The following is a 56433-nucleotide window of genomic DNA, read 5'->3' as shown; positions in this document are numbered from 1 at the left end:
GCGTCGACGCCGATCTGGCGGTCGAAGCGGCCCGGCCGGAGGAGCGCGGGGTCGAGCACGTCGGGACGGTTCGTCGCGGCGATGAGGATGACGTTCGTCTTGACGTCGAAGCCGTCCATCTCGACGAGGAGCTGGTTCAGCGTCTGCTCGCGCTCGTCGTTGCCGCCGCCGATGCCGGCACCGCGGTGACGACCGACGGCGTCGATCTCGTCGACGAAGATGATCGCGGGTGCGTTCTGCTTGGCCTGGTCGAACAGGTCACGGACGCGGCTCGCACCGACACCGACGAACATCTCGACGAAGTCCGAACCGGAGATCGAGAAGAACGGCACCCCGGCCTCGCCGGCGACGGCGCGGGCGAGCAGGGTCTTGCCGGTCCCGGGAGGGCCGTACAGCAGCACGCCCTTCGGGATCCGCGCGCCGACCGCCTGGAACTTGGCCGGCTCCTTGAGGAACTCCTTGATCTCCTGGAGCTCCTCGATGGCCTCGTCCGCGCCGGCGACGTCGGCGAAGGTGACCTGCGGGTTCTCCTTGTTGTTCATCTTCGCGCGGGACTTGCCGAACTGCATGACGCGCGAGCCGCCGCCCTGGGCGCTCGACAGGAGGAACCAGAACACCAGACCGATGACGAGGAACGGCAGGAACGTCAGCAGGAGCGAGACGAACACGTTCGACTGCTGGACGGTGTCGTTGTAGCCCTTCGACAGGTTCGCCTTGTCGACCGCCGAGACGACGTCCGGCCCGCGCGGTGTGGAGTAGTAGAACTGCTCCGTCTGGTTGCCGTCCTTGAGCACGAGGTCGACGCGCTGCTCGGTGGAGTTGATGGTGGCAGAGGCGACCTTGCCGTCACCGAGCTGCTCGAGGCCCTTCTGCGTCGTGATCTGCGACGTCCCGGACTGACTGATCACGGCCCAGCCGATCCAGATCCCGATGACCGCGATGATCACGTACAGGTACGGCCCACGGAAGATGCGCTTGAAGTCCATGTGATCCGGGCGACACGCCCGACACCTTTCTCTGCCGATGTTGCGTGGAAGTCAGCATACGGCCGGGACTCTGTGGGGCGAGTGGGTGTCCTCCGAGGGCGAACTCGACGTCCGGAGGGCCGTTCGTCAGGAGTAGACGTGCGGCGCCAGGACCCCGACACCACGCAGGTTGCGGTAACGCTCGTCGTAGTCGAGGCCGTACCCGATCACGAACGCGTCCGGGATGTCGAAGCCGACGTACTTGACGTCCACCTGCACCTTGGCCGCCTCGGGCTTGCGGAGCAACGCGACGATCTCGACGCTCGCGGCCCCGCGGCTCACGAGGTTCTGCCGGAGCCAGGACAGGGTGAGCCCGGAGTCGATGATGTCCTCGACGATGAGGACGTCGCGGCCGTGCAGGTCGGTGTCGAGGTCCTTGAGGATCCGCACGACGCCGGACGACTTGGTGCCGGACCCGTAGGACGACACCGCCATCCAGTCCATGGTGATCGGGAGCTTGAGCTCACGCGAGAAGTCCGCCATCACCATGACCGCGCCCTTGAGCACGCCGACGAGCAGCGGGTCGCGCCCGGTGTAGTCGGCCTCGACCGCGCGGGCGAGCTCGGCGATCCGGGCGTCGATCTGCTCGGCGGTGAACAGGACCTCGCTCAGGTCGGCCTGGACGTCGGTGAGTTCCACGGGGGCGTGCCCTCTCTGATCAGTGGTGCGCGGGTCAGTGGTGCGCCGGGCCGGTGCCGCCCGGGTCTCCCAGGATACGGCCGGGCGACCCCGGCCCGGACTCGGACACCGGCCACCCGGACCCGGACACCGGCCCGGACGTCGTGCTCGCGAACAGCAGGCGGTCGCCCTCGCGCCGCACGCGGACGCCGGGCAGGTCGATCGGCCCCTGTCCCGACCAGTCCGTCACGAGCCGGCACACCTCGAGCGTCTGGAGCCGCGAGAGCACGACGCCGAACTCCCCCTCGACCGCGAGGCGCACGAGTCGCTGCCGCAGGGCCGGCGGGTTGGCCGCGAGTCCCGACACGGACACCGCGATGCCCGCCTCGGCGTGCTCCGCGAGTTCCTCGGCGAGCTCCTCGGCGAAGTGGTCGAGCGCGCTCGCGTCTTCGCGGATCTGGTCGGCGGTGCGGGCCAGGGCCTCGACCACGCCGTCGCCGAGCTCCTCGGCGAGCACCGGCAGCACGCGCGCGCGCACCCGGACCCGGGCGAACGCGGGGTCGTTGTTCTGTGGGTCCGTCCACGGCTCCAGGCCGCTCTCGGCACAGGCCGCGACGGTCGTCGCCCGCCGGACGCCGAGCAGCGGGCGGGCGAGCAGCGGCCCGGGCGTCACCGGCGCCGGTGACCGCGCCGGCATGCCCGACAGGCTGTCCGGACCGCTGCCGCGCAGGAGGCCGAGCAGGACCGTCTCGGCCTGGTCGTCCATCGTGTGCCCGACCAGGACCAGCGGCGACCGCTCCGCCGCGGCGACGGCCGCGATCGCCCGGTACCGGGCCTCCCGGGCGGCGGCCTCCGGCCCACCCGCGTCACCGACGCGGACGTGGTCGACGACGACGGGCGTGAGCCCGAGCGCCTCCGCCTGCCGGGAGGCCGCGCTCGCGACCGCCCCGCTGCCCGCCTGGAGGCCGTGGTCGACGACGACGGCGCCCGCGCGGAGGCCCTGCCTGGGTGCCTCGAACGCGGTCGCGGCCGCGAGTGCGAGCGAATCGGGGCCGCCGCTCAGCGCCACGAGGACGAGGTCACCGGAGGCGAGGACGCCCGCCGAACGGGCGTCCGCGAGGGACGTGCGCACCGCGCGGCGCACGGCGGCGACGGCGGGTCCGAGCCGGGGCCGGTGCATGTCCACCCTGTAACGTTATCGGCGCTGTAGGACCGCAGAACCATCCACATCGAGGAGTGCCACATGGCCGCGTACGACGTCGTCATCGAGATCCCCAAGGGCAGCCGCAACAAGTACGAGGTCGACCACGAGACCGGTCGGGTGTACCTGGACCGCGTCCTGTTCACGTCGTTCGTCTACCCCACCGACTACGGCTTCTTCGAGAACACCCTCGGGCTCGACGGCGACCCCGTCGACGCCCTCGTCCTGCTCGAGTACCCCGCGTTCCCCGGCGTCGGCGTCAAGGTCCGCCCGGTCGGCGTGTTCAAGATGAGCGACGAGGCCGGCTCCGACGCCAAGGTGCTCTGCGTCCCGGCGAAGGACCCGCGCTGGCAGCACATCCAGGACATCGCCGACGTCGACGAGCAGACGAAGGCCGAGATCGCCCACTTCTTCGAGCGCTACAAGGACCTCGAGCCGGGCAAGTTCGTCAACGCCGAGGGCTGGGGTGACGCCGCCGAGGCCGAGGAGATCGTCGCGGCGGGCTTCGCCGCGTACCAGCCGGGCCACTGAGTCCGTCGCGCCCCGAGGCGCGGCGCTGGCCAGGCGGCCGGCTGGGAGAAGTGAAGGCGGCGGGTGCCCATGGGGCCCCCGCCGCCTTCGTCCGGTGACGACCCCACCCGAAGGGGTCGGCACCGTCATCGGCTCGGAACCCCACCCGAAGGGGTCCCGGCCGGGTCATCAGAGCGAGCCGGTGGGGCGCGCCACGTAGGGGACGATCTGGTACGTGTACACAGCGTAGTTCCGCACGCTGAGTCCCGGCTTGGGGGCCTCGACCATCCGACCGCCGCCGGCGTAGATCGTGTCGTGGTACATCCCCGCCGGGTTCGTGCCCGTCGTCGAGTAGAAGATGATGTCGCCCGGCTGCGCCTGCGACAGCGGCACGAGTCGGCCGAGCGCGGCGAAGTGCTCGTACTGCCAGTCGACCCGGTGCCCACCGACGGCCACGCCGACGCTGCTGTACGCGGCCATCACGAGCCCCGAGCAGTCGTAGGAGTTCGGACCGGCGGCACCGAACAGGTACGGCTTGCCGATCTGGGCGGACGCGAACGCCAGCGCTGCGGAGCCCTTGGACGGTGAGGACGAGCCGGTGCTCGACGTCGGCGGCTTCGGCGCGGGCGCGGCCGGCTTCGGCGCAGGCGCGGTGACGGGCTTCGGGGCAGGCGCGGCCGGCTTCGGGGCAGGCGCGGCCGGTTTGGGCGCTGCGACGGGCTTCGGGGCCGGCGCGACCGGCTTCGGCGCGGGCGCGGTGGCGGGCTTCGGGGCCGTGCCCGTCCCGGTCGGCTTCGAACCGGTCGGCTTCGAACCGGTCGGCTTCGACGCCGCGGGCTTCGACGCGGTCGTCCCGGTGCTCCCGGTGGCGGCGGCCTTCGTCGTACCGGCGCCCCCACTGGTCGTCGAGGTCGCGATCGCCCGCTCGGCTTGCTTCGCCTGCTGGTCGGCGAAGTACGCGGCCTCGGTGGTCGCCGTCGTTCCCTTGAGGTACGCCAGCTGGTCGAAGAGCGTCGACTGCTGGTCCTGCACGCTCTTGAGCCGTCCGGCGGCGCTCGCGGCCTGGTCGTTCGCGTCGGACAGCGACGTCTTGGCGGCCGTGGTGGCCTTGCCGAGCGCGGTCTCGGCCGCGGAGGCCTGGTGCTGCAGGGCGTCGACCTGCCGCTGGTCGGCCTCGGCGTCGGCGAGGATGCCCGCCGAGCGAGCCGACAGGTGCGACATCGTGCCGACCTGGTACAGCAGGTCCTTCGCGTCGGCGCCGTCGACGAGCATCGCCGTCGAGAGGTCGCCGCCGCCCGTCCGCGAGAGCTCGACCACGAGGCCGGCGACCTGCTGGGCGGAGACCTTCGCCTTCGCCTCGGCCTGCTTCGACTGGCGCGTCAGGGTGTCGACCCGGGTCTGCGCCGCCTGCTGTCGCGATGCCGCCCGCTGGTACGCCTCACCGGCCTGCTGCTCGGCGACCGAGGCCCGCTCCGCCTGGGTCTGGAGCGCGTCGAGCGACGAGGTCAACGTGTCGACCTGGTGCTGCGTCGCCGCCTGGGACTGCTTCGCCGCCTGCACGTCGGCCCACGAGGGAGCGGACGGACTGGCCGACGCCGGTGCGGCGACGGTGAACGTCAGTCCGAGCACCGCGAGGGTCGCGGCGCCTCCGATGAGGACGCGTGCTGGCTTCATGCGGGTCAGTGCCTCCTGGGCGCGCTCGTGGTCATACCGAGATCCCCCGCGCAGCCATGAAGGGGACCGGGTCGACGGCAGCGCCGCTCACCCGGGTCTCGAAGTGGAGGTGGCAGCCGGTCGACCAGCCCGTCGAGCCGACGAGCGCGATCTGCTGTCCCGCGACCACGGTCTGGCCCGCGTGGACCAGGAACCCGCCGTTGACGATGTGGCCGTACGCCGTCGAGATGCCGCCACCGTTGTCGATGATGACCTCGTTGCCGTAACCCCCGCCGTTCGCGGCGAAGGTGACGGTCCCGCTGTGGGCGGCGTAGATCGGCGCACCACAGCCCGGCGCGAGGTCGACCCCGGCGTGCAGGGCGTACGCACCGGTGTAGGGGTCGACGCGGTAGCCGTAGGGGCTCGTCTGGTACCCGGCGGACGGGCGGACCCAGCCCGACCCGTTCGGCGTCGTGGTGGTGGCGCCCGTGCTCGTCTGCGCGCCGGCGCCCCCGGTCCGGGCGGCAGCGGCGGCGCGAGCGGCAGCCGCCCGGGCAGCAGCAGCGGCTCGCGCGGCAGCGGCGGCTCGCGCGGCAGCCGCGGCCTTGGCGACGGCGACGCCCTTGTCGTAGTTCGCCTGCACGTTCTTGGCGTTCGTCGTCAGGAGGACGAGCTGCGCCTGCAACCGCGCCTGGTTGTCGTTCTGGTCGTCGAGAGCGCTCTGTGCGGCCGTCGCGGCGTCGTTCGCGTCGGCCAGTTTCTGCTGCGCGGCGTCACGGAGTGTTCCGAGCGCCTTCTTCGCCACCCCGGCCTGGTCGGTCAGCGCCTGCGCCGTGCCGCGGTCCTGGCTCGCCTGCTCGTAGATGCCGTCGGCCTGCTCGGACAGCTTCGACATCGCGCCGAGCTGGTAGAGCAGGTCCTTCGCTCCGGACGGGTGCGCCAGGAGGTTCGAGGTGACGTCGTTGTTCGACGAGCGTCCGAGCTGCGCGGCGAGCTGCCCGGCCTGGCGCTCCGACGCGGCCGCGGTCTTGCGGGCCTCGTCCGCCTGCGTCCGGAGCTTCTGCTCCTTGAGCGCGGCCTCGTCGTACTCGGTCTGCGCCGTCTGGTAGGCCTCGCCGGCCTTCTCCGCGGCGGCCTGCTTGGCCGACACCTGGGACTGGAGGGACGCGATGAGTCCCTTGATCTCGGTCACCTTCGCCTGCTGGGCGGCCTGGGACGCCTTGGCCGCCTGGACGTCGGACCAGCTCGGGTAGGACGTGGCGGACGCCGACGAGGGCGTCCCGGTCGCGGCGAGGACACCCCCCGTGAGCGCGACGACGACGGCGAGGACGAGGGCACGGGGTCGGCTCGCGGGGACGGCGAGGGCCCGAGCGGCGCGTCGGGGCGCGGATCGGCGGCTGATGGAGGAGGAAGAAGTCATCGGTCTCGATTTCGTAACAGCACGGCGAGGCGCACCCGAGTCACACTGTCAACAGTCGCAACAGTAACAACAGGGGTGTCGGACACTCCACCCCCCTGGCGAGGGGCATGGGGCACCGACGTCGGACCCACGGGGAACGACGGCACGGGGTTCTCTCTGCGGCGAGTGAACCCGGATGCCCCGGTCACGACGCCCGCGACACGCCGACCGGCGAGGCGGTATCCGCTCGGTTTGGCATTCGCGGCGAGCTTCCGTATGCTGGTTCTCCGGTAGCTGTGAAGCATCGCTTGACGGCCCCATCGTTTAGTGGCCTAGGACACCGCCCTTTCACGGCGGCAGCACGGGTTCGAATCCCGTTGGGGTCACTGCAGGCGGGGTGTCCGGCGCCGCCCACAACTCAACAAGCATGGCCCTGTAGCGCAGTTGGTTAGCGTGCCGCCCTGTCACGGCGGAGGTCGCGGGTTCAAGTCCCGTCAGGGTCGCCATGGCGTCCGGTCCTCGGACCGAGTCGTCCCGGGCACCACTCGATCCATCGAGTCGCCCACGGCTGGATAGCTCAGTTGGTAGAGCGTTCGACTGAAAATCGAAAGGTCCACGGATCGATGCCGTGTCCAGCCACCATCGCAAGGCCCTCGCGGGAGCGGGGGCCTTCGTCGTTCCCGACTGCCGCCGATCGGACTCCCGCCGAGCGTTGAACACGTCGTGTCCCGTTGAACAACGGCATCGCGGGGTGCAACAGGACGGCGGGTGTGCGAAGCCGAACGGCGGGTGTGCGAAGCCAGGCGCGACGGGTGGCGGGGGCGGGACGGGCCTCCCGGCATACTGAGCGGATGACGGAGCCGGGTCGGACGACGGGGGCAGCGGAACCCGCCACGGTGTGGCGCAACGCACCGTTCCTCCGGCTGTGGAGCGGCGAGTCGGCGAGCGCGGTCGGCAGTGAGCTCGCCGTGCTGGCGATCCCGACCCTGGCGGTCACGGTGCTCGCCGCCTCGACGTTCGAGATCGGCGTCCTCACCGCGCTCGAGACGGTGGCGTTCCTCGTCATCGGGTTGCCCGCGGGTGCCTGGGTGGACCGGATGCGGAAGCGCCGGGTGATGCTCGCGGCGGACCTGACCCGCGCGTTGCTCCTGGCGACCATCCCCGTCGCGTGGCTGCTCGGCGCGCTGACGATCTGGCAGCTCATGGTCGTGGCGGCCCTGGTCGGCGCGGCGACGGTGTTCTTCGACGTGGCGTACCAGAGCTACCCGCCGATGATCCTGCCGTCGGCGCTCCTCGGCGACGCGAACGGCAAGCTCGAGGCGTCACAGCAGGTCGCGCGCGTCGGGGGTCCCGCGGCCTCGGGTGCCCTGCTGGCGGCGCTGCGGCCGGCGCTCGTCGTCGGGATCGACGCGCTGAGCTACCTCGCGTCGTTCGTCGCACTCCTCGGGATCCGGGACGACGAGCAGCCGCGGCCCGAGCACGAACGCCTGCCACTCGTGACCGAGATCCGCGAGGGCCTGGCGTTCCTGTTCCACCAGCCGCTCCTGGTCCGGGTCGTCCTGTGCACGGCCGGCTTGAACCTGTTCTCGGGGATCGGGGGGACGGTGCTGCCGCTCCTCGTCCTCCGCGACCTGCACCTCGGCACGCTCGTGTGGGGCGCCGCGACGAGCGTCGGCGCGGTCGGCGGACTCCTCGGCGCGCTGGCCGCCGGCAGGGTGGCCCGACGCGTCGGCGAGGGCACGGCGATCCCCGTCGCGGCCGTCGCGGCCGGGGTCGGGGCGCTGCTGCTCGCGACGCCGGGGCTGGTGCCGACGCTCGCGGTCCCGCTGCTCGTGCTGGCCGAGTTCCTCACGAGCGCCGGTGTCCTCGTCTACAACATCACGCAGGTCACCTACCGGCAGCGGATCTGTCCGCCGCGCCTCCTCGGCCGGATGAACGCGTCGATCCGGTTCGTGGTGTGGGGCGTGGTGCCCATCGGGGGCATCGCGGCGGGACTGCTCGGCACGTGGCTCGGTGTCGAGGCGACCATGTGGGTCGCCGGCGTCGGTGCCCTGCTCGCGGCGCTGCCCGTCCTGCTCTCGCCCCTGCTCGGCATGCGGGAGCTCCCGGCCGAGCCCGCCGCCGCGTAGTCACGACGGGCTCGGGGACAGGGACCGGTCAGGCGGTCTCGACGGGGTGCAGGTCGAGCGTGCAGCACTTGACGCCACCGCCGCCGAGCAGCAGCTCGGACAGGTCGACCCCGATCGGGTTGTACCCGCGCTGGCGGAGCTGCTCGGCGAAGGTCGTCGCGCGGGCGGCGATGACGACGTTGTGGCCGTCGCTGTAGGAGTTGAGCCCGAGGATCGCGGCGTCCTCCTCGGTGGCGATGATCGCGTCGGGGAACCGGCGGCGGAGCTCGGCGAGCGAGGCCTCGTCGAACGCGGACTCCAGGTAGGCGATGTTCGCGACGCCGTCCACCGGCTCGGGGTCGAGGACCGCGATCGCGGTGTCGAGGTGGTAGAACGCCGGGTTGACGAGCTGCAGGGTGACGACCTCGCGGCCGTACACGCGGGCGATCTCCTCGTGCGAGGTGCTGTCGCTGCGGAACCCGGTGCCGGCCAGGATGACGTCGCCGACGAGCAGGAAGTCGCCCTCGCCCTCGTTCGTCTCGACCGGCTCGGCGACGCGGAGGCCGTGCTCGCGGAACCAGTCCATGTACGCGGGACCCTCGGGCTGGCGCTCCGGGTACTGGAACTTCGCGCCGTAGGCGACGCCGTCGAGCACGAACCCGCCGTTGGCCGCGTAGACCATGTCGGGCAGCCCCTCGATCGGGTCGATGAAGTGGATGTCGAACCCGAGCCGCTCGTACGTGTCGACGAGGGTCTGCCACTGGGCGACCGCCTTCGCGGTGTCGGTCGGCTCCTCGGGGTGCATCCAGGGGTTGATGCGGTAGCTCACTGTGTAGTGCGTCGGCTTGCACATGAGGACGGTGCGCTTGGTCGCCGTGCGGGCGGGCGCTGTGGTGGTGGCGGGGGCCGGGTTCGACAAGGGGGTCTCCTGGGCGGCGGACCCGAGCCTGCCAGGGGACACCGTTCGAGGAGCGCTGGGGTGAGGTGCAGGCTCACTCACCCGTGGACGAGGCGGACCAGGTCGACGCCCCGGCACAGTGTGCCACGCGGCGCTCCCCGCGGACAGACCCCGCCGTGGGGGTGTCGCGGCGGCGCCGATCGCATGTGCGTCCGCGCAGGATCCGTGCGCACGCTCCGGGGCGGACGCAACGACCGCGCGTAGCATGACGGCGATGGATTCGCTCGACCACCGCATCCTCGACCAACTCCGCGAGAACGCCCGCGCCGGCTACGGCGACATCGGCGCGGTGGTCGGGCTCTCGGCGTCCGCGGTGAAGCGCCGCGTGGACCGCCTGGTGGCCGATGACGTCATCCAGGGCTTCACGATCAAGGTCGACCCCGCCGTCGAGGAACGCGGGACCGAGGCCTGGGTCGAGCTGTACTGCCGCGGCACCGTCTCGCCCGACGAACTCCGCGCCGTGCTCGAGAACGTGCCCGAGGTCGTCGACGCCGGAACGGTCACCGGGAGCGCCGACGCCGTCGTGCACATGCGGAGTCGGGACATCGCGTCGCTCGAGGAGGCCCTCGACCGCGTCCGCTCCGCCCCGCACGTCGACCACACCCGCAGTGCGATCGTGCTGTCGCGACTCGTCTCGCGCGAGTCGCTGTGAGCGTGGCACCGCGCACGACCCGGACGCCGGTCCGCCGCTCCGTCCCGCGCTCGCCCGGGAGGCCCGGCACCCGTCGCGCGGGCACCGCTCCGGCCCGCCTCCTGGTCACCGCCGCCACCGCCGCCTACCTCGCGAACTGCGCGTGGGGCACCGCGGTCGCGACCGGCGTCATCCGGACGAAGCGGCTCCGGGTCGTGCACCACGCGCTGTTCGTCGTGACGGCGACCCTGACCGGCGCCGCCGTGACGACGCCCGTGTGGACCCGCTCGCGGGCCGCGGCGTTCCTCCTGCCCGCACTCGTGCCCCTCGCCGCCGCACCGCGCATCCCCGCCCGATCGCGTGCACACTGGAGAGTCGCGGTCGCGGCGGCACCGTCCTACCTCGGCGCCGTGCTCGGACTCCGCGCGGGACGGCCCGAGCGCTCCTGACCCGGGAGCCGGCCCACCCGCGTGCACCGGGCCTCCCGTCCGACCGCCGGGAAGGACAGCGGCAGTGGAGCTCATCGAGGCGATCAGACGGCGGCGGACGACGAACGGGGCGTTCCTGCCCGATCCCGTCTCCGAGGAACACCAGCGCCTGCTGATCGAGCTCGCCGGGCGCGCGCCCTCGCAGCTCAACAGCCAGCCGTGGCGGTTCGTGCTCGTCGAGGAACGGCCGACGATCGAGCGGATCGCCGCGATCAGCGGCTCGTCGATGACGCGGACGATGGCCGAGGGCACGTTCTTCGAGCGGTACAAGCCGTACTTCCGGTTCTCGAAGGCCGAGATGGAGACCCGGCGCGACGGCATGCTGTTCGACAAGCTGCCCGCACCGCTCCGGCCGTTCACGAAGCAGGTGTTCACGCCCCGCGGCCAGAAGCTCATGAACACCCTGCGGGTGCCGCAGACCCTCGGCGAGGAGAACCGGAAGCTCGTCGCGGGATCGCCGCTGCTCATGGGGGTGATGCTCGACCGGCACGAGTACCGGCACGAGGAGACGAACGCCTTCTACTCGGTGTTCAGCATGGGCGCGGCGATGGAGAACATCTGGCTCGCCACGACCCAGCTCGGCATGGGCATCCAGTTCGTGTCGTTCCCGATGGAGATCCCGAGCGCCTGGGCCGAGGTCGAGGACGTCCTCGGGGTGCCGGACGACCTCGAGCTCATGGCCGTGTACCGGCTCGGGTACCTGCCGCCCGAGCGCCGCCGCCCCGCGATCGACTGGGTGTCGAACGAGCGGAAGCGGCCGTCGCAGTACGTGTTCCGCGGGACGTGTCGCACGCCGCAGACGGGCTGGGACGACGCACCGCTCGTGACGCCGATCGAGGACGAACCGGCGGCCGACGCGACGACCTCGGGGAGGGACGCGTCGTGACGGGGGTCGCTCCCGTCCTGACGACCGCCCCGGCACTGCCCGGCCGCGCGTTCATCCGGCAGGGATGGCACGACGTCGTGTTCCTGCACTGGCGGGTCGACGTGTCGGCCGTGGCCCCGCTCCTCCCGGCCGGCGTCCGACCGGACACCATGGGCGCGGACGGCGTCGACGACGGGGTGACCACCTGGGTCGGCCTCATCGGGTTCCGGTTCACGGACACCGCGTTCCCGCCGCTCGCGCCGATGCGGCGGCTCGGGACGTTCGTCGAGGTCAACGTGCGGGTCTACACGGTCGACGACCGGGGGCGGCACGGCGTCGTGTTCCTGTCGCTGGACGCGGGCCGGTTCCTCCCGGCGGTCGCGGCACGGGCGATGCTCGGGCTGCCGTACCACTGGGCGCACGCGGCGACGCGGTGGGGCGTGGACGGGACGCGCGGCCGGGGTGCCGCCGCTGGCCGACACGGCGAGGGCGGCCGCGTGGCGTACGCGATGCGGCGCCACGGGTCCTCGGCGCGCTCGCGGTTCGCCGTGCACGTCGGTGCGCCCATCGCCGAACCGTCACCGCTCGAGCAGTTCCTGACCGCCCGATGGGGCATGCACGTCCACCGCTTCGGGGCGACCCGGTTCTGGCCGAACGAGCACCCGGCCTGGCCACTGCACCACGCGACGGCCGAGTCGGTGCACGACGACCTGATGGGCGAGGTCGGGCTGCCGCGCTCGCTCGCCGACGTCCCGCCGGACTCCGTGCTGTGGTCGCCCGGTGTGACGACGTCGTTCGCCCGCGGGACGGCCTGAGCCGACATCCGCCGGTCGCGACCAGCGCGACCGGCGCGACCGGCGCGACCAGCGCGACCGCGTCAGACCCGCAGCTCCACGAACGCCCGGTCCGGCACCCCGAACCGGTGCGCCGTGATCGTCACGGTCTGCTCGCGGAGGAACGGCAGCATCTCGACGAGTCCGGCCTCGACCACGGGGCCCGCGTGCACCGCCACGTCGATCGAGGCACCGAGGGCCTCCTCGAGCGCCAACGAGTCGCCGCCGAGCAGGCGGATCCGGGCACCAGGACCGCCGAACGCGGTGTGCGGCACCGGCTCGTACGTCGGCGACAGGACCGCGGCGAGCTCGTCCTCGGGCGTGGGCTCGTCCGACGACCACTGCTCGCGGAACACCGCGCCGGCCGCCGCGCGCCCGAGCCACTCGTCGTCGGACTCGACGATCTGGTCGACGACGTCGAGCGGGGACCGCGGGCCGGCGAACAGCTGCACGAGGCTGCCGGGCATCGGCACCGCGGTGCTGACGAGCACGTGGGCGCGGGAGGCGGTCGCGGCGACGAGCACGCGGACGAGGTCACCGGCCGACGTGCCCTCGGACGCGCGGATGATGACCGACTGGGGCCGGTAGCGGAGCACGTTGCGTTCCATCCCGAGACCGGCGGTGTCCGCGGAGCGGGCGAACTCCGCGGAGCGCGCGGCGACGTCGCTCCGTGCCCCGGACCGCACCCGGTCGAACTCCTCGAACGTCAGGCCGCTCCGCGCGGCCTCGATCACGGCCGCGACCCGCGCGGGGACGCCGTGCAGTCGGATGCTCCCGTGCGGGGTGTGCGGCGTGGGCTCCCAGCGGCCGAGTGTCGCGACCGACAGCGGGGCGCCCGACTTCGTGCCGGTGCCGATCGCGGAGCGCTTCCAGCCGCCGGTGGGCTGTCGGCGGACCAGGGTGCCGGTCGTCGCACGGTTCACGAACAGGTCACCCGCCTGCACGCGGTCGAGCCAGCGGGTGACCTCGTCGGTGTCGAGGGAGTGGATGCCCGCGGCGAGACCGTAGTCCGTGCCGTTCTGGATCGCGATCGCGTCGTCGAGGGTCTCGGCCTCGACGATCCCGAGCACGGGTGCGGGCACGGGCGTCTGGTGGAAGGTGCTGCCCGGTCGGACGCCGTCGCGGATGCCCGGAGACCAGAGCCGCCCGGAGTCGTCCAGGGGTTCCGGCTGCAGGAGCCACGACTCCCCCGGTCCGAGCTCGGTGAGTGCCTGCCGCACGCTCCCCCGGGGCTCGTCGACGAGCGGTCCCATCTGGGCGGCGGGGTCGTCCGGCCAGGCGACGCGGAGGCTCCGGGTCGCGTCGACGAGCAGCCGGCGGAACCGGTCGTCCTCACGCACGGCACCGACGAGGACGACGAGCGACGCCGCGGCGCGGTCCTGTCCGGCGTGGGCGAAGGCACTCCGCACGACGTCGCGGACGGCGAGGTCGACGTCGGCGGACGGCGTGACGACGATCGCGTTCGTGCCGGTCGTCGCGGCGGTGAGCGGGAGGCCCGCCCTCCACCAGGCGAAGGACCGCGCGGTGTCCGCCGTGCCCGTGAGGAGCACGCGGTCGACCGCGGGGTGAGCGACGAGGTCGCGGCCGAGCCGGTCGACGTCGAGGTCGACGAGGACGAGCAGCGAGTGCGGCACACCGGCGTCCCACAGGACGTCGGCCACGAGCGCACCGGTCCGCCGAGCGGCCGGCGCCGGCTTGAGCACGACACCGCTGCCGGCCGCGATCGCCGCCAGGACGTCCCCTGCGACGACGGCGATCGGGGAGGTCCAGGTCGGCACGACGACGGTGAGGCGCGGCGGCACCGGGGTCGCGCCCGTGATGTCCGCGAGGTGCCGGGCGCGGTCGGCGGCGTGGTGTGCGGCGTCGACGGCTCGGCCGACCTCGGCGTCTGCCTCGGCGAGCGTCAGGCCCGTCTCGGCGACCGCGACCTCGACGAGGTCACCGCGCCGGACCTCGAGCTCGTGGGCGATGAGGTCGAGCAACTCGGCGCGGTCCTGCGGGTCCTGCCGTCCCCAGTTCACGCCCGCCTGCGCGGTGGCGGCGACGATGCGCTCGAGCCGGTTCCGGTCGGCGACGCCCGCGTTCCGGATCGTCTGCCGACCGAGCGACGATCCCGGCACGCGACGCAGCACCTCGCCGGCCCAGGCGCGGTTGGCGCGGATGGTCGGGTCGGTGCCCTGCGCGTTGTGGAAGTCGGCGACGTGCGGCGGGGGTCCGAGCGGGGCCGTGCGGTCCTGGGTGCGGAACGTCGACGGGACGGGGTCGTCCAGCGCCTCGACCGCGGCCAGGTACCGCTCGCGCCGCTGCTCGGACCCGGCGCTCGCGGTGTCGGTCGTCGTCGAGGCACCCGCGGCCTGCTCGGGGTCCGCCAGGTCGTACAACCGCCGGGCGAGGTACCCGACGGCGGCGTCGTACTCGTCGGGGTCGACGACCGGCGTGACGAGGAACACCGACCCGACGTCGGCCCGGACGGCCTGCAGGTGGGTGCCGTCCACGCCGAGGAGCATGCCGAGTTGGAGGGCGTCGACGACACCACGGCGCTCGGCGAGCACGCGGGCGGTGGCGAGGTCGTACAGGTCGTGCCCGAGGACCTCGATCCGGACGGCGTCCGTCCGCGCGGGCGTCAGCGCGGCGTCGAGCAGGCGGAGGGTCGCCGCCTGGATCTCCTGTGTGGTGCCGAACGTGGCCAGCGAGCGGTCGTGGAGCGCGGCCTCCACCCGTTCGACGGGGTCGGCGGCGCCGGCGTCGATCCGGACGGTGATCGGTGATCCGCCCCGGGCGCGGCGGGCCTGCGACCAGGCAGTGAGGTCGTCGAGGGCACGCCGGGTGTCCGGCACCGCGGCGGGCAGGGTGAGGCCCGCCGGGAGCTCGAGGAACTCGGGCCGGTCGAGCAGGGTCCGGAACACCGCGAGCGTCAGGTCGAGGTCGTCGTGGGTGTCCACCCGGAGCGTGACGCGGCTGCCACCCGCCACGGCCGCCCGGTACAGCGGCAGCAGGCGCTCGACTCCGCGGACGACGGTGTCGTCGAACGCCCAGAGCACGGGCTGCGGGAGCGCCACGGCGACCGAGGTGGTGACGCGGTCCACGTCGTCGCGGTCGAGCAGGTCGATGGTGCGCCGGAGCTGCCGGTCGGACTCGTCGTCACCGGACACCGGGCGTCCGAGCGGCAGGACGTCGAGCACCGTGCCCGGGACCGCCAGCTTGGCGAGGGCGGCGCCGAGGCGCGCTGGTGCGGCGTCGACCACGAGGTGTCCGGCCATGCGGCGCAGCACACGGCGTGCCGGGGGGACGACGGCCCACGGCATCATCTGCGCGAACCCACCGCCGACGGTGGCCGCGCCGCGGAGGTGCCAGGCGACGGGGTCCGGGACCTCACGCGCGAGTCGTTCGAGGTGCTGCGCGGCGACCTTCGGGTCCTGCGGTCGGCCGACGCGGTCGATGAACCCGAGCGTGACGTCGAGGCCGCGCTCGTCGCGGAGCACCCCCGCGAGCCGGACGGCCCCGGCGTCCGGCCGGAGCATCGCGGCCGCCGCGGTCCAACGGCGGACGAGGGCGACCGCGTCGTCGGTGCAGTCCTGGAGGCGCGGGTCCGGCATCCTCCGATGGTATTCGGGCGGTCCGACGGGACCTGGGGGCGCGCCCGGCGCGCGGTGGACGCGGGCCGAGTGTCGCCCGTCCCCCACCGGGAGGCCCGGGGCCGCGGCGGGAGGCCCACGGCCGCGGCGACCACGGGTGCGGCCGGTCAGTGGAAGCGGTGGTCCTGGATCGTCATGCGCGGACCGAACGACGGCTTCCGGAAGCCGCTGCCCGTGATGAGCCGCATGACCCGTTCCCGGTGTCCCCGCCACGGCTCGAGGAGCTCGAGCATGCCGTCGTCGTCGACCGGAGCGCCGGCGAGCGCCCATCCCACGACGGCCGGCAGGTGGTAGTCGCCGACACTCGGTGAGTCCGGGTCGCCGTGGGAGCGCTGCGTGGTCTCGGCGGCGGTCCACACGCCGATGCCCGGGATCGACATGAGGCGTTCCGCCACGACACTGCCGCCACGACCGAGGGACAGGGTCCGCTCGAGCGACGCGGCGACCCGCACGGCGCGCATCACCGTCGCCGAGCGGCCGGGCTCGATCCCCGCCCGGTGCCACTCCCAGCTCGGCACCCGCGCCCAGGTGTCGGCGTCGGGCGGGACCGCCATGCCCTCAGGGGCGGGGCCGGGCGCCGGGGTGCCGTACCGCCGGACGAGGGACCGCCAGGCGCGCCAGGCCTGACGGCTCGTGACCTTCTGCTCGAGGATCGCGGGCACGAGCATCGCGACGACGGTGTTCGTGCGGCAGAGGCGTAACCCCGGTTGACGGTGTCGCGCCGCGGCGAGGAAGGCGTTGCCGCTGACGTCGAACCCCGTCCAGTCGTCACCCCGACCGAGGAGTTCCGGCGCGTGCGCGATCGCCCACTCGGCGCCGTCGCCCCAGGTGGACACCCGGACCTCGTCGCCGACGGCGCGGACGGCGACGGTCACGGGACCGGCGGGCGTGCGGAGCGCGAGCCAGGTCGTGGCGTCGACCTGACGGAAGGCAGGGTCCCCCGTGCCGCGCATGAGCGGGCGCAGCGTGGCCCGGACGTCGACGTGGTGCCCGGGCCGGTAGACGGTGTCGTGTCGCTGCGCCGGGGGTGCGGCAGGTTCGACGATCACGCGGAGGATCGTACGTGGCGGCGGTGACATCGCCGAACCGGCCGGGTGGGCCTCCCGGGAAGCGGGGGGGATGCCGTCGTCGACCCGGTCCGCGATGATGGGGACCACCGCGCGGCCGGACGGGCCGGGCCCGACACCACGGAGTGCTCCCTCATGCGCATCGGCATCCTCACCAGCGGCGGCGACTGCCCGGGGCTCAACGCGGTCATCCGCGGCGCCGTCGTCAAGGGCATCGCGATCCACGGGCACGAGTTCGTGGGGTTCCGTGACGGCTGGCGCGGCGTGGTGCAGGCGGACGTCGTGCCGCTCGGTCGCAAGGAGATCCAGGGGATCGCCAAGCAGGGCGGGACGATCCTCGGCACGAGCCGGACGAACCCGTTCGAGGGCGAGAACGGGGGCGCCGCGGCGATCGCGGCGAACCTCGACCGGCTCGGCATCGACGCGATCATCGCGATCGGCGGCGAGGGCACCCTCGCCGCCGCGCGCCGCCTCACGGACGCGGGCCTCAAGATCGTCGGGGTGCCGAAGACCGTCGACAACGACCTGAGCGCGACGGACTACACGTTCGGCTTCGACACCGCGGTGCAGATCGCGACCGACGCCATGGACCGGCTCCGGACGACGGGCGAGTCGCACAGCCGCTGCATGGTCGCCGAGGTGATGGGACGCCACGTCGGGTGGATCGCCCTGCACAGCGGCATGGCGGCCGGGGCGCACGCGATCCTCATCCCCGAGCAGAAGACGAGCATGGCGCAGATCGCGGACTGGGTGCGCTCGGCCCACGACCGCGGTCGGGCGCCGCTCGTCGTCGTCGCCGAGGGGTTCGTGCCGGACCAGGAGGACGACCCGCACTCGGAGCGTGGCCTCGACGCGTTCGGTCGCCCGCGCCTGGGCGGCATCGGCGAGCGCCTCGCACCGCTCATCGAGGGCATGACGGGCATCGAGACCCGCGCCACGACGCTCGGCCACATCCAGCGCGGCGGGACCCCGACGTCGTACGACCGGGTGCTGTCCACGCGGCTCGGGATGGCGGCGATCGACTCCGTGGTCGAGGGACGCTGGGGCCGCATGGTCGCGCTGCGCGGGACGGACATCGTGCACGTGTCGTTCGCCGACGCGATCGGCGAGCTCAAGACGGTGCCGCAGGAGCGCTACGACGAGGCGGCGATCCTGTTCGGCTGACCGCATGGCGCTGGCGTCGCAGCTGACGTACAACTCTGCGTACGTCAGGAGGTCACAATGCGCATCCTCAGCTACTCGGAGACGCGTTCCCACTTCGCCGAGACCCTCAACGCCGTCACGGACGACCGCGAGGAGGTCGTGGTCACGCGCGCGGGCCACGAATCGGTCGTGCTCGTGTCCCTCGACGACTACGAGTCCCTGAAGGAGACCGCCTACCTGCTGAGGAACCCCGCGAACGCCCGGCGGCTGCTCGCCTCGATCGAGCGCCTGGAGCGCGGGGAGGGCACGGAGCGGGACCTGGACGAGTGAAGTACGTCTGGGACGACGCTGCCTGGGCCGACTCCGAGTGGTGGCAACAGCAGGACCGGAAGATCGTCAAGCGGATCAACGGGCTGCTCCGTGACATCGCGCGCAACGGCAACGAGGGCATCGGCAGACCGGAGCCGCTCAAGCACGGGCTCCGTGGGTACTGGTCCCGGCGCATCACGGACGAGCACCGTCTCGTGTACCGCGTCACGGACGACAGCGTCCTCATCGCGCAGTGCCGGTACCACCACGACGAGTGACGACGCCGGACCGCGCGCCGCGGACTACCGTCGTCCCCATGCAGAGTCGCACCTTGGGCAGGACTGGTCGGGACGTGTCCGTCATCGGACTCGGGACGTGGCAGCTCGGGGGTGACTGGGGTGACGTGCCGGAGTCCGACGCGATGGCACTCCTCGACGCCTCGGCCGAGGCCGGCGTCACGCTGTTCGACACCGCGGACGTGTACGGGGACGGCCGGAGCGAGCAGCTCATCGGTCGGTGGCGCGCCGCCAACCCGGACGTGCCGCTGACCGTCGCCACGAAGATGGGTCGCCGCGCCGACCAGGTCCCCGCGAACTACGTCGCCGCCAACTTCCGCACGTGGGTGGACCGCTCGCGCCGCAACCTCGGCCAGGACACGCTCGACCTCGTGCAGCTCCACTGCCCGCCCACCGCCGTGTTCGAGGACGACGCGGTGTACGACGCGCTCGACGCCCTGGTCGCCGACGGCTCCATCGCCGCGTACGGCGTGAGCGTCGAGGAGACCGACCAGGCGCTCACCGCGATCGCCCGGCCGGGTGTCGCGAGCGTGCAGATCATCCTCAACGCGTTCCGCCTCAAGCCGCTCGACGCGGTCCTGCCCGCCGCCCGGGAGGCCGGGGTCGGCATCCTCGCCCGCGTCCCGCTCGCCTCGGGGCTGCTCTCGGGCAAGTACACGACCGAGACGACCTTCGCCTCGCAGGACCACCGGACGTACAACCGCCACGGCGAGGCGTTCGACCAGGGCGAGACGTTCAGCGGCGTCGACTTCGAGGACGGCGTGCACGCGGCGCAGGAGTTCGCCGCGGCCGTGCCCGAGGGCGTCTCCGTCCCGCAGGCCGCGCTCGCCTGGATCGTCGAACAGGACGGCGTCACGGCGGCGATCCCGGGCGCCCGGAACGTCGAGCAGGCCCGGTCGAACGCGGCGGCGGGGTCGCTGCCGGCGCTCGGGGCGGACCTCGACCGTCGGATCCACGAGGTGTACGACCGTTGGTTCCGGGCGTCCGTGCACGACCGGTGGTGACGCTCCCGTGACCGCGGGCCGGGCCTCCCGGTGAGCGAGCGCACACGCGCGGTCGTCGTCCGGACCGGTACCGGACCGGTCGTCGAGGACCACGACGTCCGCGAACCGGGCCCGGACGAGGTCCTGGTCGACGTGACGCACTCGAGCGTCAACTACAAGGACGGCATGGCGCTGGCGGGTGACCCGGGCGTGCAGCGCGCCGACCCACTCGTGCCGGGCATCGACGTCGTCGGGACCGTCCGCGCGGTCGGCGACGGCACCGCCTCCGCCCCGGCCCCGGGCACCCTCGTGACGCTCAACGGCGCCGGGCTCGGCGAGACCCGCGACGGCGGGTACGCCGGTCTCGCGGTCGTCCCCGCCGCGGTGCTCCTGCCGGTCCCCGCGGGCATCACGGCGCAACGGGCCGCCGCGATCGGTACGGCCGGGTACACGGCCGCGCTCAGCGTGCTCGCGCTCGAGCGGTTCGTCGCGCCAGGCGCCGGTACGGTGCTCGTCACGGGAGCGTCGGGCGGGGTCGGGTCGATCGCGGTCGCGCTGCTGGCGGCGCGGGGACACCGGGTCGCCGCGTCGACGGGTCGGCCGCAGCACACCGAGGCCCTGCACCGGCTCGGAGCGGCCGAGGTGGTGGACCGCCACGACTTCGACACCCCGGGCCGCCCGGTGCAGCGCCCACGGTGGGCCGGTGCGGTCGACAGCGTCGGGGGTGCGACGCTCGTGAACGTGCTGGCGCAGACCGCGTGGGGCGGCGCCGTGACGGCGTGCGGGCTCGCGCAGGACGCGCGGATGGCCGGGTCGGTCCTCCCGTTCATCCTGCGCTCGGTCGCGCTGCTCGGCGTCGACTCGGTCGCGGCACCGCGCGACCTGCGCGAACGGGCGTGGGCGCTCCTCGCCGCGGACCTCGATCCGGCGCTGCTCGACAGCGTGACGACGGCCGTGGGACTCGCCGACGTGGTCGCCGTCGGCCGGGAGGTCCTGGCCGGGCGGGTGCACGGGCGCACGGTCGTCGACGTGCGCGCCTGACACCGTCACCTCGCCCGCGGGTTCCACCCGCATTGCATGTCAAGTGATTGTGAAATCACCTCCTAGGATTCGGGTACGCGTCCCGACCCTCGTGCCCGAAAGGTCGCCCCCATGCCGGTCCCCCAGCCCACCGCCGACGCCGCACCGCGCCGCCTGCTCCGCGACGTGGTGTTCGACAAGATGCTCGCGGCGATCCACGACGGAACGCTGCAGCCCGGCGAACGGCTCAACGACGACGAGCTCGTGCGCTGGCTCGGCGTCTCCCGCACGCCCATCCGCGAAGCCATCGCCAAGCTCGTCGACTACGGCCTGGTCGAGATGGAGGCGAACCGATACACGCGCATCGCCACCCCGACCGGTCGGCAGTACCACGAGGCGTTCTCGGTGCTGTTCGGGTTCGCCGAACTCGCCGCCCGCTGGGCGTTCCCCCGGTTCACCGACGAGGACACCGACGCGCTCGACGCCCTGCTCGCGGACGTCCGCACCCACGCCGCGGCGAGCGACCGGGCCGTGGACGACGACGTGCACGCCCTCATCGGGTTCCTCGTCGACCACGCGGACAACGCGCTGCTCACGAAGCTGAGCGCCTCGGTCCTCGCCCGGGCGCGCTTCGTGACCGTCGGCAGCGCCGAACCCGTGTTCGCCGCCGCGGCGGACGCGGTCGCCAGCCTCCGTGACGCGGCCACCGACCGGGACGGCGAGGCCGGTGCCGCCGCCGTCCGCGCCCTCGCCGACGGCATGGCCGACCACCTCGACGCCGTCCGGGCCGCCGACCTCGCGACCGCCGAGCCCGAGGAAGCCGCACTCGTCATCACCTCCGGTCCCGGGATCTGACCCGGGTGAGCACCAGCACCACCTCCGACAGTCCCCTGGTCGACGCACGGGGCCTCCGCGTCACCCGCGGCGGCCGCGACCTCGTGCACGAGGTCGACCTCGTCGTGCGCGCCGGGGAGCACTGGGCGCTCCTCGGACCGAACGGCGCCGGCAAGTCGACACTGCTCGCCGTGCTCGGCGCAACGAGCCACCCCAGCGCCGGCAGCGTCGACCTGCTCGGACGACGACTCGGCCGCACCGACGTGCGGGAGCTCCGCGAGCACATCGGCCACGTCGACCCGCGCCACCGGATGCTCACGCCGCTCTCGGTCCTCGACACCGTGCTGACCGGGCTCACGGGCACGACCGACCTCATGATGCGGTGGGAACCGACCCCCGAGCAGCGCGCACTCGCCCTCGAGCACATCGCCGGCGTCGGGTTGCGCGACCGGTGGAACGCGTCCTGGGCCGTCCTGTCGCAGGGCGAGCGCGGTCGAACGCTCATCGCCCGGGCGCTCATGTCCGAGCCGCGCCTGCTCCTGCTCGACGAGCCCGCCACCGGCCTCGACGTCGCGGCCCGGGAGCACCTGCTCGAGACGGTCGACGCTCTCCGCCACCGGCATCCCGACCTCGCGAGCGTCATGGTGACGCACCACCTCGAGGACCTGCCGGCGTCGACGTCGCACGCGATGCTCCTCCGTGACGGCGGGGTGGTCGCCGCGGGCCGCGCGGACGACGTCATCACGTCCGAGGCCGTGTCCGCCTGCTTCGCGTTCCCGCTCGCGATCACGCGCACCGACGGACGCTGGCAGGCGCGCCGGGCCGCCTGAGCCGGGAGGCGCGGCACCGGCCCGACGGTCCGATCAGCACGACCGCGGTCGCCTGGGTACCCTTCGCGGATGGGTACTCCCGATGTCACGGAACTCCTCTCCGACCTGATCCGCGTCGACTCCGTCACCGGGTCGGCGGGCGAGGGGCTGGTGTTGGACCTGGTCCAGGCGTGGTTCGCGGGGCACGCCGGCAGCCGCGTGGTCCGCTCGCCGGCGACGACGGACGGACTCCTCGTGGTGCCCGCACGGCCGTCACCCCGCTCGAGCGGACCGCACCTGGCCTTCTCCTGCCACGCCGACGTGGTGCCCACCGGCGCGGAGGGCTCCTGGAGAACGCCGCCGTTCCAACCGCGCATCGCGGAGGGGCGACTCCGCGGTCGCGGGTCCTCCGACATGAAGGCCGGCCTCGCCGCGGCGATGGTGGCGGTGGCTCGACTGCACGAACAGGACCTCCCCGTCGTGCTCGCGTTGTCGGTGGGCGAGGAGTCGGGCTGCCTCGGAGCGCCCGTCCTCGTCGACATGCTGACCGCGGCGGGGATCGACCTCGGTGCCGTCGTCATCCCCGAGTCCACGGCGAACCGGATCGTGCTCGGCCACCGCGGTGCGCTCTGGCTGCGGGTGGAGACGCGAGGGACCTCCGCCCACGGCAGCACGCCGAGCGCCGGGCGCAACGCCGTCCTCGCGATGCGCGACGTCCTGCTGCGCCTCGATGCCGTCCCGCTCACCGCACACCCACGACTCGGCGCGGAGACGCTCAACGTCGGGACGATCGCCGGGGGATCGGTGCCGAACATGGTGCCCGACGTGTGCGTCGTCCGGGTCGACCACCGGGTGACCGAGGCCGCCTCCGCTGCCCGGATCCTCGACTGGTGGCGCGGGCGACCCGACGTCGCGGACGTCACCGTCGAACTCGACCTCGCCCCGGTGTGGACGGACGAGACCGATCCGTGGGTGGCCAGCCTGCCCGGCCGTGTCGCCCCCGAGCCCGCCGCCTACTTCACCGACGCATCGGTCTTCGTGCGCTCGATGCCGGACGTCCCGATGGTGGTCTGGGGGCCAGGCGACCCGACGCGGGTGCACTCGGTGGACGAGTCCGTGTCACTCGACCTCCTGGCGGACGCCGTGCTTGCGTACGTCAGCGCGGGCGTGCGTTGGGCCGCGTCACCGGTGTGACCGCGTCGTCTCGCGGACGACCAACGTGGGCGCGAAGGACATCCGGGTGGCGGGACGGCGGGTGGCGAGGGACGTCGAGGCGACACCGAGGAGCCGGAACGCCTCGGTCGCCATCAGGTCCGTGGGCTGCGCGAGCGTGGTCAGGCCCGGGACCACGTACGCAGCGAAGGTGATGTCGTCGAAACCGGTCACCTGGACCTCGTCCGGGACGCGGACGCCGAGCTGCCGGCACGCCCGGAGGACGCCGATCGCGATGAGGTCGTCAGCGCAGACGATCGCCTCGGGCCGGTCCGCTCCGGCCAGCAGCTGACGCGCCGCGGCTTCACCGCTCTCGATCGTGTACTCGCCGAACTGGATCCACGACTCGCGGACGGTGATCCCGAGACGTGCCGCATGCCGCCGGAACCCCTCGAGGCGCAGGTGGGTCGAGGAGTTCGTGAGCGCACTCGTGACGAACGCCGCGGTCCGGACCCCCGTGCTCGCCAGCTCCTCGAGCACCAGCCGCATCGCCTCGTCGTCGTCGATGCCGATCCAGTCCGTGCCCTCCACGTCCACGCGCCGGTCCAGCTGCACCAGGGGCACGGACAGTGCCGCGGCGCGCAGGGCGGGCACGCTCGCGACCTGGTCGCACGCGCTGACGATGATGCCGTCGACCTGACGGTGGACCAGGGACCGGAGCTGCTCCGCCTCGACCTCGGGGTTCTGCCGCGAGTCGCAGAGTGACAGCTGCTTGCCCTCCGCGTGGAGGGCACGTTCGACGCTGTCGACCAGGGTCGTGAAGAACGGGTTGAGGATGCTCGGCACCACCATGCCGACGGTGTCCGTCCGGTTCTTGCGGAGCGCCCGAGCGATGCTGTTGCCCACGTAGCCGAGCTCCGTCGCCGCTCGACGCACCCGGGCCTCGACGTCCCGGCCGACGGGGCGGGACGAGGACATCACGCGCGACACCGTGGCCTCGGACACCCCCGCGAGCGCGGCCACGTCGGCGAGCGTCACCATCTCGTCGTCCTCCTCCCCGCGCGGTGTGTGCCGCCCACGGGCATCGTACTCGTTCGATGCGGGCAATCGGTTGCCACGGCGAACGGAGGTTTTACCTCCCGGAAACAGAGGTCGTGCGCGGTCGAAACAATCACGACGGCATCATGGGTGCACGTCCTTCGGCAACCGATTGCCGAACAGGACCGCCCCGCCGAACGCGCACCCCGACCACACCCACCACCCCGCCCTCGAGAGGCCACCCATGAACTCCTCCCGCCGGATCGCCGTGTCCGCCGTCATCGGTCTCGCGGCCGTGACCGCCCTTGCCGGTTGCGACGCCACGTCCACGACCGCGTCGTCGGGCTCCACCAGCTCGTCGAAGGACGCGTCGTCCTCCACCCTGGCTGCCGGCGTCCCGGCGCCGACCGGGGTCCCCACCGCCTGCAAGCCCAAGTCGGGCGGCACCTTCAAGATCGGCGTCGTCGACATCGACGAACAGACGTCCTTCTTCACGCAGATGAACACCGGCATCCAGGCGGTGGCCAAGAAGGCCGGCGCCAACGTCCAGCTCGTCAGCGGCAACGACGACGCGGCGACGCAGGTGTCGGGCATCGAGAACCTGACGTCCTCGGGCGTCGACGCGATCATCGTCGACCCGTACGACGCCAACGCGCTCGTCCCCGCGCTCAAGGCCGCGAAGGCCAAGGGCATCGCGGTCGTCTCGACGGACGGGTCCGTGGCCGACGCGAGCGCCATCGACACCCAGGTCGGCACCGCGAACACCGTCGGTGGTCAGCAGCTCGGCAAGGCGTTCCTCACGCTGTCCGGTGGCAAGGGCGAGGTCGGCGTGGTCGCCGCCCTCAACAGCTCCATCCAGATCCAACGGCAGGACGGTTTCCAGGACACGGTCAAGGCCGGTGGCATGACCATCAAGGCCGTCGTCGACGGGCAGAACGTCAACGACAAGGCGCAGACCGCCGCCGAGAACCTGCTCACGGCCCACCCCGACCTCGAGTACATCTACGCCACCGGCAGCCCGGCCCTCGACGGTGCGATCGCCGCGGTCCGGTCGCAGGGCAAGACCGGGAGCACGCAGATCGTCGGCTGGGACCTCGACTCCACCTCGGCGGCCGGAATCAAGCAGGGTTTCGTCAAGGAGGTCGTGCAGCAGGACACCTACGGGTTCGGCTACGCCGCAGCCAAGGCCGCGATCGACCTCGCCTGCGGCGGGACGAAGGTACCGGCAACGATCAGCGTTCCGACGACGATCGTGACCAAGGCCAACCTCGCGAAGTACGACTACTTCCTGAAGGGCTGACGATGACCGACTCCCTCAACCATCAGACGCCGCTCGTCGAACTCCGCGGGATCACCAAGTCGTACGGCGCCGTGGACGTCCTCCGTGGCGTGGACCTCACCCTCGCCCCCGGTGAGGTCCTCGGCCTCGTCGGGGACAACGGGGCCGGCAAGTCGACGCTCATGAAGGTCTTGGCCGGATCCGTGCAGCACGACCGGGGCACGATCCGCATCAAGGGCAAGGAGGTGCGGTTCTCGAACCCCAGCGTCGCGCAGGACGAGAAGATCGGCATCGTCTACCAGGACCTGGCGCTGTGCGACACCCTGAACGTCGCTGCGAACCTGTTCCTCGGACGTGAGCCCCACGTCGGCCCGTTCATGCGGGTGAGCAGGATGCACGACGAGGCGAGCCGTGTGCTCCGGGAGTTCGGCGTCCGCGTCGCGTCCACGCACCAGCTCATCTCGCAGCTGTCGGGCGGTCAGCGGCAGTCCGTCGCGATCGCTCGCGCGGCGTCGATCGACCCCGAGATCCTCATTCTCGACGAACCCACGGCCGCGCTCGCCGTGACCGAGGTCGAGTCCGTGCTGCGACTGATCCGCGAGGTCGCGGCGCGGGGGGTGGGTGTGATCCTCATCACCCACCGCCTGCAGGACCTGTTCCGCGTGTGTGACCGCATCACCGTCATGTACGAGGGCCGCAGCGTCGAGGACGCGGACATCCGGGACCTGAACATCGAGTCCCTCGTCGCGATGATCACCCGAGACGAACGGAAGGACGCGGCATGAGCGCGGCCCTGGCCCTCCCGACCGCCCAGGAACGCCGCCGAGCGGCCTTCCAGCGGATCAACAAGTCGACGATCGTCATGCTCGTCGTCACCGTCGTCGTGTTCGTCGCGTTCGCGGTGGCGAGCCCGGCGTTCCTCACGGTGCACAACCTCCAGAACGTGGCGGTGCAGGTCGCGCCCACCGCGATCGTCGCGGTCGCGATGACGTTCGTCATCACGACGGGCATGATCGACCTCTCCGTCGGGTCGACGCTCGCGCTGGTCTCGGTGATCGGAGCGCAGCTCCTCAAGGGGGGCATGCAGTCGACCCTCGTCATCGTGATCTGCCTGGCCGTCGGGGCGTTCTGCGGCGTGGTCAACGGCTGGTTCGCGAGCTACCAGAAGATGCCGTCGTTCATCGTGACGCTGGCCACGATGTCCGTCATCCGTGGCGTGGCACTCCTGCTCACACTCGGCTACAGCGTCGCCATCTCACCGACGCTGATCTTCGCCCGGATCGGACAGGGCAGCTTCCTCGGCTTCGGGTACCCCGCATGGATCGCACTCGTCGTCGTCGTGCTCGGACTCCTGGCGCTGCAGCGCATGCGCTTCGGGCAGTACGTCACCGGTGTCGGATCGAACGAGGAGTCCGTCCGTCGAGCCGGCGTCAACACCAACGCGATCAAGCTCATGGCACTGACGCTGTCGGGCCTCGCCGCCGCGGTCGCGGGCATCATCACCGCCGGCCGACTCGGCTCCGGTGACGCCAACAGCGGCAGCGACTTCGCCCTCAGTGTCATCACGGCGGTCGTCATCGGCGGGACCAACATGCTCGGCGGCAAGGGCAGCATCCTGGGCACGGCCGTCGGCGCGATCCTGACCGGGGTCATCACCGACGGGCTCACGCTCCTCGGTCTCAGTCCCTACATCGTGCCGATCGTGACGGGCGGCCTGCTGATCGTCGTCATCCTCATCAACCTCCGCGGCGGCAACCTCGCCGACTTCATGCGGAAGCGGGTGCTGCGGTGACCTCGGAGCGTCCGGGCGGGACGGCGCCGGTCACGGTCCACACCGTCACCGGGGAGGTCGGCAGTGACGAGCTGGGGTTCACCCTCCCGCACGAGCACCTGCTCAACAGCATCGAGGCGGGCGGCATCACGCCGGACCCCGCGTTCCCGGAGCTGTTCGACCAGCCGGTCACGCCCGACCTCGCCTGGCTCCTCCGCGACCACCCCTACGCGTGTCGTGACAACTGCGCGCTGGACCACCCGGACGACGTCGCCCCCGAGCTCGACCACTTCGCGAGCCTGGGCGGCACGACGCTCGTCGAGGTGACATCGGAGGGACAGGGCCGGGACCGGTCCGGCCTCGCCGCCCTCTCCCGCCGCACGGGCGTGCAGATCATCGCGGGAGGCGGTTGGTACCTCGAACGGTTCCACCCGGAGCGCACCGCCACCGACCCGGTCGACGTCCTCGCCGAGTACCTGTTGTCCGACCACCGGGAGGACCGGGACCCATCCGAGCCGCGGTCCGGCGTCATCGGCGAGATCGGTGTCTCCCCGGCGTTCACCAAGCGCGAGGAACAGGGCCTCCGCGCCGCCTGCCGGGTGCAGCGCGAGACCGGGCTCCCGATGTACATCCACCTCCCGGGCTTCGTGCGCCACGGCGGACGCGTGCTCGACGTGGTCCTGACCGAGGAGGGCGTCCCGCCCGCCGCGGTGGTGCTGTGCCACATGGACCCGTCGGGCGAGGACCCCGACTACCAGCGCTCGCTCGCCGACCGCGGCGTGTTCCTCGAGTTCGACATGATCGGTATGCCGTACCGGTTCACCCTGCCCGGCGAGGGGGACTCCCCCTCCGTCGCGCAGACCGCCCGGGCGATCGGCCGGCTCGTCACCGACGGCTTCGGCGAGCGCCTGCTGTTCAGCCACGACCTCTTCCTCAAGGGCATGCTCCGCAAGAACGGCGGGAACGGGCTCGCGTTCATCCCCGCGGTCTTCCTGCAGCGCCTCATCGACGACGGCCTCGACGCGCACACCGTGCTCGGGGTCAACACACGCAACGTGCGGGCACTCTTCGAGCTCGCCGCCGCGTCCACCTCCCACTGAAAGTCACCCCCATGTCCCGAATCCTCATCGCCGGCGAGAGCTGGATGTCCACCACGACCCACACCAAGGGCGTGGACGAGTTCACCGTGCACTCGTACACCGAAGGGGTCCGCCAGCTGAAGACCGCGCTCGAGTCGGGCGGCCACGACGTCGTGCACCTCCCCGCGCACCTGGTGCCCACCGACTTCCCCGGCGACGCCGAGTCCCTCGGCGCCTACGACGTCGTGATCCTGTCCGACATCGGCGCGAACTCGCTCCAGCTCGCGCCCGGGGTGTTCGAGCACGCGGTCCCGGGACAGGACCGCCTCGAGGCGCTCTCGTCCTGGGTGGAGGCCGGTGGCTCGATCCTCATGATCGGAGGCTACCTGTCGTTCTCGGGGTTCCAGGCCCGTGCCGCGTTCGCGGAGACCGTCCTGACCCGTGTCCTGCCCGTGGACCTGCTGACGACCGACGACCGCGTCGAGCAGCCGGCGGGGGTCGTGCCCACCGTTCTCGCTCCCGACCACGCGGCGCTCGGTGGCGCCGGATCCGAATGGCCGTCGCTGCTCGGCTACAACCGGGTGACCGCCAAGGCCGGCACGGAGACCCTCGCCCGCGTGGGCGACGACCCCCTCCTCGTCGTCGGCGAGGTCGGCGCGGGGCGCTCCGCGGCCTTCACGAGCGACTGCTCGCCGCACTGGGCACCACCCGCGTTCTGCGAGGAGTGGGCTGGCTACACGGCGCTGTTCAACGGTGTCGTCGGCTGGCTCGTCGCGCGATGACGTCGGGCGGATCGGCGGCAGAGCGCCGTTCCACGGCCCTCCTGACACGGAACGCGGGAGCGCTCGCCCGGTCCGCCGAGCGTCCGCTCATCCGCCGGATGGCCGACGGTACCGTGACCGATGCGGAGTACGCCCGCTACCTCGCGATCGAACAGCGGTTCGTCCGGACCGCCGCACGACTGCTCGGCTTCTGTGTCTGGCGAGAGCCCGACTGGGACGCCGCGGTCGTGCACGCCCGGTCGCTCGCGGGTCTCGTCGGGGAGCAGACGGACTACTTCGCGGCGCGGGTCACGGCCCCGGTGTCCCTCCCGGCAGGGGCCGACGCACTGGAGGTCGTGGTCACCGCCGCCCTCGACAGCGGCTACCCGGCGGTGCTCACGTGCCTGTGCGCGGCGGAGACGCTCTACAGCCGCTGGTGCCTCGAAGCCGTGCGCAGCCACGGCGGCACCCCGACCGGCCCCGCCGCCGAGTGGATCCTGCTGCACGCGACGCCGTCGTTCACCGCCCAGGCCACGTTCCTCCAGTCCCGGGTCGACGAGATCGACCCCACCGTCCCGGACGCGCACCTCGACCTCTGGTTCGGACGGATGCTCGCCGCCGAGGACACCTTCCACGATTCCGCCCTCATCAAGGAGGACACGCATGACTGATCCCCTCGTCGACGCCGCGCACCGCGACCTCGTCGACCTCACCGCGAACGGGATCCGCTTCCACGGCAGCCCCGGGATCGAGGCGGCATCCGTTTGGCTCGAGGATCGCCTGACCGCGGCCGGGCTCGCCGTCACCCGGCAGACGGTGACCCTCCCCGGGTGGGAACCCGGGGAGTCGAACACGCTGCGCGTCACCGCACCGATCGAGCGGGTCCTGCCGGTCTGGCCGATGCTCTGGAGCGGATCCTCGGACGGCCCGGTCACCGGGACGCTCCGGCCCCTCGGACCGCAGGGCATCTGGGGGGATTCCATCACCTGGCAGCGCTTCGTGGTGACCGATGACAGCGGGACGGTCGTGGCGTACGTGCATGCGCGGGACGTCGGGCCGGCGGCGCCGCAACCGTTGCCGCACGGGTCGGACCTGTCGGTACCGCACCTCGTCGTGGGTCGGATCGACGGCCTCCAACTCCGAGAGTGGTGCATCGACGGCGGGACCGTCACCGTCGAACTGACCGGGAGCGCCGGGCCGACGGACGAGGCCGCCGCCGCCCGCTCCGACAACCTCGTCGTCGACATCCCCGGGACCGGGACGGGCCACGTCCTCGTCTGCGCGCACTACGACAGCTTCTTCAACACCGTCGGCGCCTACGACAACGGCAGTGGCACGATCGCCCTGCTCCACCTCGCCGAGGGGTGGGCGCGCGCCGCGCCGACCCCGTCGGTCCGCCTGGTCTGGTTCACCGCCGAGGAGTGGCACCTCGGGGGGTCACGCCACCACGTGGACACGGCGACCCCCGAGGAGCTCGCCGCCATCGACTTCGTCGTCAACATCGACGGGTTGGGACGCGGGTCGTACCTCGAGACCTTCGCGTCGCCGGAGGGCTTCGGGGTGGTCGCCCACGACGCGATCACCGCCCATGCCGCCGCCACCGGTCGGACCCTGCAGACGGAGAACCGGTTCCCGCCGACGACCGGCACCGACGACGCCTCCTTTTACCGGGCAGGCGTGCCGTCCCTGTTCCTGACCTTCAACGACCTGCACCGTCTCCACCAGCCCGAGGACCTGCCGAACGAGGGCATCGCCACGAACATCGTCTGGACGACAGCGCTCGTCCGCGAGCTCGTCACGCTGCCCGCTCCCGCCCGCGTCGGTGCACCGGGGATCCTGTGACCGGGAGCGCTCAGGAGCTCGCGCTCACGCTGTTCCGTCTCGCCCCCGGGCGCAGCGTCGAGGAGTACCGCGCGTTCAGCCTGCAGATCGTCCGCGACGGGATGCTCCGCATGCCAGCGGTCGAGGGGTTCCTCGACCTCGAGGTCACCGGCTCGCTCACCGGCGCAGACGGATGGGACCTCGTGGAGATCATCCAGATCAGCTCCCGTGCCGACTTCATCCGTGACAACGACACGATCGGAGCCGGTCTCGCTGCCGAGTGGGAGGAGTGGGTCGCCGACTTCCGGGTCCTGTTCCTCACGGACCTCGATCGGTCCGTCACACGAGCGGGTCGGCTCGTCATCGCGCGGTAGCCCGCGCCCGACGAGCCGGGAGGCCCGGCGCCCGTCCGACGGTCCGCGCTACTTCGCGGTCACGCCGCCGAGCATGCCCGAGATGAACCGTCGCTGCAGGAAGAAGTAGAGCACGACGATCGGGAGGGCGACGATCACGCCCGCGGCCGACAGGAGCGAGTAGTCGGTCAGGTGCTCGCCTTGGAAGAACGCGAGACCGAGCGGCGCGGTCCGGTGGTCCTCGCTCGTGATGAGGACGAGCGGGAGCAGGAACTCGTTCCAGGTCCACATCGCCAGGAGCACGCCCATCGTCATGATCGGTGCGATGGACGCGGGGACGACGACCCGCCACAGCAGCCGGACGTCGCGCGCACCGTCGAGCCGCGCGGCCTCGATCACCTCGGTCGGGAACGTCCGGAACTGGTTCCGCATCCAGAAGACCCCGAACGCGAGCGACTGCGCGGTCTGGGGCAGGATCAGGCTCTCGTACGTGTCCGTCAGGCCCACACCCCGCAGGTCGAAGTACAGCGGGATGATGAACGCCTCGGCCGGCAGCATGAGCCCGGCGAGCATCACGAAGAACACGATCCCGGACCCGGCGAAGTCGAGGCGCGCGAACGCGAACCCGGCGAACACCGCGAGCACGGTCGTCAGCAGCACGACGGACACCGTCACGACGACGCTCGACAGCATGTACGACCCGAAGTGCCCCTGGCTCCACGCGTCCCCGAAGTTCCCGAGGTCGATCCGGGTCGGCAGCGTGAACGAGCCGGTGTTCTCGGTCGCCGGGGTGACGGCCGAGAACAGCACACCGACGAGCGGGACGATCGCGAACAGGGCGAAGAGGCTCAGGACGACGTAGTCGACGACCTTCTCGCGCGTGGTGATCCTCATTCGGTGTCCTTCGGCTGGATCCGGTTCACGAGTGCCGTGACGATCATGATCACGACGGTCAGGGTGACCGCGACGGCGGCAGCTGCGCCGACCTGGCCCGTGTTGAACGCGCGGTTGTACGCCTCGAACGCCGGTACGGTCGTCGAGTTGCCCGGACCGCCGCGCGTGGTGATGTACACGAGGTCGAAGGTCTTGAGCGCCGACACGATCGTCAGGGTCAGCGCCACCGCGATCTGCCCGCGGAGCGACGGCAACGTGATGGAGAAGAACTCGCGCGCCGCCCCGGCACCGTCGAGCCGCGCCGCCTCGAACAGCGCGGGCGCGATGTTGCCGACGCCCGAGAGGAACAGCACGAGGCACAGCCCGACGTTGAGCCACGTGCCCACGAACCCGATCGCGGGCAGCGCCGTGCCGTAGTCGCCGAGCCACACCCGCGCCAGGTTGCCGAGTCCGACGAGCCGGAGGACCTGGTTGAGCAGGCCGTCGGTGGAGTAGATCGACACCCAGATCGTCGCGACGACGACCGACGCGATGACCTGCGGCAGGAACAGCACGGTCCGGAACACGCTCATCCCCGGCAGCGCGTTCGCCCGCGAGATGAGCGCCGTCAGGAACAACGCGAGCGCGACCGGCACCGCGCAGTAGAACACCATGAGCACGAGGGCGTGGAGGAACGCCCCGCGGAGCTCGGCGTCCTGCACGACGTCGACGTAGTTCGCGAACCCGGCCCAGGTCGCGGTCGACAGGCCGTCCCAGTCGAAGAACGAGTACTGCACCGTCTGCAGGAACGGCCACCCGAGGAACACCGCGAACACGACGAACGCGGGCAGCACGTACAGGTACGGGACGAGGCTGCGCCTGCGTCGCCGCCGCGGCTGCGTCCCAACGCGGACCGCGGGTGCGGGTGCGGTGACCCGGGGCAGGGCGTCGACCATGCTCAGCCGCGGCTCTTGCCGAACGCCGCGTAGTCCGTCTGCAGGGTCTGCGTGAACTGCTGCGGCGTCGCCTTGCCCGCGACGAGGTCCTGCGCCGCGGCGGTGAGGGTGTCGTAGAACGTCGGGGTCGCGTAGTCGAGGTAGGGCGTGATGCCGTTCGCCTGCGAGATCTCCTTGTACTCGCTCGTGATGTCGCCCGAGATCGTGCCCGAGGCCGGGGTGTCGCTGCTCGGGACGACCGTGGGCAGATTGCCCGTCTTCACGAGGGTCTCGGACGCCTTCGCGTTCGTGATGAAGTCGACGTACGCGGCCGCGGCGTCCGGGTGCTTCGTCTTCGAGGTCAGCGCCCACGCGAGCCCCTCGCCGCCCATGGTGACCGGCGTGTCCGAGCCCTTCGGGGTGAGCGCCGTGAAGCCGATGTCCTTCGCGGCGGCGGCGGCCTCGAGCGTCGCCTCGTACCAGGTCCCGGTCACGAGGAACGCGGACTGCCCCTTGCCGAAGGCCGCGACGGCGTCGTCACGCGAGACCCCGTTGGCGCCCGGCGTGATGTAGCCCTTCTCCTGCCAGCCCTGGATCGTCTTCGCCGCGGTGACCTCGTCGGAGCCGGTCCACGAGCCGCGCTCCGACGTGACGAGGTCGTTCACCGCGTCGTGCCCGGCGAGCGCCGAGAGCACGAAGCCGTACAGGTGGATGCCCGGGCTCTTCTCGACGTCGCCGTAGCTGAGCGGCAGCGATCCGGCGGCCTTGACCTTCGCCATGTCGTCGGTGAGCTCGGACACGGTCGTCGGGGGGTTCGTGATCCCGGCCTTCGCGAGCACCGCCTTGTCGTAGTACAGCCCGACGAGCTCACCCGTCTGCGAGACGCCGTACAGGTGGTCGCCCTGCCAGGTCGTTCCGTTCGACGAGAACGAGTTGAGCTTGAGCAGGCTCGTCGGGTAGTAGTCGTTCCAGCCGTACAGCTTCGCGTAGTCGTCGACGGGACGGAGCAGTCCGGCCTTGACGAACGCGCCCATGTCCGGGTAGCCCTGGTTCGCCTGCACGACGTCGGGCGGGTTGTCCCCCGAGAGCGCGAGCTTCAGCGTCGTCTTGAGGTCCGCGAACGACCGCGAGACCCGCTTGACGGTGATGTTCGGGTGCGCCTTCTCGAACGCCGCGTTGAGCTGCTGCTGCGCCTCGTCGATGCCGCCGTCGGTGTTCTGGTCCCATACCGTCAGGGTCGTCCGGCCCGATCCGACGCTCTTCGACACGGGGCCGAGGCTCTGGTCGCTCGAGGCGGACGTGCCGCCGGGGGTGCACGCTGCGAGGCCGAGCGCGAGCGCGGTCGCCACACCGACGAGGAGCGGTGCCTTCCTGGTGGTCTTCATGGTTCGTTCCGATCTCCGGGTCGCGGGGAGCGCGGCGGCGGTGGAGGTGGTGGGCGGGTGTGGTGGTGGTGACGGAGCGGGCCGGTCAGGCGGCCGGGAGCAGGGCCTCCCGGAGGAACGCCCAGTCGCCGTCCGGACGGTGCCGGTCGACGAACGCGACGAGGTCGGCAGGTCGCGGTGCGCTCGCGGCACCGCCGAGTCCGGTGACGGACATCGACGCGCACAGCCCCGCGAACCGGAGGCGCGTGCGGAGGTCCCAGCCGCGCGATGCCGACGCCATGAACGTGGCGACGAAGACGTCGCCGGCGCCGGTGGGGTCGACGACCGGGACGGTCACGGTCGGGACCTCGACCACCGTACCGGTGCCGCCGTCGACGGCGACGACGCCCGCCGCGCCACGCGTGACGACGGCGAGCGGGACCCGCTCGGCGAGCACGCGTGCGGCGGCGACGGCGTCGTCGGTGCGGGTGTAGCGCATCGCCTCGACGTCGTTCGGCACGAACACGTCGACCTCGGCGAGGCGGTCGAGCACGTGCGACCCCCACTCGCCGGTGTGGTCCCAGCCGACACCGCCGACGACGGTCGTGCCCGCCGCGCGCAGCCGGGCGACCCATGGCGGCAGCTCGTGCGCGATGCCGACGTGCGTCGCGCCGACGGGCCCGAGGTCGTCCGGGAGCTCGAGGTGCCCGAGGGCCTCCTGGTAGGTGATGAAGCTCCGGTCGTGCGCACCGGTGAGGGCCACCGTGACGGGGCTCTGGTGTCCGGGCACCAGCTCGAGCAGGCTCGTGTCGAGGTCCGGCTCGGCGTCGAGCACGGCGCGGACGTGGGTGCCCAGCGGGTCGTCGCCGAGGCGGGCGAGGATCCGCGTGCTCGCACCGGCCCGGGCCGCGGCGACCGCGCGGTTCGCGACACCGCCGGGCGTCACGGTGAACCCGTCGGCGTACACCTCGGTGCCGGGTTCGGGCACGGAGACGCCCGAGAACACGACGTCGCAGAAGACGTCGCCCGCGAACAGCAGGTCGATCGCACCGGGCAGGTCGGCCGCACCGGGCAGGTCGGCGGCGGGGGGCAGGCCGGTGGCGGGCAGGTCCGTCCCGCCGGGGTCGGCGCGCTGGCTGTCGGTCACGGAGGCTCCTCGTCATCGCGGTTCCGCGTCCGGGTGCGTGCTGCACGACGTCGCGGTTCCGCCCGATGTCCTGCAAGCCTGTGCACTCGGTGTTTCCGGCACATTACCGAAGTGACGCGGTTCTGTTAATCCTGTTCATCTCCGGTGCGGTTGTGCTCGGGTTTGCCCGAAGTCGAGCACGGCGTGGTTAGAGTGACGGCATGATCCTGCGCGAACGGCAGAACCGCATCATCAGCGCCCTGCGCGCCGAGGGTGCGGCCTCCGTGCGGGAACTCGCCGCCGCGCTCGACGTGAGCGAGGCGACGATCCGCCGCGACCTCGAGGTGCTCGACCGCAACGGCGAGCTGACCCGCACGTACGGCGGCGCGGTCCTGAAGCCCGGCACGACCGTCGAGGACCACGGCCGCGTCCGCGCCGAGGGGCCGTTCGACGACGGGCGCGACCTCGATCTCAAGGAACGGATGGCCGAGGCCGCGGCCGCGATGGTCACCGACGGGAACGTCGTGCTGCTCGACATCGGCACCACGACGCCGCTGCTCGCGCGCCGCCTGCACGGCCGTGACGTCACCGTCGTCACCTCGAACCTCGCCGTCTTCGACGAGCTCCGCGACGACCGCGCCGTGCGGCTCGTCCTGCTCGGCGGCGTGGTCCGCCGCAACTACCGCACGCTCGTCGGGTCCCTCGCCGAACTCGCGCTGAGCCAGATCAGCGCGGATGTCCTGTTCCTGTCGTGCACCGGGGTGCGCGCGAACGGGCACGTCGTCGACAACATGGCCGTGGAGGCCCCCATCAAGCAGTCGATGATCGCGGCGTCGGACAAGGTCGTCCTGCTCGCGTCCGAGGCCAAGTTCCCCGGGACCGGAGCCCTCCGGCTCTGCTCCCTCACCGACGTCGACGCCCTGGTCACCACCACGGGCGCCCCCGACGACACGCTCGCACTGTGCCGGAACGCCGGCGGAGAGGTCACCATCGCATGAAGCTCTGCATCCTCGGAGGCGGCGGGTTCCGCACGCCGTACGTGTACCAGGCACTGCTCCGCGACACCGGCACGCCCCGCGTGGACGAGGTCGCGCTGTACGACGTCGACGAACGCCGCCTCGCCGCCATGGTCGCGATCCTCACCGAGCTCGCGGCCGGGTTCGAGGACGCGCCGCGACTCGTGCCGACCACGGTCCTCCAGGACGCCGTGGCGGGGAGCCAGTACGTGTTCGCCGCGCTCCGCGTCGGCGGCCTGGAGGGACGGCGTTGCGACGAGCATGTCGCCCTCGACCTCGACGTGCTCGGCCAGGAGACCACGGGACCCGGCGGCCTCGCGTACGCGATCCGCACCGTCCCGGTCATGGTCGAGGCGGCCCGGGTCATCGCGGACCTCGCACCCGACGCCTACGTCATGAACTTCACGAACCCCGCGGGCATCATCACCGAGGCGATGCAGACCGTGCTCGGCGACCGCGTGCTCGGCATCTGCGACACCCCGTCCGGTCTCGGGCGTCGCGTCGCGGGCACCCTCGGGCTCGACCACACGCGGGTGCAGATGGACTACGTCGGGCTCAACCACCTCGGCTGGATGCGCCGCGTCCTGTACGACGGCCGCGACGTCCTGCCCGAGCTGCTGGCGGACGACGCCCGCCTCGCCGCCATGGAGGAGGGTCACGTCTTCGGACTCGACTGGATCCGCTCCCTCGGCGCGATCCCGAACGAGTACCTCTTCTACTACTACTTCAACCGCGACGCCGTGCGGACGATCATCGACTCCGGCAAGACCCGCGGTGACTTCCTCGCCGAGTCCCAGGGCGCCTTCTACGACCGGGCCACGGCCGCGGGGAACGGGGTCGCCGATCTCTGGCGCGAGACCGTCGCCCGGCGCAGCGCCTCGTACATGGCCGAGGCGAAGGGCGGCACGCAGGACGAGCCCGTCGACCCGAAGGAGCGCGAGACCGACCCCGCGCACCAGGGCTACGCGGGGGTCGCCCTCGGCGTGATGGCCGCGATCAGCCGGAACGAACGGCAGACGATGATCCTCAACGTCCGGAACCGCGGCACGATCCAGGGCCTGCCCGACGACGCCGTGGTCGAGGTGCCCACGATGGTCGACGCGAACGGCGTGCACCCGCTGACGACGGAGCAGCCGGACCTCCACCAGATCGGGCTCATGGCGCAGGTCAAGGACGTCGAGCGGCACACGATCGCCGCGGGGCTCACCGGGTCGCGATCGGAGGCCCTGCAGGCGTTCGCGCTCCATCCGCTCGTCGACAGCGTCACGGTCGCGCGCTCGTTGCTCGACGGGTACGTCGCGCGGATCCCCGAGGTGGCGGCCGTCCTGACGCACTGACCGAGCCGGATCCGGCGTGTGGGCGGACGGGGCCGACCCGTCGGTTCACCCGGCGCGGGGCGGCTCGCCCCCGATCCCCTCGCGCCGGACCGCCGCCTCGAGGAACGCCCGCGCCCGGTCCGCGCCGCGGAGGAGGTCCGGCACCTCGGTCCCCAGACCCGCCACCACGTCGTCGATGCCCGACAGCCCCGCCCGGGCGAGGAGTCGCTTCTCGTTCGTCACCCACTCGCCGCGACGTGCCAGGACGGCGTGCCCGGCGTGGCACGCGGCCTCGCTGATGAGACCCGCGCACTGCGCGACCCGTCCGTGGCGGGCGTGGCCTTCCTTCGCGTAGTGCAGGGTCAGGTCGGCGTTCGTCCACCACACGCCGGGGGCGGCCGTGCGGAGCGCCTCCGGGTACTCCCACCGGGGCACCTGCCCACGGAGGGTGCGGTTCGAGGCCAGTTCCGCCAGGAGGATGGTGCTCGGCAGGCCCGCCTGGTGGAACAGCAGGGGCTCGATGGTGAACCGTCCGCGGACGGCGTCGTCGTGGACCGCGTCGATGAGGTCGAGGTCGCGGTAGTGGATGTCGACGGACCGTCCGTCCACGGTGACTGCGCCGCCACCGTTGAAAATTCTGCCCCAGCCACCGAGTCCGGTCAGGTGCCCGGGCCACCCGAGGTCCCGGACGACCTGCGGATCGAACGCGTCGCGGTGGTAGACCGCCACGTCCCAGTCGCTGTCCGGGCGGTTCGTCCCCTGCGCTCGGGAACCGCCGAGTGCGACGGCCTCCACGCCGGGGAGCGCTGCCAGGCGGTCGGCGACGTGGTCGAGGAACGCGTCGTCGTCGAGGGCGTGCTGGGGGGAGGACATCGGTCAGCGCTCCGGCATCCGTCAGCTGCGCTCGTCGCCGATGCCGAGCCCGAGCAGCCGCCGCCGGTCGAACTCGCCGGCGGCTCCGCTGAACAGGTCGAATCCGCGCACGACGGCCGCCCGATCCTGGTCGGACAGCCGGGCCAGGACCCGCTCGATCCCCTCGGTCCGCCGGCGCGTCACGTCCTCGACGAGCGCGATCGCCCGTCGCGTCGGCACCACCAGGGTCTCGCGGCGGGAACTCGGCGCGCTGTTCCGCCGGACCCAGCCGTCCCGCTCCAGGCGGTCGACCGTCCGCGTGAGCGTCGACGGACTCGCACCGGTCTCCTCGGCGAGGACCCCCGCGCGGACCGGCCCACGCGCCACGAGCACCACGAGGATCCGGAGCTGCGGGACGGTCACCTGCTCGAGCGCGGACTCGAGCGAGGCGGCGACGATCCCGAGCATCGCCCGCGAGGCGAGCACGGCAGCCGACGGCGGGAGCACGGCGGTCAGGTCCTCGGCGGCGGCGTCCATGGGATCCCCAGACTGACACAACGGAGGCGTTCGCGACAGGGCCGGCCGACCCGCGACGGGCGACCGGCCGACCAGCGGCCCGCTCCCGGCCCTGCCTACGCCGACGCGGCGGCAGCGGCCCTGGCGGCGGCGGGCAGGGCCTCCAGGACGCGACCGATGGCGCGGTCGTCGTGCGCGGCCGTCAGGAACCACGCCTCGAACACGCTCGGCGGCAGCGTGACGCCCGCGTCGAGCATGGCGTGGAAGAACGGCGGGTACCGCCAGGCCTCCTGCGCACGGACGTCGTCGTAGGTCCGCGGCGGCTCGGCGGTGAACGCGAACGAGAACAGGTTCCCCGCGCGCTGCACGGTGTGGACGACGCCCTCGGCGGTCAGCGCCGCGGAGACCGCGCCGGACAGCAGGTCGGCGGTGCGGTCGAGGTGCGCGTACACGGCGTCGTCGGCGGCGCGGAGCGTGGCGAGCCCGGCCGCGACGGCGAGCGGGTTCCCGGACAGGGTCCCCGCCTGGTACACGGGACCGAGCGGCGCCAGGAAGTCCATGACCTCGGCCCGACCGCCCAGGGCCGCCAGGGGCATCCCGCCGCCGACGACCTTGCCGAACGTGATGAGGTCGGGCTGCCATCCGGTACCGTCGGGGACGACACCGGCGGCCTCGAGCCCCCACCACCCGGCCGGGCCGACGCGGAACCCGGTGAGGACCTCGTCGAGGATGAGCAGCGCGCCCTGCTCCTGCACGATCTGCGCGAGCGCCCGGTTGAACCCCGACTCGGGCGCGAGCACGCCCATGTTCGCGGCGGCGGCCTCGACGATCACCGCGGCGATCCGCTCGTGGTGTTCGTCGAACGCGGCGCGGACGGCGTCGAGGTCGTTGTAGGGCAGCACGAGGGTCTGCGCGGCGGTCTCGGCGGTGATGCCGGCGGATCCGGGCAGTGCGAGCGTCGCCACCCCCGACCCGGCCTCGGCGAGCAGGGAGTCCGAGTGGCCGTGGTAGTGCCCCGCGAACTTCACGAGCAGGTCCCGGCCGGTGTAGCCACGGGCCAGGCGGATCGCGGTCATCGTCGCCTCGGTCCCGGTCGAGACGAGCCGGAGCTTCTCGATCGGACCGGCGCCGCCGACGCGGACGCGCTGCTCGACGAGTTCCGCGAGCTCGGTCTCGCCCGGCGTGGAGGCACCGAACGAGAGCCCGCGGCCAGCGGCCTCCTGCACAGCGGCGACCGTGCCGGGGTGGGCGTGCCCGAGGATCGCCGGACCCCACGACGCCACGAGGTCGACGTACTCACGCCCCTCGGCGTCGGTGACGTACGGCCCCTGCGCGGCCACGAGGAAGCGGGGCGTCCCGCCGACCGAGCCGTAGGCCCGCACCGGGGAGTTCACGCCGCCGGGGATCGCGTGCTTCGCGCGACCGAACAGCTCGTCGTTCGTCGTCATCGGGTCGACTTCCCCACGCTCGAGAGTTCCACGGTCTCGGCACCGGCCGCCGGGGTGGCGCCGCTGACCCGGCCGCTCGCACCGGACTCCTGGCGCAGCCGCTTCGCCAGGTCGACGGCGAAGTAGGTCAGGATCGCGTCCGCACCGGCACGCTTGATGCCGAGGACGCTCTCCATCGCGGCGGCGTCGCGGTCGATCCAGCCGTTCTGCGCGGCCGCCGTGATCATCGCGTACTCGCCGCTGATCTGGTACGCCCACACCGGCACCGGCGAGATCGCCTTGGCGGCGGCGAGCACGTCGAGGTAGCTCATCGCGGGCTTCACCATGACGACGTCCGCGCCCTCCTCGATGTCGAGCTCGACCTCGCGCAGGCCCTCACGCCCGTTGCCGGAGTCGATCTGGTAGGTGCGGCGGTCGCCGACGAGCGTCGACGCGACGGCCTCGCGGAACGGCCCGTAGAACGCGCTCGCGTACTTCGCCGCGTACGCCAGGAGGGCCGTGCCCGGGTGACCTGCGCCGTCCAACGCGTCGCGGGCGGCGGCGATCTGGCCGTCCATCATCCCGCTCATGCACACGAGCTCGGCGCCGGCCTCGGCCTGGGCCACCGCCATGTCGCGGTAGCGCTCGAGCGTCGCGTCGTTGTCGACCGAGCCGTCCGCAGCGAGCACCCCGCAGTGACCGTGGTCGGTGAACTCGTCGAGGCACAGGTCGGACTGGACCACGAGCGCGTCGCCCACTTCCTCCTTCGCCACGCGGATCGCCACGTTGAGGATGCCGTCCGGGTCGGTCGCGCCCGAACCGGTGGCGTCCTTGTGCTGCGGCACGCCGAAGAGGTTCACGCCGCCGATACCGACCTCGGCGGCCTCGACGAGCGCGCGCCGGAACGAGTCGAGCGAGTGCTGCTCCACCCCGGGCATGCTCGTGATCGGCACCGCGGCGTCGGCGCCCTCGCGGATGAACATCGGCAGGATCAGCTCGGCGGGGTGCAGACGGGTCTCGGCCACGAGCCGACGCATCGCGGGCGTCGCGCGGAGACGGCGCGGGCGCACCTGGGGGAACTGGCCGACGGGGGAGTGGGGTGCGGACACGGTCACCTTCCTGGTTGTGTGTCGAGGAGCGGGGCGAGGACCTCGACGACGGCGTCGAGCAACGATGCGGTGGTCCGGGCGGCGGCGACGCCGTGGACGGGGAGGCCGAGCGCGCGGGCGTCGGCGGCGGTCCCGGGCCCGATGCACACGAGCCGGGTCCGGTCGTCGAGCGGGACGAGCCGGGCCGCGACCTCGCCCGCGACACTGCCGCTCGTGACGAGCACGGCGTCCGGTGGGCGGGGCACCACGACCGGTCCGGTGCCGGTCCCCACGGTACGGTACGCCTCGACGTCGTCCACGTCGAGGCCGCGGGCACGCAGCCCCGCGACGAGCGTCGGGGCCGCGATCGCGCTCCGCGGGAACAGCACCCGGCCCGCCGTGCCCGGCACCACGGCGGCCAGCTCGGCCGCTGACGCCGCGGCCGGCACCAGGTCGACCCGCCACCCGACGTCGGTACACGCCGCCGCGGTCGCCTGGCCCACGGCCGCCACCCGCGTTCCGGCCGGGAGGCCCGACAACCGCTCCGCCACGCGCCGCACCGCCGTCGCACTCGTCACGACGATCCAGGCGTACGTCCCGGCGGCGAGGGCGTCGACGGCGGCCGCGAACGCGGCGGGGTCGGCGGGGTCGGTGTCGGTGATGAGCGGGACGACGAGCGGTTCCAGGGCCCGGTGCCGGGCCTCCCGGGCGACCCGCTCGCCCCAGGTGCCGCCGCGCGGGACGAGCACGGTGGGACGCCGGGCGTCCCGGGCCGCCGGACCGCCGCCGGCGCGCACGCCCGTGCTCGTCGCGGGAGTTCCGGCGCCGGTGTCGCTCGTGCTGGCCGTGGTCGGTGCCTACTCGCTGCTCAGGTGGAAGTCGGCGAGATCGGCGGCGCCGTTCGCCAGGAGCTCCTCGGCGACCCGGCGGGCGACGTCGCGGGCCTCGTCGAGGCGCTCGTGCGCGGGGCCGGGCTCGAGGTGTGCGCCGTGCGACGCGGTGCGGTACTCGGTGCCGTCGGGCCGGTACACGGTCGCGCTCACGAGCAGGAGCTCCGCGTCGACGACCGCGTGTGCCCCGATCGGAGCGGTGCAGCCGGCCTCGAGGCGGGCGAGGACCTCGCGCTCGGCGGTGACCGTGAGCCGGGACTCCGCGTGCTCGATGCCGCGGAGGCCCCGCTCGAGCGCGCGGTCGCCCTGGTCTCCACGGACCTCGATCGCCAGCGCCCCCTGCCCGGGCGCGGTCGGCCAGAAGCCGAGGCCGATGAGCTCGGTGGCGTCGGCGAGACGACCGAGGCGCCCCAAGCCGGCGGCGGACAGCATGACCGCGTCGAGGTCGACCCCGACCCGGCCGAGGCGCGTGTCGACGTTCCCGCGGATGTCGACGATCTCGACGTCCGGGCGACGACGGCGGAGCTGCGCGGCCCGGCGCGGCGATCCCGTGCCGACCCGCGCGCCCTCGGGCAGGGTCTCGAGCGTCAGACCGTCGCGGGCGCAGAGGGCGTCACGGGCGTCCGCACGGCGGGGCACCGCGCCGATCCGCAGGCCGGGGTACGGCGCTGTCGGCAGGTCCTTGAGCGAGTGGACGAGGACGTCGACCTCGCCGGCGACCAGGGCCTCGCGGAGCGCGGACGCGAACACGCCCGTGCCACCGAGGGTCGCCAGGGACTCACTCGTCCGGTCGCCCTCGCTGTGCACGGTGACGAGCTCGACGGGCCGACCCGCCGCCTTGCCGAGCGCGGCGGCCGCAGCCTGCGACTGCGCGAGCGCGAGCGCGCTGCCGCGGGTCCCGACGCGGATCGGGGTGGGTCCCGCCTCGGCCTCGGGGCTCACGGCGCGAGCCCGGCGACCGCCGGCTTGAACCCGGCACGCACGTTCTCACAGCACCCCGGGCGGCAGACGTCGTACCAGGGGCCGATGTCGGTGAGGTGCGGGCGGTCGGCGACCGGGGTGCCCTGCACGCGCTCGAGCACGAGGTCGACGAGACCGGCGACGTACGCGGGGTCGACCCCCGGCGTGGGCGTCCGGATCGACCAGAAGCCGAGCTCCTGCGCCGTCTCCGTGGCCTCCTCGTCGAGGTCCCACATGACCTCCATGTGGTCGCTGACGAAGCCGAGCGGGACGATGAGCACGGCACGGGTGGGACCGCCCGCGAGCTCCTCGTTCATGTAGTCGTTGATGTCCGGCTCGAGCCACGGCATGCTCGGCGGCCCCGACCGTGACTGGTAGACGAGTTTCCAGGCGGGCTTCGACGAGCCCTGGAGCGCGGCGCCCTCGGGCGACGCGAGGAGCTCGGCCCATGCGGCGTCGAGGACGACCTCGGCCACGGCCTCGTGCTGCGCCTCGTACGCGCCGTGCTCCCCGAAGCCCCGGAAGTCGGGGCCGGAGCGTGCCGCGTCGCTCGACGGGATCGAGTGCGTCGAGAAGAGCACCCGGAGTTCCGTCCCGACGTCGAGGCCCTCGTTCTCGGCGATCGCCCGTGCGATGCCGTCGCGGACGCCGTCGACGAACGGCCGGACGAACCCGGGGTGGTCGAAGAACTGGCGCACCTTGTCGATCCGCACGGTGTCCATGAGCTCCGTCGCATCGAGCACGCGCGCGAAGTCCTCGCGGTACTGCCGGCAGCTCGAGTAGGAGCTGTAGGCGCTCGTGGCGATCGCGATGAGGTTCGTGGCGCCCTCGGCGGCGGCCTCCTGGACGGCGTCCTCGAGGTAGGGCGCCCAGTTCCGGTTGCCCCAGAGCACCGGCAGGTCGATCCCCCGCCGGGCCAACTCGGCCTCGAGCGCGGCCTTGAGCGCGCGGTTCTGCGCGTTGATCGGGCTCACACCGCCGAAGTGCCGGTAGTGGTGCGCGACCTCCTCGAGCCGCTCGTCCGGGATCCCGCGCCCGCGCGTGACGTTGCGGAGGAACGGGATGACGTCCTCTTGTCCCTCCGGTCCGCCGAACCCGGCGAGGAGGATCGCGTCGTACGCGGTCGGTTCGCTCACGTGCTCCGGGCCGCCCGCGGCGGCCGGCGTGGCCGCCAGGACGGCCTGACCGTTCGTGATGCCGGTCGCGCTGGGGGTGTCGGTGATCTCGGTCACGACAGGACCTCCGGGAGTTCGGTGGTTTCGATGCGGCGGCCCGTGAAGAACGGGACCTCCTCGCGCACGTGGCGCCGGGCCTCCGTGTACCGGAGGTCCCGCATGAGGTCGACGAGGTCGACGAGCTCGGGGGACTCGAGCGGCAGGATCCACTCGTAGTCGCCGAGCGCGAAACTCGCGACCGTGTTCGTGAGCACGCGGCGGAACTTCGCCCCCTGCCGGCCGTGGTCCGCGAGCATCTGGCGGCGGTCCTCCTCGGGCAGGAGGTACCACTCGTAGGACCGCACGAACGGGTAGACCGTCAGCCAGGCCTCCGGGTCCTTGCCGCGCAGGAACGCCGGCGTGTGCCGCTTGTTGAACTCGGCGTCGCGGTGCATGCCCATCGCGTGCCACACCGGAGCGGCCTCCACCAGGAGTGCCGTGCGGCGGAGGTCGCGGAGCGCGGCCTGGATCGCCTGGGCGTCGTCGCCGTGCAGCCACACCATGAGGTCGGCGTCGGCGCGGAACCCGGAGACGTCGTAGAAGCCGCGCACGGTGACGCCGTGCTCGGCCGCCCGCGCGACCGCGGCGTCGAGCTCCGGCACGGCGTCCGCCGCGAAGGGAGCGACGGCGCCCACCGGACGCCGGAAGACCGCCCACAGCGTGTAGGCGGTCAGGAGGGTCTCGTCGATGCCGGAGTCGGACGGCGAGGCGGAGGGTTCGGTGCTGTGCGCGGGCGCGCTGGAACTCATGGGATCCATTGTCCTTCGGTCGGATGGTGGTCGCCTCGGCTCCGTTGCCGCACACCCAGCGCACTGCTCCGCGTGTCGCTCACCACTGCTGTCGCGGTGGCGCGCACGCTGCCCGGGCGCGGGCCGTGTGGGGCGGGTGACCCCGGCCGGTGCCTACCGGCGGCGGATCACCGAGACGACGATACCCCCGACGACCAGGGCGCCCCCTGCGAAGGCTGCCAGGTAGGGGACGGGGTGGTCCTCGAACCCCTGCCGCGTGCGGCGCACCGCCACGCCGAGCTGCTTCGGCACGTCGAACCAGTCCTCGATCGCGTCGAGGGTGTCGAACAGCTGCGCGCGGGTGGCCGCCACGCGGCGGTCGAGCGCGGCGAAGTCGGGTCCGTTGTCGTGGGTGTCGCTCACTGGTCGTCCCGTCTCAGAAGGTGCCGTCGACGTCCGGCCGGCGGCTGCTCTGCTGCACCGGCGGCTTCGGCTTGCGGCCCATGCCGCGGACGGCGTTGACGTCGTTCTTCACGCTCTGGATCGTGCGCGCCGGCAGCGGCGGGAGGCCGGTCTTGATCCGGCGGTACCCCAGCAGTCCGAGGACCGCGGCGATGATGAGCAGCACGACCGCGACGATGATCGCCGCGAGCCAGCCCGGCATCACCGTGGCGAGACCGAGGACCGCCGCCGTCAGGAACACGCCGATCGCGTAGAACAGGATCACGACCGCGACGATGAGGAACGCCGCCGCGAACGCGAAGATCTTCGCCTTCTGGAGCATCTCCGCCTTGAGCAGCGCGAGCTCGCCCCTGACGAGTTCGCGGACCAGCCGCGGGACGTCGCTGACCAGGCCGAACAACGACCGCGAGCGGCGTTCACCGCTTCGGGTATCGGACATCGTGCTTGCTCCTTCCGGCACCGGGGTCACGGTGCCTCGGCCGTTCGGACGGTCAGGACTCCGAGGAGCCGCCCGAGCCCTTGGGCCCGGCCTTGCGCACGACCTTCTTCGTGGTCTCACCGATGAAGTCCGCGACGTCGGGCGTCCGGTCGGCGATGAAGTCCTCGATGGTGTGCACCTGCTTCTGCACGCCGTCGCTGTTCCAGACGCGCGTGGTCGCCGAGCGGATCTGCTCGTACCGCGCACGTCCGGCCCGGGCGCCGAGCACGTAGCCGACTCCGACGCCGGTCAGGAAGATCAGTCTGCCTCGCATGTTGGGACCTCTCGGTTGTGGCATGCGCCGAGCGGTATGCATCGGCGAACGGACGGGACTCCGCCCACAGTAGCCCCCGGCCGCCCTGCCGGTTCGGTCAGGCGTCGAGGATGCCGGCGGCCACCGACCTGCTCGTCGCGACGACACCGGCCAGACCCCGGCCGACGCTCGCCTCGCCGACGCCGAGCACACCCTCGGCGAGGCCGGCCGGCTCGGTGTCCGGAGCACGCCAGCGGACCCGGGCGGCGCCGATCACGACGCCCGCGTCGATCGGCACCCCGAGCAGCGCGGCGGCGTCCGCGGTGGCGGTCTCGGCGACGGCGCTGTCCGGGTCCACCGCCAGGCTCGTGCCGACACCGATGGCGTCCGCCCCGTCGCGCGCGGACAGCGCGTAGCTGAGCCGGAGGACGTGCCGTCCGCCCGCGCGCTCGGCGAGCCAGGGCCACTTGACGGTCGCGTGCGTGATCGCCTTCGCCCGCACGCGCTCGGCGTCCGGGTGCACGAGCATCCCGGTGCCGCGGGGCGCCGCGTCGAGGTCCGGCTGGTCCACCACGAGGGTGACGAGTTCGATCGCCGCGTCCCGCTGGCCGACGAGCCGGGACGGGTCCGCGACGTCCGCGACGACGTGGTCCGCCACCAGCCGCTCGGCCGGACCCGGGCGTCCCGTGCCGCTGCCGTCGTCGACGGGGACGACGTCCACCGCCGTGCGGTCGATCCGGACGGCGCGGGTGCCGAGACGGACGTCGACCCCGTACGTGTCGAGGTCCGCCACGAGCTCGTCGACGAGCCGGGCGATGCCACCACGGATCCCCGCGACCGCCGACCCCGCCGGCGCCTTGGCCCGCTGCGCCAGGACCGCCCGGCCGAGCGACCCCTCGCGCAGGAGGGCGGCGCGGAGGCCCGGCGCGACGCGGTCGAGGTCGAGCTCGTCCGGGTGGGTCGAGTGCACCCCCGCCGCGACCGGCACGACGAGGTCGTCGAGGACGCGGTCCCCCATGCGTCGACGCACGAGCTCGCCGAGCGTCCGGGCCTTCGCGCCCACCGGTCCGGGCAGCAGCGAGTCCATCTGCGCGCGCAGGGCCCCCGACGTGCCCACGACCGCGATGACGTCCGCCGCCGTCGGGCTCCCCGGGATCCCGAGGAGGCCCGCCTGCGGGAGCGGTGCCACCCGTCCGTCACGCGTCATGAGCCAGGCACCGCGGGGGTCCGGGGTCACGATCTCGTTGCCGAGGCCGAGCTCGATCGCCAGCGTGCCGACGGTGTCCCCGCGGGTCGCGAACGACTCCGCGCCGAGGTCGAGCTCGATGCCCGCCACCGTGTGCCGGTCGACGATCCCGCCGAGCCGGTCGGACGCCTCGACGAGCACCACGTCGGCGCCGCCCTTGGCGAGGTCACGCGCGGCGACGAGGCCGCCCACGCCGCCGCCGACCACCACGACGGCGGTCATGCGCCGAGCCCCTCGTGCGCGCTGCGGCCGGCACCGGTCGTGCGGCCGTCGCCGGTCGGGCGGCCGTCGCCGAGGTCGTGCACGAGGCCGACGACGCGCGTCAGCACCGTGGGGTCCGTCTCGGGTGGCACGCCGTGCCCGAGGTTCACGACGTGCGCACGCGCGGCACCACCGCGCGCCACGACGTCCCGCACGTGGGCCTCGAGCACCGGCCACGGCGCGGCGAGCATCGCGGGGTCGATGTTGCCCTGCAGGGTCACGTCGGCGTCGGCCACGCGGCGCGCGGCGTCGTCGAGGGGGATCCGCCAGTCGACGCCGACCGCATCGGCCCCGACGGCCGCCATGTCGGCGAGCACCTCGCCACTGCCGACACCGAAGTGGATCGTCGGCACACCGAGGTCGGCCACGTGCGCCAGGGCCCGCGCGGAGTGTGGGGCGACCCGCGCCGTGTAGTCGGCGCGGGACAGCGACCCGACCCAGGAGTCGAACAGCTGCGCCGCGGACGCGCCGGCGAGCACCTGCGCGCGGAGGAACACCCCCGAGACGTCCGCTGCCCATCCGAGCAGGCGGTCCCAGGTCTCGGGGTCGGCGTGCATGAGGGTCCGCGCACGGATGTGGTCCTTGCTCGGGCCGCCCTCGACGAGGTAGGCGGCGAGCGTGAAGGGGGCCCCGGCGAACCCGATGAGCGGCGTCGTGCCGAGCTCCGCGACGGTCCGGGCCACGGCCTCCGCGATCGGGGTGAGGGCACTCGGGTCGAGGGACTCGAGCGCCGCGACGTCCGCCGCGGTGCGGATCGGCCGGCCGAGCACCGGACCCCGACCGGGGACGATGTCGACGTCGACGCCCGCGAGCTTGATCGGGACGACGATGTCGCTGAAGAAGATGCCCGCGTCGACGCCGTGGCGCCGGACCGGCTGCAGGGTGATCTCGGACGCCATCGCCGGGTCGAGGCAGGCGTCGAGCATCGCGGTGCCGACACGGAGCTCCCGGTACTCGGGCAGCGACCGCCCGGCCTGCCGCATGAACCACACCGGCAGGCGCTCGGGGCGGTCCCCGCGGAGCGCCCGGACGAGCGGGGCATCCGCGGTCCGGCCGTCGGCGAGCGGGTGCGTCGGGGGCAACGCGACGGTCGTGGAGTCGATCACGCGCCCAGTCTCCCACCCGCTCGCCGTGCACACCTTGCCGTGTCCTCAGCCCGGGGGACCCTCGCTGACCCCGGCCGTCGGCGTGCCGCGGTACCATCGAGTACGTGCTCATCTGTCTCACGGCGTCGCATCGCAACGCCAGCTTCGACCTCCTGGAGCGACTGAGCATCGGAGCACCGGCTGCCGCGGACGGTCTCGTGAGCGGATCGGACGTCCTCGACGGCGCCGTGGTCCTGGCGACCTGCAACCGGTTCGAGGCCTACCTCGACGTCGCGGGCGACCGCGACTCCGCCGTCGCGGCCACGATCGACGCGGTGAGCGCCGCCAGCGACCTCGCCGCCGACGACGTCCGCGCCTCCGTCCGCGTGCTCGACGGCGTCGACGTCGTCCACCACCTCTTCGCCGTCTCGAGCGGTCTCGAGTCCGTCGTCGTCGGCGAGACCGAGATCTCGGGTCAGGTGCGTCGCGCGCTCGAGGGCGCCCGTGCCGCCGGCACCACGACGTCGGACCTCGAACGACTCTTCCAAGAGGCCGCCCACACCTCGCGCGGCGTCAAGACGCGCACGCGCATCGGCGCCGCCGGTCGCTCCATCGTCCGTCTCGCGCTCGAGCTCGCGTCGTCCCGCGTCACGGACTGGGCCGACACCCACGTGCTCCTCGTCGGGACGGGCCGGTACGCCGCCACGACGGTCGCCGCCCTCCGCGACCGTGGCGTCGCCGACATCGCGGTGTACTCGCCGTCCGGGCGCGCTCCGGTGTTCGCCGCCAAGCACGACCTGGTGCCCGTCACGGACCTGGCGGGCACGGCCGCGGCGAGCGACGTCGTCATCACCTGCACCTCGAGCGAGGTGCCCGTCGTCCGCGCCTCGGACCTCGACCACCCCGGGCGTCGGCTCGTGATCGACCTCGGGCTGCCGCGGAACGTCGACCCGGCGGCCGCATCGGTCGACGGCGTCGAGCTGCTCGACCTCGAGACCATCAGCCTGCACGCCCCGCTGTCCGAGCTGAACGCCGAGTCGGAGGCCCGTGCGATCGTCGACGACGCCGTCACGCGCTTCCACACCGCGGCCCTCGAGCAGTCCGCGACCCCCGCGCTCGTCGCGCTCCGCAAGCACGTGTTCGACGTCCTCGACGCCGAGATCGCCCGCGCCCGGGACCGCGGCGATTCCTCCGACCGCACCGAGCAGGCCCTCCGACACCTGGCCGGCGTGCTCCTGCACCGCCCGTCCGTCCGCGCACGCGACCTCGGTCGGCAGGGCCGTGCCGAGGACTTCACCGCCGCGGTCGACGCGCTCTTCGGCATCGCGCCCGAGGCACCGGCGGCGCCCGTCGTGCCGTTGAGCGAGCGCGCCCGCGACCTCGGCGACCACGCGGCGGACGCGTCCTGACGACCGACCCGGGCACGGCCTCCCGGACGCTGCGCGTGAGCGCGGTGCTCGTGGTCCGCGACCGCCGTGTGCTCATGGTGCGGTCGCGCGGTCGCGACGTCCTGTACCTGCCCGGCGGCAAGGTGGAACCGGGCGAGACGCCCGTCGACGCGGCCGTCCGGGAGGCCCGTGAGGAGACCGCGCTCGTCCTCACGCCCGCCGACTGCCAGCCGTTCGGCACGGTCAGCGAGGACGCACACGGCCAGGCGCCGGGCACGCGCGTCGCCATGGACCTGTTCCTCGTCGCGCCGTCCGCCCTCGTCGGCCAGGAGCCCGTGCCGTCGGCCGAGGTGGACGCCGTCGACTGGGTGACCTCCGCCGACGCACACCGGTGTCCGCCCGCCGGGGTCGAGACCCTCCGGCGCATGGTCGAAGCCGACCTGGTCGACTGAGGGCGGCGCGAGTCACGCGCCGCGGTCCTCCGGGACGTCCGCGTCGTCGTAGGCGCCGATGGGCTCCTCGGTCCGGATCCGGGGTTCGCCGGGGATCTCGGAGTCGTCGTACTCGCCCGCGGGGTCGGTGTCGCCCACCCGCAGCTCGCCGGGGACGTCGTTGCTCACGTACTCCCCCACCGGCTCGGCGTCGGCCTGCGGCTGCTCGCCCGGGATGTCGGAGTCGACGTACTCGCCCGCGACGACCGCGGGGCCGTCCTCGCGTCCGCCGTCGTCGTTCCGGGTCTGCTCGTGCTTGCCAGCCATCGGGAACCGCCCTCCTGGCCGTCCGTGTCGCACGGGCGGCCGTGGTCACCGTCCGGCGTCGTCGTCGGCACCGCGTCCGGTCGGTGCCAGTCTCCCCCTCCCGCCTGGTCCCGGCCTCCGCGGCGCACCAGCGGCCCCACACCCTCTCCGCCCTGTCTCGACGGTGCCGCTGTCGACCGACGCCCGCACCGTCGAGAACAGGCGGAAGGGGCGGGGCGAGCTCGTCAGGCGTGAACGTGGTCGAGGATGTCCGCGCCCATCGTGCGGAGCGCCTCCACGACCGCGAGTCGCCGCTGCAGGGAGTCGTCCTCGAAGCCGACGGTCACGGCGTAGCTGACGGACGACGACGGCCCGCGCAGCACGCCGGTCTCGCTGCGGATGCCCGGCCCGGTCCCGGTCACCGCGACGAGCTGGAGGCCGTGGTCGAGCCCGCGGTGCGCCAACGGATCGAGCCCGAAGGCCCCGGCGACGAGGGTGGTGTCCATCCCGAGCGACACCCAGCCGAGCACGCGGTTGCTCGTCGCCTCGTCGACGACCTCGCCGAGCGCCAGACCCCGCATGAGCCAGCTGAGCTCCGCCGCGGCGGCGACGGCCTGGTCGGGTGCGTCGTCCGGGCCGCGCCGGTCGCGCACGCGGTCGAGCACGGCGCTGCGGTCGACGCCGAGGGACTCGGCGCGGAGCCGGACGGCCTCGATGCCGACGGTGGAGAGCAGCGCGTTCGTCGCCCAGGCGTCGGCGGTCGCCCCGACGAGGGTCGCGAGGTCGGGGACCTGCAGCGTGGGCTCCTGGAGGAACTGCCACAGCCCAGGGCCGCCGGCGGTGTCCCGGGCCATGCGCTGGAGCCGGTCGCCGTGGAGCCGGCCCTCCTCGAGCTGGGCCGCGACCTCGATGAGCAGGAGGAGCCTCCCCACCCCGGCGACCGGGAGCACCACCCGCTCGTCGACCGCGAGCAGGGCTCGCCCCGTCGTCGTGTCGATCACCGACGCACTGACGCGGGCTCCGTCGTACGCGAGTGACCCGAGCGCGTCGACCGTCGCGGCGAAGGCGGCCTCGACGTCACCGCGGTGCCGCCCGGCGGCACGTGACCGTGCCTGGTGCCGCCGGGGCGACACGTCGCGTTCGACCACTGGGCCCACACGCTCCTCGGGACGGGGTTGACCGGTCGCGGCTCGTCACCAGATGGCGACGCGCTGCTCCGGAGCGAGGTACAGGGCGTCGCCCTCGGTGACCCCGAAGGCCGCCGCGAACTCGTCGATGTTCCGCACGATCTGGTTGCAGCGGAACTCGTTCGGGGAGTGCGGGTCGATGCTGAGCAGGCGCGCGGCCTCTTCCGGGCGGATCGCCATCCGCCACGACTGGGCCCAGCTGAGGAAGAACCGCTGGGCACCCGTCATGCCGTCGATCACCGGGGGCTCCTGGCCGTCGAGCGAGATGAGGTAGGCCTTCCACGCGATCGCGAGTCCACCGAGGTCACCGATGTTCTCGCCGATCGTCAGCGCACCGTTGACGTGGCCGTCCGGGACCTCGGTCGGCACGAGCGCGTCGTACTGCGCGATGAGGGCCTTCGTGCGCTCCTCGAACGCGGCGCGGTCGGCCTCCGTCCACCAGTTGCGGAGGCGTCCGTCGCCGTCGTACTGCGAGCCCTGGTCGTCGAACCCGTGCCCGATCTCGTGTCCGATGACGGCGCCGATGGCCCCGTAGTTCGCCGCGGCGTCGCGCTGCTGGTCGAAGAACGGGAACTGCAGGATCGCCGCGGGGAACACGATCTCGTTGAACCCGGGGTTGTAGTAGGCGTTGATCGTCTGCGGCGTCATGAACCACTCGTCGCGGTCGATCGGCCTGCCGATCTTGCCGAGCTCGCGGTCGACGTTGAACGACGCGACGGCGCGGACGTTCCCGAGCAGGTCGTCCGGCGTCACCTGGAGCGCGGAGTAGTCGCGCCACCGGACGGGGTAGCCGATCTTCGGCGTGAACTTGGCGAGCTTGTCGAGCGCACGCTGCCGGGTCTCGTCGGTCATCCAGTCGAGGCCCGTGATGCTCTGCCGGTACGCCTCGACGAGGTTCGCGACGAGGGCGTCCATGGCGGCCTTCGCGGTCTCGTCGAAGTGCTCCTGCACGTAGATCTTGCCGACGGCCTCACCCATCGCGCCCTCGACGAGCGAGACGCCGCGCTTCCAGCGGTCGCGCTGCTTCAGCGCACCGGTGAGTGCGGTGCCGTAGAACGAGAAGCTCGTGGCCGAGAACGCCGTGGTCAGGTAGGGCGCCGAGGACCGGATGACCTGCCAGCGCAGCCAGTCCTTCCACGCGCCGATGGGCCGCGTGCGGAGCTCGTGCGCCAGCCCGGTCAGGAAGCCCGGCTCGCGGACGACCACCGTGTCGAACACGCCGACCGGCGCGCCGACGGCCTCGGCCCACTCGGACAGCCGGACGCCCTCGGCGAGCGCCTCGGCCTCGGCCCAGCTCATGCGGTTGTAGGTCTTCTGGCTGTCCCGCGTGGTGACGTTGTCCCAGTGGGACGCAGCGAGCGCGGTCTCGAGGTCGATGACGTTCTGGGTGCGGATCGCGCCCTCGTCGAAGCCGGCGAGCGGGAACATGGCCCCGACGAACTCGCGGTAGCGACCGCGGATGTCCTCGAACCGGTCCTCGCGGTAGTAGGACTCGTCCGGCAGCCCGAGCCCGCCCTGCTCCAGGAACACGACGTAGGCCTCGGGGTCACCCGGGTCGTTGTCGACGAACAGCTGCACGAAGCTCGAGACCCCGAGGCGCTCGAACCGGCCGACGAGTCGCAGCACGTCCGAGACGTCCTGCACGAGGTCGATCTCGCCGAGCAGGGGGTCGATGGGGCCGCTGCCGAGGACCTCGAGCGCCTGCTCGTCCATGAAGCTCGTGTAGAGGTCGCCGACCTTACGGGCCTCGGTCCCCGGGAGGGCCTGCTGCGACCGCTCGATGATGGAGCGGACGGCTTCCTCCGCCGCCTCGGCGAGCACGGTGAACGAGCCGTACCGCGCCTTGTCGTCCGGGATCGGGGTGTCGGCGATCCACCGTCCGTTGACGTACCGGTAGAGGTCGTCCTGCGGCCGGACCGTCGCGTCGATGTCGTCGGTCTGGATCCCGGAGGGGCGCTCGCGCTCGGCAGTCATGCCGACCACCATAGCCACGATCCCATGGCGTTCCCCCGGGCTGCGGCCCGGCCCCGGTAGGGTTCGGCCATGCCTCTTCCCTGGACGCTCCACGGGGACGGCCAGACGGTCTCCGCCACCACCATCGTCGCCCCCGAGGAACGCCTCAGCTGGGGTCGGACGGTCGGCCTCGGCGTCCAGCACGTCGTGGCGATGTTCGGTGCGACGTTCCTCGTCCCGCTCATCACCGGGTTCCCGCCGTCGACCACCCTGCTGTTCAGCGGCATCGGCACGCTGCTGTTCCTCGTGGTGACGCGCAACCGGCTGCCGAGCTACCTCGGGTCGTCCTTCGCGTTCCTCGCCCCGATCGCCGCGGCGACCAAGGTCGGGGGCATCCCGGTGGCCCTGTCCGGCATCGTGCTCGTCGGTGCGCTGCTCGCCGTGGTCGGGGTCGTGGTGCACCTCGCGGGCTCGCGGTGGATCGACGTCCTCATGCCACCCGTCGTCAGCGGGGCGATCGTGGCGCTCATCGGGTTCAACCTCGCCCCGACGGCGAAGGCGGACTTCACGAAGTCCCCCGTCATCGGGCTCGTCACCCTGGCGGCGATCGTGCTGTGCACGGTCCTGTTCCGGGGCATGATCGGCCGGCTCTCGATCGTCGTCGGGGTGGTCGTCGGGTACGTCGCCGCGGTCCTGGCGGGCCAGATCGACTACTCGGCGGTCGCGCGGGCGGCCTGGGTGGGCCTCCCGACGTTCACCGCGCCGCGCTTCGACGGCGGGCACCTCGCCGTGTACCTCGGGTTCCTCCCGGTCGTGCTCGCCCTGATCGCCGAGAACGTGGGGCACGTCAAGGGCGTGGGGCAGCTCACCGAACGGGACCTCACCCCGCTCACGGGGCGTGCGCTCCTCGCCGACGGCGTCGCGACCGTCATCGCTGGGCTCGGCGGCGGCTCGGCCACGACCACGTACGGCGAGAACATCGGCGTCATGGCCGCGACGCGCGTGTTCTCGACGGCGGCGTACTGGGTCGCGGGGATCGTGGCGGTCCTGCTCGGGCTGTCGCCGAAGATCGGCGCCGTCATCGCGACCGTCCCGACCGGGGTGCTCGGTGGCGCGACGACCGCGCTCTACGGCCTGATCGGCATCATCGGCATCCGCATCTGGGTCGAGAACCGCGTCGACTTCGCCCGGCCGAAGAACCAGCTCACGGCGGGCATCGCGCTCGTCATGGGCATCGCGGACTTCACGTTCGGAGTGGGCGGCGCGACCTTCGGCGGCATCGTCATCGGCACCGTCGCCGCGATCGTCGTCTACCACCTCATGGACCTGATCGGTCGGGCACGCGGGACGGACGCGGTGGGCGCCGCCGACGTCGCCGACACGATCGGGAGGCCCGACACCGGTCCGCGGGACGGACTCGGTGTCCCCACCGGCACCGG

General features: G+C 72.8%; 56 protein-coding genes and 3 tRNA genes (2 of these 59 running past the window's edge). 30 read left to right on the top strand and 29 right to left on the bottom strand.

Going from position 1 to position 56433, the window contains the following annotated elements; translation table 11 throughout:
- The 3 genes from ftsH to tilS form a co-directional block, all read right to left on the bottom strand.
- A protein-coding gene (gene ftsH / locus DEI88_RS00570; protein WP_111010319.1) for an ATP-dependent zinc metalloprotease FtsH crosses the window boundary here: on the bottom strand, positions 1 to 986 show its 5' portion. Its footprint begins 1012 nt before the window's first position; the window shows 986 of its 1998 coding nt (coding positions 1–986); it begins with the start codon at positions 984 to 986; its stop codon lies beyond the left edge, outside the window.
- Between the two features lie 126 nt (positions 987 to 1112).
- On the bottom strand, positions 1113 to 1664 hold the full coding sequence (gene hpt / locus DEI88_RS00565; protein ID WP_111010320.1) for a hypoxanthine phosphoribosyltransferase: 552 nt from the start codon (positions 1662 to 1664) through the stop codon (positions 1113 to 1115).
- Positions 1665 to 1698: 34 nt separating this feature from the next.
- A complete protein-coding gene (gene tilS / locus DEI88_RS00560; RefSeq protein ID WP_111072048.1) occupies positions 1699 to 2823 on the bottom strand; it encodes a tRNA lysidine(34) synthetase TilS in 1125 nt (374 codons plus the stop codon).
- Positions 2824 to 2886: 63 nt separating this feature from the next.
- Here tilS and DEI88_RS00555 point away from each other — a divergent pair, with 63 nt between their 5' ends.
- Complete coding sequence (locus DEI88_RS00555) at positions 2887 to 3375, top strand: inorganic diphosphatase (protein WP_111010321.1); 489 nt, start codon at positions 2887 to 2889, stop codon at positions 3373 to 3375.
- A 168-nt stretch (positions 3376 to 3543) separates the two neighbouring features.
- Here DEI88_RS00555 and DEI88_RS00550 read toward each other — a convergent pair whose 3' ends face one another.
- Positions 3544 to 5028, bottom strand: coding sequence for a C40 family peptidase (locus DEI88_RS00550; RefSeq protein WP_111071997.1), 1485 nt, complete (start codon positions 5026 to 5028; stop codon positions 3544 to 3546).
- Positions 5029 to 5059: 31 nt separating this feature from the next.
- On the bottom strand, positions 5060 to 6427 hold the full coding sequence (locus DEI88_RS00545; RefSeq protein WP_146244380.1) for a M23 family metallopeptidase: 1368 nt from the start codon (positions 6425 to 6427) through the stop codon (positions 5060 to 5062).
- 292 nt (positions 6428 to 6719) lie between these two features.
- Here DEI88_RS00545 and DEI88_RS00540 point away from each other — a divergent pair.
- The 4 genes from DEI88_RS00540 to DEI88_RS00525 all read left to right on the top strand — a co-directional run bounded on the left by DEI88_RS00540 (position 6720) and on the right by DEI88_RS00525 (position 8535).
- Positions 6720 to 6792, top strand: a tRNA-Glu gene (locus DEI88_RS00540).
- Positions 6793 to 6835: 43 nt separating this feature from the next.
- Positions 6836 to 6912, top strand: a tRNA-Asp gene (locus tag DEI88_RS00535).
- Between the two features lie 60 nt (positions 6913 to 6972).
- Positions 6973 to 7048 (top strand) — tRNA-Phe (locus DEI88_RS00530).
- 209 nt (positions 7049 to 7257) lie between these two features.
- Positions 7258 to 8535, top strand: coding sequence for an MFS transporter (locus DEI88_RS00525; protein ID WP_111071996.1), 1278 nt, complete (start codon positions 7258 to 7260; stop codon positions 8533 to 8535).
- A 28-nt stretch (positions 8536 to 8563) separates the two neighbouring features.
- Here DEI88_RS00525 and ddaH read toward each other — a convergent pair whose 3' ends face one another.
- On the bottom strand, positions 8564 to 9433 hold the full coding sequence (gene ddaH / locus DEI88_RS00520; RefSeq protein ID WP_181441218.1) for a dimethylargininase: 870 nt from the start codon (positions 9431 to 9433) through the stop codon (positions 8564 to 8566).
- A gap of 253 nt (positions 9434 to 9686) precedes the next feature.
- On the opposite strand from ddaH, the gene DEI88_RS00515 reads away from it, so the two are divergent.
- From DEI88_RS00515 to DEI88_RS00500, 4 genes are all read left to right on the top strand, one after another.
- A complete protein-coding gene (locus DEI88_RS00515) occupies positions 9687 to 10124 on the top strand; it encodes an Lrp/AsnC family transcriptional regulator (RefSeq protein ID WP_111010397.1) in 438 nt (145 codons plus the stop codon).
- A 2-nt stretch (positions 10125 to 10126) separates the two neighbouring features.
- A complete protein-coding gene (locus DEI88_RS00510; RefSeq protein ID WP_220037223.1) occupies positions 10127 to 10552 on the top strand; it encodes a hypothetical protein in 426 nt (141 codons plus the stop codon).
- A 64-nt stretch (positions 10553 to 10616) separates the two neighbouring features.
- Positions 10617 to 11477: a nitroreductase family protein gene (locus DEI88_RS00505; protein ID WP_111035707.1), complete on the top strand. Its 861-nt coding sequence runs from the start codon at positions 10617 to 10619 to the stop codon at positions 11475 to 11477.
- A complete protein-coding gene (locus DEI88_RS00500) occupies positions 11474 to 12271 on the top strand; it encodes a YqjF family protein (RefSeq protein WP_111026575.1) in 798 nt (265 codons plus the stop codon). Before DEI88_RS00505 ends, DEI88_RS00500 begins: the two co-directional genes overlap by 4 nt.
- A 62-nt stretch (positions 12272 to 12333) precedes the next feature.
- On the opposite strand, the gene DEI88_RS00495 is transcribed toward DEI88_RS00500, so the two are convergent.
- On the bottom strand, positions 12334 to 15885 hold the full coding sequence (locus tag DEI88_RS00495) for a proline dehydrogenase family protein (RefSeq protein ID WP_111071995.1): 3552 nt from the start codon (positions 15883 to 15885) through the stop codon (positions 12334 to 12336).
- A gap of 146 nt (positions 15886 to 16031) precedes the next feature.
- Positions 16032 to 17003, bottom strand: coding sequence for a DNA-3-methyladenine glycosylase family protein (locus tag DEI88_RS00490; protein WP_375334604.1), 972 nt, complete (start codon positions 17001 to 17003; stop codon positions 16032 to 16034).
- Between the two features lie 123 nt (positions 17004 to 17126).
- On the opposite strand from DEI88_RS00490, the gene DEI88_RS00485 reads away from it, so the two are divergent.
- The 8 genes from DEI88_RS00485 to DEI88_RS00450 all read left to right on the top strand — a co-directional run bounded on the left by DEI88_RS00485 (position 17127) and on the right by DEI88_RS00450 (position 23579).
- Positions 17127 to 18155 carry a 6-phosphofructokinase gene (locus DEI88_RS00485; RefSeq protein ID WP_111010328.1) on the top strand — a complete coding sequence of 343 codons (1029 nt, stop codon included), beginning with the start codon at positions 17127 to 17129 and terminating at the stop codon, positions 18153 to 18155.
- Between the two features lie 57 nt (positions 18156 to 18212).
- A complete protein-coding gene (locus tag DEI88_RS00480; protein WP_111010329.1) occupies positions 18213 to 18464 on the top strand; it encodes a type II toxin-antitoxin system Phd/YefM family antitoxin in 252 nt (83 codons plus the stop codon).
- Entirely contained in the window at positions 18461 to 18721 is a 261-nt protein-coding gene (locus tag DEI88_RS00475; RefSeq protein ID WP_111035709.1) for a Txe/YoeB family addiction module toxin, read from the top strand. Before DEI88_RS00480 ends, DEI88_RS00475 begins: the two co-directional genes overlap by 4 nt.
- A gap of 38 nt (positions 18722 to 18759) precedes the next feature.
- Positions 18760 to 19743 carry an aldo/keto reductase gene (locus tag DEI88_RS00470; protein ID WP_111035710.1) on the top strand — a complete coding sequence of 328 codons (984 nt, stop codon included), beginning with the start codon at positions 18760 to 18762 and terminating at the stop codon, positions 19741 to 19743.
- Between the two features lie 30 nt (positions 19744 to 19773).
- A complete protein-coding gene (locus tag DEI88_RS00465; protein ID WP_111035711.1) occupies positions 19774 to 20763 on the top strand; it encodes an acrylyl-CoA reductase family protein in 990 nt (329 codons plus the stop codon).
- 111 nt (positions 20764 to 20874) lie between these two features.
- Positions 20875 to 21597 carry a GntR family transcriptional regulator gene (locus DEI88_RS00460; RefSeq protein WP_111035712.1) on the top strand — a complete coding sequence of 241 codons (723 nt, stop codon included), beginning with the start codon at positions 20875 to 20877 and terminating at the stop codon, positions 21595 to 21597.
- A gap of 5 nt (positions 21598 to 21602) precedes the next feature.
- Positions 21603 to 22406, top strand: a complete 804-nt coding sequence (locus DEI88_RS00455; RefSeq protein WP_220037224.1) for an ABC transporter ATP-binding protein — start codon at positions 21603 to 21605, stop codon at positions 22404 to 22406.
- A 69-nt stretch (positions 22407 to 22475) separates the two neighbouring features.
- Positions 22476 to 23579 carry a M20 family metallopeptidase gene (locus tag DEI88_RS00450; protein WP_111035714.1) on the top strand — a complete coding sequence of 368 codons (1104 nt, stop codon included), beginning with the start codon at positions 22476 to 22478 and terminating at the stop codon, positions 23577 to 23579.
- Here DEI88_RS00450 and DEI88_RS00445 read toward each other — a convergent pair.
- Positions 23568 to 24578: a LacI family DNA-binding transcriptional regulator gene (locus DEI88_RS00445; protein WP_111011984.1), complete on the bottom strand. Its 1011-nt coding sequence runs from the start codon at positions 24576 to 24578 to the stop codon at positions 23568 to 23570. The genes DEI88_RS00450 and DEI88_RS00445 overlap by 12 nt on opposite strands.
- 241 nt (positions 24579 to 24819) lie before the next feature.
- Here DEI88_RS00445 and DEI88_RS00440 point away from each other — a divergent pair, with 241 nt between their 5' ends.
- The 8 genes from DEI88_RS00440 to DEI88_RS00405 all read left to right on the top strand — a co-directional run bounded on the left by DEI88_RS00440 (position 24820) and on the right by DEI88_RS00405 (position 31660).
- Positions 24820 to 25875: a substrate-binding domain-containing protein gene (locus DEI88_RS00440; RefSeq protein ID WP_111035715.1), complete on the top strand. Its 1056-nt coding sequence runs from the start codon at positions 24820 to 24822 to the stop codon at positions 25873 to 25875.
- Positions 25876 to 25877: 2 nt separating this feature from the next.
- Positions 25878 to 26639, top strand: a complete 762-nt coding sequence (locus DEI88_RS00435; RefSeq protein ID WP_111011982.1) for an ATP-binding cassette domain-containing protein — start codon at positions 25878 to 25880, stop codon at positions 26637 to 26639.
- Positions 26636 to 27646 carry an ABC transporter permease gene (locus tag DEI88_RS00430; protein ID WP_220037225.1) on the top strand — a complete coding sequence of 337 codons (1011 nt, stop codon included), beginning with the start codon at positions 26636 to 26638 and terminating at the stop codon, positions 27644 to 27646. The genes DEI88_RS00435 and DEI88_RS00430 overlap by 4 nt, the downstream gene beginning before the upstream one ends.
- Positions 27643 to 28725, top strand: coding sequence for a phosphotriesterase family protein (locus tag DEI88_RS00425; RefSeq protein WP_111035716.1), 1083 nt, complete (start codon positions 27643 to 27645; stop codon positions 28723 to 28725). The genes DEI88_RS00430 and DEI88_RS00425 overlap by 4 nt, the downstream gene beginning before the upstream one ends.
- A gap of 11 nt (positions 28726 to 28736) precedes the next feature.
- Positions 28737 to 29486 carry a glutamine amidotransferase gene (locus DEI88_RS00420; RefSeq protein WP_111011980.1) on the top strand — a complete coding sequence of 250 codons (750 nt, stop codon included), beginning with the start codon at positions 28737 to 28739 and terminating at the stop codon, positions 29484 to 29486.
- Between the two features lie 98 nt (positions 29487 to 29584).
- Entirely contained in the window at positions 29585 to 30136 is a 552-nt protein-coding gene (locus tag DEI88_RS00415) for a TenA family protein (protein ID WP_181435078.1), read from the top strand.
- The gene (locus DEI88_RS00410) at positions 30129 to 31307 is read left to right on the top strand and encodes a M28 family metallopeptidase (RefSeq protein WP_181435079.1); all 1179 of its coding nucleotides are present in this window, start codon (positions 30129 to 30131) and stop codon (positions 31305 to 31307) included. Before DEI88_RS00415 ends, DEI88_RS00410 begins: the two co-directional genes overlap by 8 nt.
- A complete protein-coding gene (locus DEI88_RS00405) occupies positions 31304 to 31660 on the top strand; it encodes a RedY/HapK family protein (RefSeq protein ID WP_111011978.1) in 357 nt (118 codons plus the stop codon). The genes DEI88_RS00410 and DEI88_RS00405 overlap by 4 nt, the downstream gene beginning before the upstream one ends.
- Positions 31661 to 31708: 48 nt before the next feature.
- Here the strand turns inward: DEI88_RS00405 and DEI88_RS00400 are convergent, their stop codons facing one another.
- The 4 genes from DEI88_RS00400 to DEI88_RS00385 all read right to left on the bottom strand — a co-directional run bounded on the left by DEI88_RS00400 (position 31709) and on the right by DEI88_RS00385 (position 35958).
- On the bottom strand, positions 31709 to 32533 hold the full coding sequence (locus DEI88_RS00400; RefSeq protein ID WP_111071994.1) for a carbohydrate ABC transporter permease: 825 nt from the start codon (positions 32531 to 32533) through the stop codon (positions 31709 to 31711).
- Positions 32530 to 33468, bottom strand: coding sequence for a carbohydrate ABC transporter permease (locus DEI88_RS00395; RefSeq protein ID WP_111035718.1), 939 nt, complete (start codon positions 33466 to 33468; stop codon positions 32530 to 32532). Before DEI88_RS00395 ends, DEI88_RS00400 begins: the two co-directional genes overlap by 4 nt.
- Positions 33469 to 33470: 2 nt before the next feature.
- Positions 33471 to 34832 (bottom strand): extracellular solute-binding protein, encoded by a 1362-nt coding sequence (locus tag DEI88_RS00390; RefSeq protein WP_111035719.1) that lies wholly within the window; start codon positions 34830 to 34832, stop codon positions 33471 to 33473.
- 85 nt (positions 34833 to 34917) lie between these two features.
- On the bottom strand, positions 34918 to 35958 hold the full coding sequence (locus DEI88_RS00385) for a carbohydrate kinase family protein (RefSeq protein WP_111035720.1): 1041 nt from the start codon (positions 35956 to 35958) through the stop codon (positions 34918 to 34920).
- 200 nt (positions 35959 to 36158) lie between these two features.
- Between DEI88_RS00385 and DEI88_RS00380 the strand changes: the two genes are divergently transcribed.
- Both DEI88_RS00380 and DEI88_RS00375 read left to right on the top strand, forming a co-directional pair.
- A complete protein-coding gene (locus tag DEI88_RS00380; RefSeq protein ID WP_111035721.1) occupies positions 36159 to 36935 on the top strand; it encodes a DeoR/GlpR family DNA-binding transcription regulator in 777 nt (258 codons plus the stop codon).
- A complete protein-coding gene (locus DEI88_RS00375) occupies positions 36932 to 38290 on the top strand; it encodes a 6-phospho-beta-glucosidase (protein WP_111010340.1) in 1359 nt (452 codons plus the stop codon). Before DEI88_RS00380 ends, DEI88_RS00375 begins: the two co-directional genes overlap by 4 nt.
- Before the next feature lie 45 nt (positions 38291 to 38335).
- On the opposite strand, the gene DEI88_RS00370 is transcribed toward DEI88_RS00375, so the two are convergent.
- From DEI88_RS00370 to hemE, 13 genes are all read right to left on the bottom strand, one after another.
- Complete coding sequence (locus DEI88_RS00370; protein ID WP_111071993.1) at positions 38336 to 39142, bottom strand: nucleotidyltransferase domain-containing protein; 807 nt, start codon at positions 39140 to 39142, stop codon at positions 38336 to 38338.
- A 21-nt stretch (positions 39143 to 39163) separates the two neighbouring features.
- Positions 39164 to 39658, bottom strand: coding sequence for a MarR family winged helix-turn-helix transcriptional regulator (locus tag DEI88_RS00365; RefSeq protein WP_111071992.1), 495 nt, complete (start codon positions 39656 to 39658; stop codon positions 39164 to 39166).
- A gap of 95 nt (positions 39659 to 39753) precedes the next feature.
- Entirely contained in the window at positions 39754 to 41085 is a 1332-nt protein-coding gene (gene hemL, locus DEI88_RS00360; RefSeq protein WP_111071991.1) for a glutamate-1-semialdehyde 2,1-aminomutase, read from the bottom strand.
- A complete protein-coding gene (hemB, locus tag DEI88_RS00355) occupies positions 41082 to 42179 on the bottom strand; it encodes a porphobilinogen synthase (protein WP_375334605.1) in 1098 nt (365 codons plus the stop codon). Before hemB ends, hemL begins: the two co-directional genes overlap by 4 nt.
- A complete protein-coding gene (locus DEI88_RS00350; RefSeq protein WP_111035725.1) occupies positions 42176 to 42949 on the bottom strand; it encodes a uroporphyrinogen-III synthase in 774 nt (257 codons plus the stop codon). The genes hemB and DEI88_RS00350 overlap by 4 nt, the downstream gene beginning before the upstream one ends.
- Before the next feature lie 60 nt (positions 42950 to 43009).
- Complete coding sequence (gene hemC / locus DEI88_RS00345) at positions 43010 to 43984, bottom strand: hydroxymethylbilane synthase (RefSeq protein WP_111035726.1); 975 nt, start codon at positions 43982 to 43984, stop codon at positions 43010 to 43012.
- A complete protein-coding gene (locus DEI88_RS00340; RefSeq protein WP_375342171.1) occupies positions 43981 to 45234 on the bottom strand; it encodes a ferrochelatase in 1254 nt (417 codons plus the stop codon). The genes hemC and DEI88_RS00340 overlap by 4 nt, the downstream gene beginning before the upstream one ends.
- Positions 45231 to 45965, bottom strand: a complete 735-nt coding sequence (gene hemQ, locus DEI88_RS00335) for a hydrogen peroxide-dependent heme synthase (RefSeq protein WP_111026561.1) — start codon at positions 45963 to 45965, stop codon at positions 45231 to 45233. The genes DEI88_RS00340 and hemQ overlap by 4 nt, the downstream gene beginning before the upstream one ends.
- A gap of 153 nt (positions 45966 to 46118) precedes the next feature.
- Positions 46119 to 46367 (bottom strand): hypothetical protein, encoded by a 249-nt coding sequence (locus DEI88_RS00330; protein ID WP_111071990.1) that lies wholly within the window; start codon positions 46365 to 46367, stop codon positions 46119 to 46121.
- A gap of 13 nt (positions 46368 to 46380) precedes the next feature.
- The gene (locus DEI88_RS00325; protein WP_111011966.1) at positions 46381 to 46845 is read right to left on the bottom strand and encodes a phage holin family protein; all 465 of its coding nucleotides are present in this window, start codon (positions 46843 to 46845) and stop codon (positions 46381 to 46383) included.
- Positions 46846 to 46897: 52 nt separating this feature from the next.
- The gene (locus DEI88_RS00320) at positions 46898 to 47158 is read right to left on the bottom strand and encodes a hypothetical protein (RefSeq protein WP_111010349.1); all 261 of its coding nucleotides are present in this window, start codon (positions 47156 to 47158) and stop codon (positions 46898 to 46900) included.
- Between the two features lie 97 nt (positions 47159 to 47255).
- Positions 47256 to 48605, bottom strand: coding sequence for a protoporphyrinogen/coproporphyrinogen oxidase (locus tag DEI88_RS00315; RefSeq protein ID WP_111010350.1), 1350 nt, complete (start codon positions 48603 to 48605; stop codon positions 47256 to 47258).
- Entirely contained in the window at positions 48602 to 49750 is a 1149-nt protein-coding gene (gene hemE / locus DEI88_RS00310; RefSeq protein WP_258375041.1) for a uroporphyrinogen decarboxylase, read from the bottom strand. Before hemE ends, DEI88_RS00315 begins: the two co-directional genes overlap by 4 nt.
- Before the next feature lie 104 nt (positions 49751 to 49854).
- Between hemE and DEI88_RS00305 the strand changes: the two genes are divergently transcribed.
- Both DEI88_RS00305 and DEI88_RS00300 read left to right on the top strand, forming a co-directional pair.
- Positions 49855 to 51138: a glutamyl-tRNA reductase gene (locus tag DEI88_RS00305; RefSeq protein WP_111071989.1), complete on the top strand. Its 1284-nt coding sequence runs from the start codon at positions 49855 to 49857 to the stop codon at positions 51136 to 51138.
- Between the two features lie 35 nt (positions 51139 to 51173).
- Positions 51174 to 51569, top strand: coding sequence for an NUDIX hydrolase (locus DEI88_RS00300; RefSeq protein ID WP_111071988.1), 396 nt, complete (start codon positions 51174 to 51176; stop codon positions 51567 to 51569).
- Between the two features lie 12 nt (positions 51570 to 51581).
- Here the strand turns inward: DEI88_RS00300 and DEI88_RS00295 are convergent, their stop codons facing one another.
- From DEI88_RS00295 to DEI88_RS00285, 3 genes are all read right to left on the bottom strand, one after another.
- Positions 51582 to 51875, bottom strand: a complete 294-nt coding sequence (locus tag DEI88_RS00295; RefSeq protein WP_111071987.1) for a hypothetical protein — start codon at positions 51873 to 51875, stop codon at positions 51582 to 51584.
- Between the two features lie 224 nt (positions 51876 to 52099).
- Positions 52100 to 53002, bottom strand: a complete 903-nt coding sequence (locus tag DEI88_RS00290) for a serine hydrolase (protein WP_111026557.1) — start codon at positions 53000 to 53002, stop codon at positions 52100 to 52102.
- Between the two features lie 45 nt (positions 53003 to 53047).
- Entirely contained in the window at positions 53048 to 55015 is a 1968-nt protein-coding gene (locus tag DEI88_RS00285) for a M13 family metallopeptidase (RefSeq protein ID WP_111072045.1), read from the bottom strand.
- Positions 55016 to 55084: 69 nt separating this feature from the next.
- On the opposite strand from DEI88_RS00285, the gene DEI88_RS00280 reads away from it, so the two are divergent.
- Positions 55085 to 56433, top strand: the 5' portion of a protein-coding gene (locus DEI88_RS00280) for a uracil-xanthine permease family protein (RefSeq protein ID WP_111071986.1). Its footprint extends 79 nt past the window's final position; 1349 of the gene's 1428 nt are visible here — the first part of the coding sequence; it begins with the start codon at positions 55085 to 55087; its stop codon lies off the right edge, out of view.

Source organism: Curtobacterium sp. MCBD17_003 (assembly GCF_003234885.2).
Classification (GTDB): Bacteria; Actinomycetota; Actinomycetes; order Actinomycetales; family Microbacteriaceae; genus Curtobacterium.
The sequence above is the reverse complement of the archived record's forward strand: the minus strand, read 5'-3'. Positions and strand labels throughout refer to the sequence as shown.

Bases quoted from the DNA above. Each gene is read 5' to 3' on its own strand.
- DEI88_RS00555 (WP_111010321.1), top strand. From the start codon at position 2,887: ATGGCCGCGTACGACGTCGTCATCGAGATCCCCAAGGGCAGCCGCAAC.
- DEI88_RS00545 (WP_146244380.1), bottom strand. From the start codon at position 6,427: ATGACTTCTTCCTCCTCCATCAGCCGCCGATCCGCGCCCCGACGCGCC.
- DEI88_RS00380 (WP_111035721.1), top strand. From the start codon at position 36,159: ATGATCCTGCGCGAACGGCAGAACCGCATCATCAGCGCCCTGCGCGCC.
- DEI88_RS00460 (WP_111035712.1), top strand. From the start codon at position 20,875: ATGCCGGTCCCCCAGCCCACCGCCGACGCCGCACCGCGCCGCCTGCTC.
- tilS (WP_111072048.1), bottom strand. From the start codon at position 2,823: ATGCACCGGCCCCGGCTCGGACCCGCCGTCGCCGCCGTGCGCCGCGCG.
- hemQ (WP_111026561.1), bottom strand. From the start codon at position 45,965: ATGAGTTCCAGCGCGCCCGCGCACAGCACCGAACCCTCCGCCTCGCCG.
- DEI88_RS00525 (WP_111071996.1), top strand. From the start codon at position 7,258: ATGACGGAGCCGGGTCGGACGACGGGGGCAGCGGAACCCGCCACGGTG.
- DEI88_RS00410 (WP_181435079.1), top strand. From the start codon at position 30,129: ATGACTGATCCCCTCGTCGACGCCGCGCACCGCGACCTCGTCGACCTC.
- DEI88_RS00430 (WP_220037225.1), top strand. From the start codon at position 26,636: ATGAGCGCGGCCCTGGCCCTCCCGACCGCCCAGGAACGCCGCCGAGCG.
- DEI88_RS00375 (WP_111010340.1), top strand. From the start codon at position 36,932: ATGAAGCTCTGCATCCTCGGAGGCGGCGGGTTCCGCACGCCGTACGTG.
- DEI88_RS00445 (WP_111011984.1), bottom strand. From the start codon at position 24,578: ATGGTGACGCTCGCCGACGTGGCCGCGCTCGCGGGGGTGTCCGAGGCC.
- DEI88_RS00295 (WP_111071987.1), bottom strand. From the start codon at position 51,875: ATGGCTGGCAAGCACGAGCAGACCCGGAACGACGACGGCGGACGCGAG.
- DEI88_RS00320 (WP_111010349.1), bottom strand. From the start codon at position 47,158: ATGCGAGGCAGACTGATCTTCCTGACCGGCGTCGGAGTCGGCTACGTG.
- DEI88_RS00325 (WP_111011966.1), bottom strand. From the start codon at position 46,845: ATGTCCGATACCCGAAGCGGTGAACGCCGCTCGCGGTCGTTGTTCGGC.
- DEI88_RS00390 (WP_111035719.1), bottom strand. From the start codon at position 34,832: ATGAAGACCACCAGGAAGGCACCGCTCCTCGTCGGTGTGGCGACCGCG.
- DEI88_RS00450 (WP_111035714.1), top strand. From the start codon at position 22,476: ATGGGTACTCCCGATGTCACGGAACTCCTCTCCGACCTGATCCGCGTC.
- DEI88_RS00495 (WP_111071995.1), bottom strand. From the start codon at position 15,885: ATGCCGGACCCGCGCCTCCAGGACTGCACCGACGACGCGGTCGCCCTC.
- DEI88_RS00395 (WP_111035718.1), bottom strand. From the start codon at position 33,468: ATGGTCGACGCCCTGCCCCGGGTCACCGCACCCGCACCCGCGGTCCGC.
- DEI88_RS00315 (WP_111010350.1), bottom strand. From the start codon at position 48,605: ATGACCGCCGTCGTGGTGGTCGGCGGCGGCGTGGGCGGCCTCGTCGCC.
- DEI88_RS00370 (WP_111071993.1), bottom strand. From the start codon at position 39,142: ATGTCCTCCCCCCAGCACGCCCTCGACGACGACGCGTTCCTCGACCAC.
- DEI88_RS00480 (WP_111010329.1), top strand. From the start codon at position 18,213: ATGCGCATCCTCAGCTACTCGGAGACGCGTTCCCACTTCGCCGAGACC.
- DEI88_RS00440 (WP_111035715.1), top strand. From the start codon at position 24,820: ATGAACTCCTCCCGCCGGATCGCCGTGTCCGCCGTCATCGGTCTCGCG.
- DEI88_RS00435 (WP_111011982.1), top strand. From the start codon at position 25,878: ATGACCGACTCCCTCAACCATCAGACGCCGCTCGTCGAACTCCGCGGG.
- DEI88_RS00515 (WP_111010397.1), top strand. From the start codon at position 9,687: ATGGATTCGCTCGACCACCGCATCCTCGACCAACTCCGCGAGAACGCC.
- DEI88_RS00365 (WP_111071992.1), bottom strand. From the start codon at position 39,658: ATGGACGCCGCCGCCGAGGACCTGACCGCCGTGCTCCCGCCGTCGGCT.
- DEI88_RS00550 (WP_111071997.1), bottom strand. From the start codon at position 5,028: ATGAAGCCAGCACGCGTCCTCATCGGAGGCGCCGCGACCCTCGCGGTG.
- DEI88_RS00420 (WP_111011980.1), top strand. From the start codon at position 28,737: ATGTCCCGAATCCTCATCGCCGGCGAGAGCTGGATGTCCACCACGACC.
- DEI88_RS00285 (WP_111072045.1), bottom strand. From the start codon at position 55,015: ATGACTGCCGAGCGCGAGCGCCCCTCCGGGATCCAGACCGACGACATC.
- DEI88_RS00415 (WP_181435078.1), top strand. From the start codon at position 29,585: ATGGCCGACGGTACCGTGACCGATGCGGAGTACGCCCGCTACCTCGCG.
- DEI88_RS00400 (WP_111071994.1), bottom strand. From the start codon at position 32,533: ATGAGGATCACCACGCGCGAGAAGGTCGTCGACTACGTCGTCCTGAGC.
- DEI88_RS00490 (WP_375334604.1), bottom strand. From the start codon at position 17,003: ATGTCACCGCCGCCACGTACGATCCTCCGCGTGATCGTCGAACCTGCC.
- DEI88_RS00470 (WP_111035710.1), top strand. From the start codon at position 18,760: ATGCAGAGTCGCACCTTGGGCAGGACTGGTCGGGACGTGTCCGTCATC.
- hemL (WP_111071991.1), bottom strand. From the start codon at position 41,085: ATGACGACGAACGACGAGCTGTTCGGTCGCGCGAAGCACGCGATCCCC.
- DEI88_RS00485 (WP_111010328.1), top strand. From the start codon at position 17,127: ATGCGCATCGGCATCCTCACCAGCGGCGGCGACTGCCCGGGGCTCAAC.